Genomic DNA, 57,671 nt, shown 5'->3' with positions numbered 1-57,671 from the left:
ACGCACCGAGCACCGACACCAGTTTGCTGGCGTCGGCGATGCAGATGAAGGTCTTGGCCACGGCCGCGACGATCTTCTCGCGAGTCAGGGCCGCGCCGCCGCCCTTGATCAGGTTCAGATGCGCATCGCTTTCATCGGCACCATCGATGTAGAACTCCAGGTCGCTCACAGTGTTGAGCTCGTACACCGGGATCCCGTGGCCCTTCAGGCGTGCGGCGGTGGCTTCGGAGCTGGCGACCGCGCCGTCGAATGCGCCTTTGTGTTGCGCCAGCGCGTCGATGAAGCAATTGGCCGTAGAGCCGGTGCCAACCCCGACAATGCTCTTGTCATCCAGCTTCGGGAGGATGAGGTCGACAGCGGCCTGGGCCACGGCCTGTTTGAGTTGATCCTGGGTCATGCGGGCTCCGAAAGCGGGCAGGGAGTAAAGAGGGGCGCGAGTATAACCCAACAAAACCTTGGGATTCGTGTGGTCGCCCAGCCAAAAGCCGGGTTAGACTCCTTGGCCCTGCCCAACCCGCTCAGTGATGCTTTCCGATGCTTGAACAGTACGTCAAAAAGATCCTCACCTCGCGCGTTTACGACGTTGCCGTAGAAACCCCACTACAGACCGCTCGCCAGCTTTCCGAGCGGCTGGGCAACAGCATTTTGCTCAAGCGCGAAGACTTGCAGCCGGTGTTCTCGTTCAAGATTCGCGGGGCCTACAACAAGCTGACACAACTCAGCGACGAAGAGCGTGCACGCGGCGTGGTCACCGCATCGGCAGGCAACCATGCCCAGGGCCTGGCCCTGGCGGCCAAGGTGCTGGGCGTCAAAGCCACCATCGTGATGCCCAAGACCACCCCGGAAATCAAGGTCGAAGGCGTGCGCTCCCGTGGCGGCAAAGTGGTGCTGCATGGCGATTCGTTCCCCGAAGCCCTGGCCTATTCGCTGAAACTGGTCGACGAAAAGGGCTACGTCTACATCCACCCGTATGACGACCCCCACACCATTGCCGGGCAGGGCACGGTGGCGATGGAAATCCTGCGCCAGCACCCGGGGCGCCTGGATGCGATTTTCGTCCCGGTTGGCGGCGGCGGGCTGATTGCCGGGATCGCGGCCTACGTGAAATACCTGCGCCCGGAGATCAAGATCATCGGCGTCGAACCGGACGATTCCAACTGCCTGCAAGCGGCCATGGCCGCCGGTGAGCGAGTGGTACTGCCCACCGTGGGCTTGTTTGCCGACGGCGTGGCCGTGGCGCAGATCGGCCAGCACACCTTTGATATCTGCAAGCACTATGTGGATGAAGTGATCACCGTCAGTACCGACGAAATCTGTGCAGCGATCAAGGATATCTACGACGATACCCGCTCGATCACCGAACCTGCCGGTGCCTTGGGCGTGGCCGGGATCAAAAAATATGTAGAGTCGCGGGGCATCAGCGGACAGACCCTGGTGGCCATTGATTCCGGCGCCAACGTCAACTTCGATCGCTTGCGCCACGTGGCCGAGCGCGCCGAACTGGGCGAAGGCCGCGAGGCGATCATCGCGGTGACCATTCCCGAGAAACCGGGCAGCTTCAAGGCGTTCTGCGAAGCCATTGGCAAGCGCCAGATCACCGAGTTCAACTATCGCTACAACACCGGCAGCGAAGCACACATCTTTGTTGGCGTGCAGACGCACCCGGAAAACGATCCGCGCAGCGCGCTGATCGCCAGCCTGACCGCGCAAGGCTTCCCGGTACTGGACTTGACCGACAACGAGCTGGCCAAGCTGCACATCCGCCACATGGTGGGCGGGCATGCGGCCCACGTCATCGACGAAGTGGTGCTGCGCTTCGAATTCCCGGAACGCCCGGGGGCGCTGTTCAACTTCCTCAACAAGCTGGGTGGGCGCTGGAATATCTCGATGTTCCACTACCGCAACCATGGCGCAGCGGATGGCCGTGTGGTCGCGGGGCTGCAAGTGCCCCACGATGAACGCCATCTGGTACCGGCAGCCTTGGAGGAAATCGGCTATCCCTACTGGGACGAAAGCGATAACCCGGCGTATCAGCTGTTCCTGGGCTAAGAAAGTCGAGGCTAGACTGCTGGGCAAGACTTAAGGAAATCGAACGATGGAAACGTTAACCGCACTGAAACTCGCTCACGTCGTCGCGACGGCGTTGCTGTTGGCGGGCGCCCTGGGGCTGGCCATCTGGGTCTGGCGCACGCGCCGCAACGGCGATGCCACGGCGGCGGCTCGCATGCTGCAACGCCCTCGGCTGTTTGTCTGGCTGGTGATGATCCTTGCACTGGCGAGCCTGCCCTTCACGGGGTGGTGGATGGTCCATCAGGTCGGCTGGCCACTGGGGCAGACCTGGCTGCTGGCTTCCAGCGTGCTCTACACCGTGGCGGCGCTGGCAGGGTTCTGGTTGCTGGTGCGGCTGAACAAACTGCGCAAGGCGCCGGCGGCGGGCAATGGGAAATTGACCTTTGCCTTGGCGCTGTTCAGTGTTGTCTGCTTTATCGCCATTGCGGGGTTGATGGGGGCCAAGCCGGTTTAAGGCTTTAGGCCGTGCCGCCCCCATCGCGAGCAAGCTCGCTCCCACAGGGATTGTGTGAGCGCCGCAATCTCTTGTGGGAGCGAGCTTGCTCGCGATGACGATTTCAGCCGCGCAGACTGATTACCGGCCAACCCCGTTTCTGGGCCTCGGCCCGCAGATTCGGATCCGGATCCACCGCCACCGGATGCGTCACCACTTCCAGCAGCGCCAGATCGTTCATCGAATCACTGTAGAAATAGCTGCCGTCGAGCGAATGCCCGGTCTCTTCCAGCCAACGGTTCAGCCGGGTCACCTTGCCCTCGCGAAAGCACGGGACATCGGTGCTGCGACCGCTGTAGCGACCGTCGATCATTTCACATTCAGTGGCGATCAGCGTCTCCACGCCCAGGCGCTCGGCAATCGGCCCGGTGACAAAGCGGTTGGTGGCGGTGATGATCACCAGCTTGTCGCCGTCGTCACGGTGCTTTTTCAGCAATTCGATGGCCTGGGGCAGCACAATCGGCTCGATGCAGTCGCGCATGTAGTCAAGATGCCACTGTGCCAGCACGTCCATTTCGGTACGACCGAGGATTTCCAGGCAAAAATTCAGGTACTCGGCGTTGTCGAGCTTGCCGGCCAGGTAATCCTGGTAAAACTCGTCGTTGCGCGCTTTGTACGTGACGGCGTCGAGGAAACCGCGCTCACACAGGTAATCGCCCCACGCGTGATCGCTGTCGCCGCCCAGCAACGTGTTGTCCAAGTCGAATAAAGCCAGCCGCATTGCAGTTACTCGCTGAAAATTCTGAAGAAAGGCGTCCAGAATACGGACTTTTCACAAGAGTGCACATAAGGTGGGCAGGCTCGTTGCTGCTTTCACAACCTTTGTGGAACAATGCGGCGACATGCGTTTGCGAGGTTCTTGCCGTGATCGATCCCGATGGTTTCCGCCCCAATGTGGGGATCATTCTTACGAATGATGCAGGGCAGGTGCTATGGGCTCGCCGTATCAATCAAGACGCCTGGCAGTTTCCCCAGGGCGGGATCAACCCCCAGGAGACGCCGGAAGAGGCCTTGTACCGCGAGTTGAACGAAGAAGTGGGGCTTGAGCGAGAAGATGTCGAAATACTCGCCTGCACCCGCGGCTGGTTGCGCTATCGTTTGCCGCAACGCCTGGTCCGCACGCACAGCCAACCGCTGTGCATCGGCCAGAAGCAGAAATGGTTTCTCCTGCGCCTGATCTCCAACGAGCAGCGGGTGCGGATGGATTTGACCGGTAAACCGGAGTTCGATGGCTGGCGCTGGGTCAGCTATTGGTATCCGTTGGGCCAGGTGGTGACATTCAAGCGCGAAGTGTATCGACGCGCTCTCAAAGAGCTTGCCCCGCGCCTGCTGACGCGCGACTGACGACGGAGTTCGACCCCGAGCCATGCTCAATACGCTGCGCAAGATCGTCCAGGAAGTTAACTCCGCCAAGGATCTCAAGGCGGCGTTGGGGATTATTGTGTTGCGCGTCAAAGAGGCCATGGGCAGCCAGGTCTGCTCGGTCTACCTGCTGGACCCCGAGACCAACCGTTTCGTGCTGATGGCCACCGAGGGCTTGAACAAGCGCTCGATCGGCAAGGTCAGCATGGCGCCCAATGAAGGTCTGGTCGGCCTGGTCGGCACGCGCGAAGAACCCCTGAACCTCGAAAACGCCGCGGATCACCCGCGCTACCGCTACTTCGCCGAAACGGGCGAGGAACGCTACGCCTCATTCCTCGGGGCACCGATCATCCACCACCGCCGCGTTGTCGGCGTGTTGGTCATCCAGCAAAAAGAGCGCCGCCAGTTCGACGAGGGGGAAGAAGCCTTCCTCGTGACCATGAGCGCGCAACTGGCCGGGGTTATCGCCCACGCCGAGGCCACCGGCTCGATCAGCGGCCTGGGGCGCCAGGGCAAGGGCATCCAGGAAGCCAAGTTCGTTGGCGTGCCAGGCTCACCGGGCGCAGCAGTGGGTACGGCGGTGGTCATGTTGCCACCCGCCGACCTCGACGTGGTTCCGGACAAGACCATCACCGACATCAACGCCGAGCTGGGGCTGTTCAAGACCGCCATCGAAGGTGTGCGCGCCGACATGCGCGCCCTGTCGGCCAAGCTGGCGACGCAGCTGCGCCCTGAAGAGCGTGCGCTGTTCGACGTCTACCTGATGATGCTCGACGACGCCTCCCTGGGCAGCGAAGTGACCACGGTCATCAAGACCGGCCAATGGGCCCAGGGTGCGTTGCGCCAGGTGGTGACCGACCACGTCAACCGTTTCGAACTGATGGACGACGCCTACCTGCGCGAGCGCGCCTCCGACGTCAAGGACCTCGGCCGCCGGCTGCTGGCGTACTTGCAGCAGGAGCGCCAGCAGACCCTGGTCTACCCCGAGAACACCATCCTGGTCAGCGAGGAACTGACGCCGGCCATGCTCGGCGAAGTGCCCGAAGGCAAGCTGGCGGGGCTGGTCTCGGTATTGGGTTCGGGCAACTCCCACGTGGCGATCCTGGCCCGGGCCATGGGCATCCCGACGGTGATGGGCCTGGTGGACCTGCCGTACTCCAAGGTTGACGGCATCCAGATGATCGTCGACGGCTACCACGGCGAGGTCTACACCAACCCCAGCGAAGTACTGCGCAAGCAGTTCGCCGATGTGGTGGAGGAAGAGAAACAACTGTCCCTGGGCCTGGACGCGCTGCGGGACCTGCCTTGCGTGACCCTCGACGGCCACCGCATGCCACTGTGGGTCAACACCGGCCTGCTGGCCGACGTCGCCCGGGCGCAGAAACGTGGCGCCGAGGGCGTGGGCCTGTACCGCACCGAAGTGCCGTTCATGATCAACCAGCGCTTCCCCAGCGAAAAGGAACAGCTGGCGATCTACCGCGAACAGCTGGCCGCGTTCCACCCGCAACCGGTGACCATGCGCAGCCTGGACATCGGCGGCGACAAGTCCCTGTCCTACTTCCCGATCAAGGAAGACAACCCGTTCCTCGGCTGGCGTGGCATTCGCGTGACCCTCGACCACCCGGAAATCTTCCTGGTCCAGGCCCGCGCCATGCTCAAGGCCAGCGAAGGCCTGAATAACCTGCGCATCCTGTTGCCGATGATCTCCGGCACCCATGAACTGGAAGAAGCCCTGCACCTGATCCACCGGGCCTGGGGCGAAGTGCGCGACGAAGGCACCGACGTGCCGATGCCGCCAGTGGGCGTGATGATCGAGATTCCGGCGGCGGTGTACCAAACCAAGGAACTGGCACGGCAGGTGGACTTCCTGTCGGTGGGCTCCAACGACCTGACCCAATACCTGTTGGCCGTGGACCGCAACAACCCACGGGTCGCCGATCTGTACGACTACCTGCATCCGGCGGTGCTGCAAGCCTTGCAGAATGTGGTGCGTGACGCCCATGCCGAAGGCAAGCCGGTGAGCATCTGTGGCGAAATGGCCGGTGACCCGGCAGCGGCGGTGCTGCTGATGGCGATGGGTTTTGACAGCCTGTCGATGAACGCCACCAACCTGCCGAAAGTGAAGTGGATGCTGCGCCAGATCAACCTCAGCAAGGCCCAGGAGTTGCTGGCCGAGGTGATGACCATCGACAACCCGCAAGTGATCCACAGCTCCTTGCAGCTGGCGCTGAAGAACCTTGGGCTGGCGCGGATGATCAATCCGGCTTCGAACAAGACGCTCTGAACCTGCGGCGCCTCTATCGCGAGCTTGCTCGCGATAGGGCCAGACCTGATATCACAAAAGCTAGATCCTGACCTCCACCTCCCCCAAATGCCCTCCAAGGGGCCCGAAGCTGCGCTCGACCATATGCCGACTCCCATCGGCATGGATAATCAGCGCCGTACTCGCCCGCGTCCCATAAGCCGGGCTGGCAATGAACACACTCGACAGCAACATCTCGGTCGCCAGCCCCACGCCCGTATCCGGCAGTTCAGCCACCGGAGCAGGCTGCGGGTCGTTCAGCAGCGCCAACAGGGCCTCGGGCTGCGGATCGTCCAGCACCTCGGCCAGTGCGGCCCGGGCCTTGAGCACCTTGGGCCATGGCGTGTTCAGCCCCGCGTTCGACAAGCCATAGATACCCTCAGCCAGGCGCTGTGGCTGGGTATCGCGAGCGTTGAAGTGCCACAGCTCAGTGCCATCGCCGAGCAGCAGGTTGAACCCGCCAAACTCACCGGCACGGGGCACGATTTCGCTCAAATACTCGGCAATCGGCAGATTCCCGGTCAGGAACCGCGCCACCAGTTCGCCTCGCGACTTGAACGCCGGGAGCTGGCCCGGATCGCGGATATTGGTCAGGGCGGCAAAGCGACCATCGGCAGTAACGCCGAGCCAGGTACCGCCAGCTTCAAGATCGCGACCGGCATGGACCTGGGGCGCGTCTGGCCACTGGGCCAGGGGCAGGGTCGGACGCGCGTAGAACTCGTCGCGGTTGGCCGCCACGATCAGTGGCTGGGCGTGGCCGGGGCGCCAGGCAAATATGATCAGGCACATCAGGTAGTCCCGTTAGCAATGCCAGTCAGTTGAAAGAATAAGTCACTCTACCCAGACATCGCCCCCACATCCATCGCCTTCACTAGAGCCCAAGGCCAGGGATCCGGTACCATGCCGCTCTTATTTCGGGGATGGGCGGGAGACGCTGGTGGAATTTTTGCTCTATCTGCTGCTCGGCGCCTGCGCCGGTGTGCTGGCCGGGTTGTTCGGCGTGGGGGGCGGGATGATCATCGTCCCGGTGCTGGTGTTCAGTTTCACCCTGCAGGGCTTCGACCCGCAGGTGTTGACGCACCTGGCCGTCGGCACGTCCCTGGCGTCGATCATCTTCACCTCGGTGAATGCCGTGCGCGAGCACCACCGCAAAGGCGCGGTGCGCTGGCCGATTTTCGCCTGGATGACCGTGGGGATCCTGATCGGTGCCGGTTTCGGCGCGATCACCGCCGAAGCGATTTCCGGCCCGCACCTGCAAAAGATCATTGGCGTGTTTGCCATGATCGTCTCCGTGCAACTGGCCCTGGATTTCAAGCCCAAGGCCAGCCGCACGGTGCCGGGCAAGGCCGCATTGACCGTGGCCGGCACGGTGATCGGCTGGGCCTCGGCGATTTTCGGCATTGGCGGCGGTTCGCTGACCGTGCCGTTCCTGACTTGGCGCAGCGTGCCAATGCAGCAGGCGGTGGCGACTTCATCAGCCTGCGGTTTGCCGATCGCCCTGGCCAGCGCTTTAAGTTTCATGATTCTGGGCTGGCAAGATCCGCTGTTGCCGGCCCATAGTCTCGGTTTTGTGTATTTGCCGGCGTTGTTGGGCATCGCCCTGACGAGCATGGTCTTCGCCCGTTTCGGTGCTCGACTGGCTCATCGCCTGTCGCCGCGCTTGCTCAAACGGCTGTTCGCCGCTTTGCTGTTCTGCGTAGGCTTAAGTTTCCTGTTCTGACGCAATCCTGGCTTAATCCCGAGGTGGCAGTGTCGCCCGGGTATTTTTGACGTTTACGAGGAATATCAATGCTGCCTTACCCGCAGATCGATCCGGTAGCCCTGGCCATCGGCCCGCTGAAAATCCACTGGTACGGCTTGATGTACCTGATCGGTATCGGCGGCGCCTGGCTGCTGGCGTCGCGCCGGCTCAACCGTTTCGACCCGACCTGGAACAAGGAAAAGCTCTCCGACCTGGTGTTCTGGCTATCCATGGGCGTGATCGTCGGTGGCCGCCTGGGTTACGTATTGTTCTACGACCTGAGCGCGTACCTGGCCAACCCGACGCTGATCTTCGAGGTCTGGAAGGGCGGTATGTCGTTCCACGGCGGGTTCATCGGCGTGATGCTGGCAGCACTGTGGTTCGGCAAGCGCAACAACAAGTCGTTTTTCCAGCTGATGGACTTCGTCGCGCCGATGGTGCCAATCGGCCTGGGCGCCGGGCGCATCGGCAACTTCATCAACGCCGAATTGTGGGGCAAGCCGACCGACGTGCCATGGGCGATGATCTTCCCGCCGTTCAGCGACCCGGCGCAATTGCCGCGCCACCCGTCGCAGCTTTATCAGTTCGCCCTCGAAGGCGTGGCACTATTCCTGATTCTCTGGCTGTTCTCGCGCAAGCCGCGGCCAACCATGGCGGTGTCGGGCATGTTTGCCCTTTTTTATGGCATCTTCCGCTTCGTCGTCGAATTCGTCCGCGTACCGGATGCCCAGCTCGGCTACCTGGCGTGGAACTGGCTGACCATGGGCCAGTTGCTGTGCCTGCCGATGATCATCGGTGGCCTGGCGCTGATCTGGCTGGCTTATCATCGTGCGCCGGCTGCGGCAGCCAAGGTTTAAATTCGAAGCCCAGAGCACCGCTCCGGACTCAAGGACACAGGTAACACATGAAGCAATATCTCGATCTGGTGGCCAATGTCATCGAGCACGGCACCCGACAAGCCAACCGCACGGGTGTCAACACCATCAGCCTCCCCGGCGCTATGCTGCGCTATGACTTGAAGAATGGCTTCCCGGCCATTACCACCCGCAAGCTGGCCTTCAAATCGGCCATCGGCGAGATGTGCGGCTTCCTGCGCGGCGTGAACAACGCCGCCGAATTCCGCGCCCTGGGCTGCAAGGTCTGGGACCAGAACGCCAACGAAAACGCCCAGTGGCTGGCCAACCCGTTCCGCCAGGGCGAAGACGACTTGGGCGAGATCTACGGCGTGCAATGGCGCAAATGGCCGGCCTACAAGCAGATTCCCCTGAACAACCCGGCGGCCATCGAACAGACCCTGGCCCAGGGCTATCGGCAGATCGCCGAAGGCGAAGAAAACGACCAGGCCTACGTGGTGCTGTACAAGGCCATCGACCAGGTGCGCCAGTGCGTCGACACCATCATCAAGGATCCGGGTAGTCGCCGTATCCTGTTCCACGGCTGGAACTGCGCCCAACTCGATGAAATGGCCCTGCCGCCGTGCCATCTGCTTTACCAGTTCCACCCGAATGTCGAGACCCAGGAGATTTCCCTGACCCTCTACATCCGCTCCAACGACCTGGGCCTGGGCACGCCGTTCAATCTCACTGAAGGCGCCGCGCTGCTGAGCCTGATCGGTCGCCTGACCGGCTACACGCCGCGCTGGTTCACCTATTTCATCGGCGATGCCCACGTCTACGAAAACCACTTGGACATGCTCAAGGAACAGCTCAAGCGCGAGCCATTCCCGATGCCGAAACTGGTGATTTCCGAGCGTGTGCCGGAGTTCGCCAAGACCGGTGTGTACCAGCCTGAATGGCTGGAGCTGGTGGAACCGGGCGACTTCTCCCTCGAAGGCTACCAGCACCACGCGCCGATGACCGCGCCGATGGCGGTCTAAAAGCCCCCCATCAGACTATTGTGGGAGCGGGCTTGCTCGCGAAGAGGCAGTGTCAGGCAGCATCACTTTGCCTGACACACCGCCTTCGCGAGCAAGCCCGCTCCCACATTGGATTTCCATCTATTTCAAGATCGGCTTAATGCCCGTGGCTGCGCCCCACATGTGAATGCTCCACCTCCGGCGCCACCGCCCCGCTCACCTCCAGGCGCTGCAAGATCCCGCATTGATCCAGGTCCGGCCCTTCGCTGCAGCGATGGCGCAGGTCGATCAGTTGTGCCTGCAGGGCCAGCAGGCCGTCGATGCGGGCCTTGACGTGGTAGATGTGCTCGTCGATCAGCGCGTTGACGCTTTCGCACTGGTCCTGGGGACTGTCGCGCAAGGTCAGGAGGCTGCGGATCTCCTCCAGGGTCATGTCCAGGGTGCGGCAGTTGCGAATAAAGGTCAGTCGCTCGGCATGAGCCTGGGTGTAGACGCGGTAATTGCCGTCACTGCGGGCCGGTTCCGGCAACAGGCCTTCGCGTTCGTAATAGCGGATGGTTTCGACCTGGCAGTCGGTGATCTTTGCCAGTTCTCCAATCTTCATGGCGTTGCCTCCCAAATAGGTGCTTGACCCTATAGTGGCTACAGGGTCTTTACTGTGCAACAGGCACTTTTCACGGACGTAACCCGATGAGCGATTCCATTCATACCCACAAGCCGGACCACGGCCATGACCACGGGCACTCCTGCTGCGCCTCGAAAGCAGCCCCGTCGCAGGTCATCCTCGGCAAAGCGCCGACGGACGGTGCACGGCTAAGCAGTTTTCGCATCGAAGCCATGGACTGCCCCACTGAACAAACGCTGATCCAGAACAAGCTCGGCAAGCTCGAAGGCGTGCAGCAACTGGAATTCAACCTGATCAACCGCATACTGGGCGTGACCCACGATCTGCCCAGCGACGGGCCGATCATCAGTGCGATCCAATCCCTGGGCATGCAGGCCGAGCCGTTGACGCCCGGCCAGGAGAAAGCAACCAACACCCCACCCGCTCCGGCCAAGCCTTGGTGGCCGTTGGCGCTGTCCGGTGTCACCGCCCTGGGTGCCGAGCTGATCCACTTCACCAACGCCGCGCCCAATTGGGTGGTTGCGCTGGTGGCATTGGTGTCGATCCTCAGCGGCGGCCTGGGTACCTACAAGAAGGGCTGGATCGCCCTGAAAAACCGCAACCTGAACATCAACGCGCTGATGAGCATCGCGGTGACCGGTGCAGTACTGATCGGCCAATGGCCGGAAGCAGCGATGGTGATGTTCCTGTTCACCGTGGCGGAGCTGATCGAAGCCAAATCCCTGGATCGGGCGCGCAACGCCATCAGCGGCCTGATGCAGATGGCCCCGGAACAGGCCACCGTACAACAGGCCGATGGCACCTGGCGGGCCCAGGATGTCAAGACCGTCACCCTCGGCGCGCGGGTGCGGGTGCGCCCCGGCGAGCGCGTTGGCTTGGACGGCGACGTGGTCGCCGGCCGTTCGACCATTGACCAGGCACCGATCACTGGCGAGAGCCTGCCGGTGGAAAAAACCATCGGCGACAAGGTGTTTGCCGGCACCATCAACCAGGCCGGTGAATTGGAATTCAGCGTGACCGCGGCGGCCGATCACTCCACCCTGGCGCGGATCATCCACGCTGTGGAACAGGCCCAGGGCTCCCGCGCACCGACCCAGCGCTTCGTCGATCAGTTTTCGAAAGTCTACACCCCGGCCGTATTTGTCCTGGCCCTGGCCGTGGCCGTTATCCCACCGCTGTTCATGGGGGCGACGTGGTTCGACTGGATCTACCGGGCACTGGTGCTGTTGGTGGTGGCGTGCCCTTGCGCACTGGTGATTTCCACCCCGGTGACCATCGTCAGCGGCCTTGCCGCAGCGGCGCGCAAAGGCATTCTGGTCAAGGGCGGCGTGTACCTGGAGGGTGGCTACAAGCTCGACTACCTGGCCCTGGACAAGACCGGCACGATCACCCACGGCAAACCGGTGCAAACCGACTACGTGGCACTGGACCCGACCGTGGAGAGCAGCGCCCCGGCCCTGGCCGCCAGCCTCGCCGCCCGCTCCGACCACCCGGTATCCCGGGCGATTGCCAACGCGGCTGTGGATAAACAAGCGCCGGCGCCGCGTGTGGATAACTTCGCAGCACTCCCAGGACGAGGGGTTCGCGGCGACATCAACGGCCAGACCTATCACTTGGGCAATCACCGCCTGGTGGAAGACTTGGGCCTGTGCTCCCCCGAACTGGAAGCAAAACTCTTCGCCCTGGAAAAACAGGGCAAATCCGTGGTGCTGCTGCTCGACGCCTCGGGTCCCCTGGCGCTGTTTGCCGTGGCCGATACCGTGAAGGAATCCAGCCGCGAAGCCATCCAACAACTGCATGAGCTGGGCATCAAGACCCTGATGCTCACCGGCGACAACGCCCACACTGCCGAAGCGATTGCCGCGCAAGTGGGCATGGACCAGGCCCGCGGTGATTTGTTGCCGGAGGACAAGCTGCAAGCCATCGAAGATTTGTACACCCTGGGTCACCGCGTCGGCATGGTGGGCGACGGCATCAACGACGCACCGGCACTGGCCCGTTCGGAAATCGGCTTCGCCATGGCGGCGGCGGGTACCGACACGGCCATTGAGACTGCCGATGTCGCCTTGATGGACGATGATCTGCGCAAGATTCCGACATTCATTCGCCTGTCGCGGCAGACCTCAAGCATCCTGAAACAGAACATCGCCTTGGCGCTGGTCATCAAGGCGATTTTTCTTGGGGTGACCTTTGCCGGGCTCGCGACCATGTGGATGGCGGTGTTTGCCGACATGGGGGTGAGTTTGTTGGTGGTGTTCAATGGGTTGCGGCTGTTGCGTAAATAAGAAGTCCTGGGTGGCTGGACGGGCCTCATCGCGAGCAAGCTCGCGATGGGCTACGCAGCAGGCCTTGTCGGGGGCGCTTCGCGCCCAGCGGGAGCAAGCGCCCTCGCCACAGGGCTAAACTGCGGCCCTTCAATCGCGTTTCGGCTCGCGAATCTTGTACCAGGCCACATACAGCGCCGGCAGGAACAGCAACGTCAGCAGGGTGGCGATGATGATCCCGCCGATCATCGCGTAGGCCATCGGCCCCCAGAACACTTCCCGCGCAATCGGGATCATCCCCAGGCTCGCCGCGGCTGCGGTGAGCAGGATCGGCCGACGCCGATGCTGGGTGGCTTCGACCACCGCATCCCAAGGCTCGTAGCCGTCTCGTTCATATTCATCGATCTGGGTCACCAGGATCACCGAGTTGCGGATGATGATGCCGATCAACGCGAGGATCCCAAGGATTGCCACAAAGCCCATCGGCGTGCCCGTCGGTACCAGCGCCAACACCACGCCGATCAATCCGAGAGGCGCGACGCTGGCCACCAGAAACAATTTCTGCACGCTGTGCAGTTGGATCATCAGGAAGGTCGCCATCAAGAACAGCATCAGCGGCACCACACTGGCGATCGGCCCTTGGGCCTTGCTGCTCTCTTCCACCGTACCGCCAGTGGCGACCTTGTAGCCCACCGGCAGGCCGGCGGCGAACTTATCGATGTCCGGTTGCAGCTGCTTCACCAGGTCCGTGGGTTGGATCTCGTCACGCACCGCCGCCTTGATCGTGATGGTCGGCTTACGGTCGCGACGCCATACCAGCGGCTGCTCCAGCTCATAACGCACCGTGGCGAACGCCAGCAGCGGAATCGAGGTGCCACTCGGGGTGACGATCTGCAGGTTCTGCAAGGTTTCCGGCGAACCGCGCTCGGCATCTTCAGCACGGCCAACCACGTTGATCAGGTAAATATCGTCGTTGACCTGAGTCACCGGCGAGCCGCTGACGATGCTGTTCATCAGCTTGGCCACGTCATCCGACGACAAGCCCAACTGCCGCGCCTTGTCCTGGGCGATGTCGATGCGCAAGACCTTGCCCGGCTCGTTCCAGTCGTAAATGATTTCGCCGATGTGCGAGTTCTTGTCCAACTCGGTGGCCAACTCGATGGCGTGCTTGCGCACTTGGTCGACGTCCTTGCCGCTGACCCGGTACTGGATCGGGCGGCCCACCGGCGGGCCCATTTCCAGGGCTTGCACGTAGCTGCCAACGCCGACGAAGTCCTCGCGCAGGCGTTTTTGCAGGCGCTCGGTGAGGGCCGTGCGCGACTCCAGGCCGTTGCTGACAATCACCAGTTGCGCGTAGTACGGATTCTGCAGTTGCTGATCCAGCGGCAGGTAGAAACGAATCGCGCCTTCGCCGATGTAGGTGCTCCAGCGTGCGATGTCCGGGTCGCCCTTGAGGGTCGCCTCCAGGCGGTCGACGGCTTTGCGCGTCTCGTCCAACGAGGCGTTTTGCGGCAGGTTGAGGTCCACCAGGATTTCCGGCCGGTCCGACGATGGAAAGAACTGGTTCTGCACAAAGCGCATGGAAAACACCGCCAGCACGAACAGCAGCACGGTGATACCAATGGCCCACCAACGATTGCGCATCGCCCACAACAGACCGCCGTTGAAGGCCCGGCCGATCCGTCCCGGTTCGTTGCTGTGGGGTTTCACGTTGGTGCTGAGGATGTGCACACCGATCACCGGGGCAAACAGCACCGCGACGATCCACGACACCAGCATCGCCACCGCGATCACCGCAAACAGGGTAAAGGTGTACTCACCAGCGGAACTGGCGTTCAGGCCGATGGGCACGAAGCCGGCCACGGTCACCAGGGTTCCGGTGAGCATCGGGAACGCCGTCGAGGTATAGGCGAAGGTTGCGGCCTGCTCCTTGGTTTCGCCTTTTTCCAGGCGCGTGACCATCATCTCCACGGTGATCATCGCATCGTCCACCAGCAGGCCGAGGGCAATGATCAAGGCACCGAGAGAGATCCGTTGCATGGTGATACCGCTGTACTCCATGAACAGGAAAACCATCGCCAGCACCAGCGGAATCGAGCAGGCCACCACCAGCCCGGCGCGTATGCCCAGGCTGATGAAGCTGACGACCAGGACGATGATCACCGCCTCGAACAAGGCACTGGTAAAGCCACCGACCGCTTCTTCCACCACCTCGGCCTGGTCCGACACGGTGTGCACGCCAACCCCCACCGGCAGGTCAGCGGTCAGTTCGTTCATGCGTGCGTGCAGCGCCTGGCCGAAATCCTGGATGTTGCCACCCTTCTTCATCGCGATGGCGAGGCCAATGGCGGGTGTGCCGTTGAAGCGGAACATCGGGGTCGCGGGGTCGACGTAACCGCGGCTGATATCCGCGATATCGGCCAGTCGATAGAAGCGATCATTGAGTCGCAGATTGACGTTGGCCAGGTCTTTTTCCGACTGGAACTGCCCGGACGTGCGCACGGAAATCCGCTCTGGCCCAGCATCGATCACCCCGGCCGGCGTCACCGCATTCTGCGACTGCAGGCTCTGCACCACCTGGCGCTGGTCGATGCCCAACGCGGCGAGTTTGCGCGTGGAGAAATTCAGATACAGCACTTCATCCTGCTCGCCGAGCATTTCCACCTTGCCCAACCCGGGCACGTCGCGGATCTCGGCGCGCACCTTCTCCACGTAGTCCCGCAGTTGGCGCATCGACAGCCCGTCGCCGGTGAAGGCGTACACCGAACCGTAGACGTCACCGAACTCATCATTGAAGCCCGGCCCTTGCAGGCCTTGGGGGAAATCGCCGCGAATGTCGTCGATCTTCTTGCGTACCTGGTACCAGATCTCGGGGATTTCCTTGGCCCCGGTGGTGTCGAGCAGGTACACGAACACCGTCGACTCCCCCGGTCGGGTGTAGCTTTTCACGTAGTCGAGAGAATCGAGTTCTTCGAGTTTTTTCTCGATGCGGTCGGTGACCTGCTTGAGGGTTTCTTCCTGGGTCGCGCCCGGCCAGCGGGTCTGGATGATCATGGTCTTGATGGTGAACGACGGGTCTTCCTCGCGCCCCAGGTTCATGTACGAGAACACGCCCATCAACAACGCGACGAACATCAGGTACCAGACAAACGACTGATGCCGCAGGGCCCATTCGGATAAATTGAAAGGCCCTTTCATCGTGCGTCCTCGTCGAGTTTCACTTTCTGCCCCGGCTTGAGGCTGTTCACGCCGGCGCTGACCACGCGGTCGCCAGCCTTGATGCCGTTGGCCACCAGTACCGAATCGCCTGAACGCTCGAGAATCCGCACCTCGCGGGGCGAGACCGTCTGGTTCTGCGGGTCGATCAGCCAGATCCGGGCCTTGCCGTCGACTTCTTGCAGCGCGCTGAGCGGTAGCTCGATGCGTGGCTCGATGGTCGAACTCAGGGTCACACCGATGGCCGTGCCCAGCCGAAAGCCTGGCGGTGTATCGGTCAGCGTCAGGCGCGCGCGGCGCGTACGGGTGGCGCTTTGGGCTTGGGGCTCGATCTCGCGCACGGTGGCGGTGGTGTGGCTGGCCGGGTCCAACTGCGCGGCGACTTCGAACACCACGTCCGCGGGCAAGCGCTCGGCCAACCCGGCCGGCAGGTCGATCACTGCTTCCTTGATGTCCGGACGGGCCAAGGTCACCACTTGCTGGCCGGCGGTAACCACCTGCCCGGCTTCGGCATTCCAGGCGGTGACGACCGCGTCGTGATCGCTGCGCAGCTCGCTGTAGTTGAGTTGGTCGCGGGCCTGTTCTACCGAGGCCCGGGCCTGCTCGAGGGATGCACCGGTGGTTTTCAAGTCGGTCTGGGCGATGTCCAGTTGCGCCTGGGCACCGACGCCACGATCAAACAATTGTTGTTGCCGACGGGCATTGGCCTGGGCGTTGATGTACTGCGCCTCGATCCGCGCCAGATCGCCCTGGGCCGCGCGCAACTGGTTCTGTTGATCGGTAGGGTCAAGCGTGGCGAGCAAGTCGCCCTTCTTCACCTCAGCGCCAACATCAACGTTGCGACTGGCGATCCGCCCTGGCACGCGGAAACCCACATTGCTCTCGTAACGCGCCTGGATACTCCCGGCGAACCGCCCGAGGGCTTGTTGGTCAAGCGCCTGGACCTCGATGGACAACACCGGTCGCACCGGCTCCGGTGGGGCTTCCTCCTTCGAACAGGCAGCCAGCAACAGCCCGGCCGAGACCATCCACCAACGCTTCATGGCTGGGCTCCTGTCTGGGGTGGCTGATGGGGATTTTCAGCGATCTCGACGCGCACGCCGGGGTGCAGCAGTTGCCCGCCCGCAGTGACAATTTGCTCACCGCCCTTGAGCCCGTCGCTGATGATGACCTTGCCGGTCAGGTAACGACCGACAGTGACCGTTTGCAACTGCGCCTTGCCCTCGCCGTCCACCAGCCACACGGCCGGGTCGCTGAGGTTCTTGGTCAATGCCGACCAGGGCAGTTCTACCGCCGTCTTGCCGGCGGATTTGGCGGTGGCGCTGACCACCGAGCCCAGGCGCATGCCTTCGGGCAAATCGTCGAGGGTGACCTTGACCTGCACGGTGCCGGTCTCGGCGGATACCGCCGGGGTAATCTCGCGTACCGTACCCGTGGTCTTGATGTCCGGGTTATCCAGCAAGCTGATGACGATGGAGGGATCCGACGGTGGTTCGTGCAGCAAGGATTCGTAGATGTTGAACACCGCGTCACGCTCACCGTCCCGGGCCAGGCTGAAGATTGGCTCCGTCGCCTGTACCACCTGGCCAACCTCCGCCTGGCGCGCCGTGATGATCCCCGGGGCCTCGGCGATCAGTGCGGTGTAGCTCAGTTGTTCACGGGCGTTGGCCAACTGGGCCTGGGCAGCGGTCAATGCACTCTGGCTGCTGCGCAATTGCGCCTGGGCCGCGTCGTATTCGCTCTGGCTGGTGTAACCCTTGGGCAAGAGTTTCTGCTGGCGCACGAAGGCCGCCGCACTTTGCTTGACCCTTGCCTGTTCGGCGGCCACCTGGGCCTCGGCGGAGTCGACGTTGGTCTGCAGATCCCGAGGATCGAGCCGGGCCAGCACTTGCCGGGCCGAGACCCGGGCACCGACATCCACCTTGCGCTCGATGATCTTGCCGGCCACGCGAAATGACAGATCGGTCTTCACCCGGGCCTGGACATCGCCGGTCAAGGTCACCGAAGCCGCGTACTCGGAGGGCACGGCTTGCTGCACGAACACCCGTGGCAGGGCTTTTTCCTCGGGGTTTTTATCACCGCATCCCGCCACCAGCGCGCACAGACTCAGGCCAACTACAAGTTTGACTCGGGGACCAGCCATGCAGACTCCTTTGCGTTGTACGAACGTGCCAGTGACGATACGACTGTGAGCTTAGAACAGGGTTCAACACCAAGCACAGCATCACAATGGATGCGCCTATCAGGCAGACTAACGCCTTTGCGGGAGATTGCTCATGCTCAAAACGCTGGCGGTGGCCAATTACCGCTCCATCAACAAACTGGTGATTCCCCTGGGCCGGTTGAACCTGATCACCGGTCCCAATGGCAGCGGCAAGTCCAATCTGTACCGCGCCCTGCGTCTGTTGGCCGAGACAGCCCAGGGCGGGGTGGTCAACGCCCTGGCCCGTGAAGGCGGACTGGACTCGACCTTCTGGGCCGGGCCGGAAGAAATCAGCCGGCGCATGCGCAACGGCGAGGTGCCTGTCCAGGGTATCGTGCGCCAGGCCAGCAAACGCTTGCGCCTGGGGTTCGCCGGTGAAGATTTCAGCTATTCGATTGCCTTGGGCCTGCCGGAACCCAGTCTTTCAGCGTTTTCACTGGACCCGGAAATCAAGCGCGAATGCATCTGGGCCGGGCCGGTCTTTCGTCCCGCCAGCCTGCTGGTCGACCGCAATGGGCCAATGATCCGGGCCCGTGAAGGCCGTTCATGGGATGTATTGGCCCAGCACACGCCCAGCTTCGACAGCCTGTTCGACCAGGTCGGCAGCCTGCGCACTTCGCCGGAGGTGCTGCAGATGCGCGAGTTCATTCGCCGCTGGCGCTTTTACGACCATTTTCGCAGCGATGCCGACGCCCCGGTACGCCAACCGCAATTGGGCACCCGCACGCCAGTGTTGCACCACGACGGGCGCGACCTGGCCGCCGCCCTGCAAACCATCCTTGAAATCGGTGACGCTGAAGCTTTGCATGCTGCCATTGGCGATGCATTTCCCGGCGCCCGATTACGCATCGAAGCTCTGCAAGGCGGACGTTTCGCCATCGAGTTTTATCAGCAAGGCTTGTTGCGCCCACTGTCTGCGGCCGAACTGTCGGACGGGACGCTGCGCTACCTGTTGCTGGTGGCGGCTTTGCTCACCCCGCGCCCACCCTCGCTGATGGTGCTCAACGAACCGGAAACCAGCCTGCACCCGGATCTGTTGCCAGCCTTGGCGCGGTTGATCATCCGGGCTTCAGTCAGTTGTCAGGTCTGGGTGGTGTCCCATGCCACGCGGCTGATCGCCGCCCTGGAGCAGGACGACGACTGCAATTGCATCGTGCTGGAAAAGGATCTAGGGCAGACCGGGATTGTCGGGCAGCGGATGCTGGATGAGCCGGCTTGGCATTGGCCGGATTAATCAGCGCCTGATAGACCGCTTAGCCCGCTCCCACAGAGGCAATGGTGTTCGACCGCCAATCTTGCGTCTGCATTTGCCGCGCGGAAGGAAGACGACTATTTTTCTTTTTGCCGTAGGAAGGATCTTTTTTTCGAAACGAACCTTCAAGGACGCACAGCTTTTGGCCAGACTCCCGGCCAAACCATCACAAGGAAGAGAATATGGCAGACGTAAAAGTGCCACAGCGACTGGACCCGCAGGACATCGTAAAGTTGTTGGTGGCGTTGCGCAGGGCGTTGAAGACCAGGGCGGCCTGATAGCGCATTTGATTTTGTGGCGAGGGAGCTTGCTCCCGCTGGGTTGCGAAGCGACCCCAAAACCTGCACATGCCAGTTGGCAGGGCATACCTCGTTAGCTGTTTTGCGACTGCTGCGCAGTCGAGCGGGAGCACGCTCCCTCGCCACAGGCGCTTCCAATAAAAAACGCCGACGCTGTATCAGCCGTCGGCGTTTGAACCGTAAAAAGGTTTACCGCGCGAATCAGAACGCCGGCAGTACCGCGCCGCTGTATTTCTTCTCGATGAACGCCTTCACTTCCGGGCTGGTCAGGGCCTTGGCCAGTTTCTGGATGGCCGGGCTGTCCTTGTTGTCCGGGCGGGCCACCAGGAAGTTCACGTAAGGCGAATCCGCACCTTCGATCACCAGCGCATCCTTGGCCGGGTTAAGACCTGCTTCCAGGGCATAGTTGGTGTTGATCATGTCCAGGTCGACCTGATCCAGCACACGCGGCAACATGGCCGATTCCAGTTCCTTGAACTTGAAGTTGTGCGGGTTCTTGGCGATGTCCTTGGGCGTGGACACAGCGTTTTTCGGGTCCTTGAGTTCGATCAGACCGGCCTTCTGCAGCAGGATCAGCGCACGACCGCTGTTGCTGCCTTCGTTGGGGATGGCGATGGTGGCGCCGTCCTTGAGCTCGGCCAGGCTTTTGACTTTCTTCGAGTAACCGCCGAACGGTTCGACATGCACGCCGATCACGGTCACCAGGTTGGTGCCTTTACCTTCGTTGAAGTTTTTCAGGTACGGCAGGGTCTGGAAGTAGTTGGCGTCCAGACGCTTCTGGTCAACCTGCACGTTGGGTTGGACGTAGTCGGTGAAGACCTTGATTTCCAGGTCCACACCTTCTTTGGCCAGGGCCGGCTTGATCAGCTCGAGGATTTCAGCGTGGGGCACCGGGGTGGCCGCCACCACCAGTTTTTCCGCGGCCTGGGCCAGGCCCGTGGTCAGGGCTGCCGCCAATGCGGTGAACAACAGAACCTTTTTCATGCAGTGTCCTTATCGAAAATCACTGTCGTCGTGGACGACGGCCAAATAGGGGGGTGCCAGCGAAGTGCTATCGCTGGCGTGTGGCGGACAATACCGACATTTTTTATGCCTTAACAATATCTTTTATTCAAGTTCATATTCATTTTACTCATATAGAAAAAGCCGCGCTTTGGGGCGAGGGGATTTATCCCCATTGGGGCGCGAAGCGACCCTCAATGCCGCCTCCCGGTGTGTCAGGCAGATTGAGTTTGATAGCTTAGGGGGCTGCTTCGCAGCCCAGCGGGGATAAATCCCCTCACCACAATTCCGGTGTCTTCTATAGCGTTTGGCTCAATTGATTGAGCAGCGCCTTGAGGGCTGTGCGCTCGGCGTCCGTGCCTTGTGCAACGATCTGCGCCACCTGGCGGTCGATCAATTCCAGGGCCGATGACTGGGCCGGTAAATTCAGGTGCTCCGGAAAAATCTCGTCACCTGTGCTGACCAGCAACGCGAAGTGAATAACGTTTTCCAGTTCGCGGGTATTGCCCGGCCAGCTGTGCTGTTCAAGCGCATGTTGTGCAGCCTCGCTGATCAGCGGCACGCTCAGGCCGAGGCGCTGGGTGTAAATGCCCAGGAAGTATTCGGCCAGGGACAGAATATCGCCCACCCGCTCGCGCAGGGCCGGAAGCTCGAGCCGACCTTCGCTGAGGTAATGGTAGAGCCGCTCGTGAAATTTCCCGGCGGCCACGGCTTGCCCCAGGTCGATGCTGGTGGCCGCCACCAGGCGTACATCCACCGGGCTGGGCTGGTGCGCGCCGACGCGGGTGACCTCGTGGTTTTCCAGGGCCGCCAGCAACTTGATCTGGATCGGCAGCGGCAAATCACCGATTTCATCCAAGTAAAGGGTGCCGCCATTGGCCGAGCCGAACCAGCCGGCCCGACTACTGGCCGAGCCGCTGTAGCTGCCAGCGGCATAACCAAACAGCTCAGCGTCAGCGTAGGTCGGGCTGATCGCGCCGCAATTGACCGACACAAACAGCCCGGCGCGATCACTTTCGCGGTGGATGTGCCGGGCAAGCAATTCTTTGCCAGTACCGGTTTCGCCGCGTATCAGCACCGAGACCGAGCGCGGCGCCAGTTGCTCCACCTCCTGACGCAACTGCCGCGAACGCGGGTCGACGAACACCAGCGCCTTGGCGCGAATGCTCAGGGGGCTTTTTTCCGCATCGGGAAAGGTCAGCAGCGGCTGACCAAAGGTTTCATGCAAGCTCATGGCAGACTCCCGCCCCGCACCGCCGGCAAATGCAAGGGCACTATTATCCAGGGGCATATTCAGGCGCGACGCAGGGCGTGATGCTCCATGCGATTTTGCAGACGATAGAGATAAGCGAACCCCTGCTCCCAGCGTTGGTGGCCGGACTTCACATTGATATGCCCCGCCCCGGCCAGAATCCCGGCCTCGGCCCCCCAATTACGCGCTAACTCCAGGGCACGCGGAGCGCTCACAGCGGCGTCATTGTCAGAACTGACCACTTGGCTTGGGAACGGCAACAGATCCGTCGGAATCGGCGCAAAATTACGCAGTGCCGGGGCACAGGCCGGCCGTTCGACGTCCGCTGGCGCCACCAGCAACGCCCCGCGAACCTGCCGCAGAAACTGCACCGGCGCGGTGGCGGCCCAATGGGCAACCGTAATGCAGCCCAGGCTATGGGCAATCAGAATCACCGGCGTGCTGTCGGCGGCAATAGCCTCGGCCAGCGCCGCAACCCAGTCTTCACGCCGGGGCGTCAACCAGTCGGCCTGCTCGACCCGGGCGCTGTTGGGCAGGCTGTTCTGCCAGTGGGTTTGCCAATGATTTTCCGGCGATCCTTGCCAGCCCGGCACAATCAGGTAGCGAATCGATTCGTTGCGCATGGGTTGCTCTCCTGCGTGTCTGTTCCCGGACGAGTATAGGGAGGAGAGTTATATTGTTTAAGGAATAAGAAGCTATTTATTAATAATTAAAAAGCATAATCACAGGAGCGGGCTTGCTCGCGAAGGCGGTGGGCCAGTAGCGGTGATGTTGGCTGATACGACGCATTCGCGAGCAAGCCCGCTCCCACAGGTCCTGCGTACGTATTACTCACCACGCCCCTTGCGTAGCAACACATTCAACTGGTCCACCACTTCCGCCCAGTCCGCATCCTCGAGGATTTCTTCGCGCAGTAATTGCTGCTGGCTTTTGCTCCAAAAAAACGCATCAGCCAAGTGAAGCTCAGGCTTGAGGGGTGAATGGGTCGCGATGAATTTGTCGATATCAAGGGCGTCGTCAGACAGGCCCAATTGTTTGAACAGCGCGGGCAGGCTGTGGATCGGGGATTCCATACGGGGCTCCTGAGCATAAGACGGATGGCTGGGTTCTTCCCGCAGTCTAGCCCCTTGGCGACCGTCAGACTGATCAAAATTCAATCACCCCTTGGCTCGACTAGACTTTGGATAACGTCACGACCAATGCGTTGCGGAGGTCCCGTGAACATTCACTGCTTAATGATCGCGCTGCTGGCCATGAGCGGGCCAGTATTCGCAGCCGATGGCCTCGCGCTGCTGGTCACCAACCCCGTGGGCTTCTGGTTGATTGCCGTGGGCGTGGCTTTGCTGATCGCCGAGGCAGCGCTGCCCAACTACGGCGTTGTCGGCTTGGGCGGGATTATTTTGTGCGTGATCGGCGCGGTCATCCTGACCAACGCCGATGTGCCGGTTCCCCTGATGATCGGCCTGGGCCTGGTCAGCGCCCTGCTGCTGATTGTCCTGTTGATCCGCGCGTTGAAAACCCGCCCACGCCAGCCCGTCAGCGGTGACGCCGCGCTGCTGGGCAGTGTCACTGCGGTGATCGCCTTGCAGGACGGTAATCATCATGGTTGGGTCCAACTGGAAGGCGAACGCTGGCAGGTGGCAAGCGCGACGCCACTGCGGCGTGGGCAGGCGGTACGGGTCATCGCCCGCAAAGGCCTGCTGCTGGAAGTAGCCCCCGCTGATTCACAAGGAGTCTGAGATGGGTATGCAAATCGGTTTTACGATGCTGTTGTTGCTGGTCATCGCACTGGCGGCTTCGACATTCCGGATCCTGCGTGAATACGAACGTGCCGTGGTGTTCCAGCTCGGCCGGTTCTGGCAAGTCAAGGGCCCGGGGTTGATCCTGCTGATTCCGGTGGTGCAGCAGATGATCCGCGTCGACCTGCGCACCATTGTGCTAGACGTACCGCCGCAGGACGTGATCACCCGTGACAACGTCTCGGTGAAGGTCAATGCAGTGCTGTACTTTCGCGTGCTCGACCCGCAGAAGGCGATCATCCAGGTCGAGAACTTCCTCATGGCCACCAGTCAACTGGCCCAGACCACCTTGCGCGCGGTCCTCGGCAAACATGACTTGGACCAGTTGCTGGCCGAGCGTGAGCAATTGAACAGCGACATCCAGCAAGTGCTCGACGCCCAGACCGATGCCTGGGGCATCAAAGTGGCAAACGTCGAGATCAAGCACGTGGACCTCAACGAATCGATGATCCGCGCCATCGCCCGACAAGCCGAGGCCGAGCGCGAACGCCGGGCCAAGGTGATCCACGCCGAAGGCGAGTTGCAGGCCTCGGAAAAACTCATGCAAGCCGCCGAAATGCTCGGGCGCCAGCCGGGCGCCATGCAACTGCGCTATATGCAGACACTGGGGTCGATTGCCGGGGACAAAACCTCCACCATCGTCTTCCCATTGCCAATTGAATTGCTCAAGGGGATGGCGGAGTTGTCGCCCAACAAGTCTTGATAACGCGATCCCTCGCCACAGAAGCGCAATAGCTACGGTCTCAGCAACTCAAGTGCTTCGTAAGGCCCCTGCGCCCAATGCATCAGCCGATCCCGCAGCAAGGGCGAAGCCTCCCGGCGCTTGCCCTCGCTGTCACTGGCAAACGCCTGCCCCGGCTGCTTGGCATGCTGCCCCACCGACGCAAACGCACGTCCGCGCTGCGCGTCATCCAACTCGAAGAACGCTGCCAGTCTGCCGGCCATCGCCCCCGGCAGCTCGCTGTAGTTGACCGCCAGGCCGGTAAAAGCCCGGCAATGCCCCAACCCTACCTGCAACAGCCGCCCCAACCGGCGGGCGATGAAATCCTCCTGGTTGCTCAAAGGCGCCCCATCGTCCAGCACACTCGCGCCAATCATCCCCGGCACCATGTGCATGCCGGGCCGGCGCAGGTGGGAGACAGCGATTTCCAAAGGGTCGCGGTACACGAACAGCCAAGGCGTGTCGGGAAAACACTCACGCAACAGCGGCAGCTCACCGATGTTCCAGGCATCGAGCTTGATCACCAAGCGCTGCTCGAGGCCACAGCGACGTTGCCCATACGCCGAGATCAGCCCCTTGAGCGCCACGCACCGTTCGGCGGGAGGCAAGTCACTGCGCAACAGCGTATCCAGCGGCGGCGCTTCAGAGATGACGATATGATCGTCCAATTGCGCAAGCATCTGGCTGATCAACGTCGAGCCGCAACGGGAGGCATGGAAGATGAACGCACTGGGCGCCAGGCCCGGGCGCTGTTGCTGCCATTGGCCGAGGGTGCTCAAGGGTGTCTGGCGGCGAAATCCTTGGTTGAAGGGTAGGCGCAGGGCGTCGTCCACCGCATCGCCAAAAAACGGTTGCGACAATCGCGCGTCACCGAACCAGCACCAATCGACCCGCCATTGCCCCGTCGCTTGCCACACGCGGATTGGCAGCCAGCCGTCCAGGTTCAGGCCTTCCACTGGTCTCTCCACTGCCGGCGACCGTTGCGCATGGCCGCCCGGAGTTCTTGCGCAGTGAAGTGCAGGCCTTGTCCGGCACCCAGCGCAATTGCGCACTCGATGAAAGCGTCTATGTCATGCACGCTCTGCAAGGCTCGGGCGAGTTGGATATCAGTTTCTACGCGCTGCTGAAAACGGGCTAAGTCGCTATGCCCGGCGCCCGCGGCCGGTGTAGTGGGCAGCCCATCGGCAATCTGCTGCTCCAACCAGGGCCCTGGGCGGCAATCGAGCACCAGATGAACTCTGGGCTCGGCACTGCGGTTATCGACACGATGAGGTCGCGACAAGTCGAGAAACCAGCACTCGCCCGCAGTCATGGGCACACGCTGGTTATCCAGCCAGAAATCCACTTGCGGCGGACTGAGCAGCGGAATGTGCAGGCGCAGGTCGGCGTCCGGCCCGCCCAGGTCATAGTCACGGTGCTCGTGAATGCTCCCTCCCGGCCCGAGCCGCAGCAGCCGGGCCGAGACGATCTCCAGAGAGCAATCACGCAACGCTTCGCGCCAACGACGATCCTCTGACCAAGGCGCGCGCGGCACAGGCAAACCGCGCCCGGGAGACAATTCGGTCAAGGCATCGACCGCTGAAATCAGCGCCACGCCGCTCCAGTCGCCGCTGTAGAAGGCGCTGTTGAAATGCCCCTGCCAACGCGCCTCTTCAATGGCTGCCAGGGCCTGCAACAGCAACGGCAGGTTCACTGCCACCGGTAGCCGGGAACATGCCGGGCGCATCATCCTGCGCCCGCTTATTGAGTCACCGCAGCCGTCGGCACCGAGATATTCCCCTGGGCCCAAGCCTCCTCGCGGTTAGCCAGCGCCGTGGCAATCGACTGTACCTCGGTCGATTGCACTTCGCTTGGCAGCGGGTCGAGGCCGGCGCTGGCGAAGATCTGGCCATAGGCGTTGCGCAGGTCGGCATAGGACAAGTCCCGCCGCAGATCGGCCTGCAAGGTGTTCAGCTCACCCTGAATCAGGTCCAGCTCACCCAGGCCAGCGGCCTGGTGACGGCTGCGCAGTTGGCCGACGATTTGCCCGTCGATGTCCGACAATTGCTGATTGGTCTTGAACTGACGCAATGCCTCACGGTAGTTGGCATTGGCCACGTACAACTGCGCCAGCACGGCAATCGACATCGCCTGACGCCGCGCCGCCGCCACTTCTTCACCAGCCTTGGCCACATCGATGGCCGCCGGGGCGGAGATCACGTTGAACAGGTTCCAGGTGACTTTCACGCCATAGTCGGCCCAGCCCTGCTCCACCAGGAACGAGTTGCTGTCGTAGTGCCCGCCGGCGGAAAACTCCAGCCCCGGCAGCAGGCGCAGCATGGCTTTGCGGGTTTCGGCGGCGGTGATGCGGGTCTGGTAATCCTGCTCGCGCAGTTCCGGACGGCTGGCCAGGGCTTCCTGTTCGAGACGGGCCAGGTCGACCTTGAGTTCCGGGATGGTGTATTCATCCTGGGTCGCCAGGGTCAGCTCGGTACCCAAGGGCAGGTTGATCAAGGTCGCCAGTTCGGTCTTGGCCAGGGACAGCGCCCGGCGCTGCTCTTCCAGCTGGCGGGTGGCCTGGATCAGCGAGCGCTGGTAACCCAACGCCTGCACCGGGTCACCGATGCGCTGTTCGCTCATGCTCTGGCTGTTGTCACGCGCCGCTTCGACCCGAACCATCAGGCTATCGATCTGCTTGAGCAGGCGCTCGGCGGCCATGGCGCGCCAGTAGGCCGAACGCACGTCCTGGACGATGGTGTTGACCACCTTGCGCCGACGCTCCTGCACGATCAAACGCTGGTCCCCGGCCTGTTTGGCACTGATGTAGCTCACACCGAAATCGAGCACGTTCCAGACCATGGTCAGGTCTGCCACTTCACGGTCGCGGTCCTGGGAAGTCGAGGGTTCCAGGGACTGGGTGCCGGTTTCCACGCTCTGGCTGCTGGAGGCACTGACGTTGTTGCGGCCCACGTAACCGGCGTCCAGGGCCATGCGCGGCAGCATGTCGAAACTGGCCAGATCCAGCTGACGCTTGGCCAGGGCTTCTTCCATGATCTTCAAGCGGCCTTCGAGGTTGTACTTCACCGCTCGAGCCATGGCCTGGTGCAAGGTCAGCGGACCGCTGAGGGGCTCCTGATCCTTGTACATATTCTGTAGATCGGTTCGAGCGCGCTGTTCGCTGACACTACGCTCGATCGGTTCGCTGGTGACGGCACATCCACTCACCACCAACGCCAGCACACTCATACCGAATAACTTCTGACTTCTATTCATTCCCTGGATTGCCCCTGGCTGCCCCAATATTTTTTAGAATTCAGGCCTGCACTTGGCTGATGCCGACCTGTCGTAACGCGGTTGCCAGGTTATCGACCTGACGTTGTTCAGTGTCCTTGAGCTGTTGCAGCTGCTGACCCAGGGTGGGCGCCCCGAACATCCCGCGCAGCCCTTGGGACGCATCGCCGCCCTGCATCGACTGGTTGCCGAAGGCCTCCATCGATTCGCCCTCGGAAGCGGAGTCCTGGCCGAACAGGGTCGAAAGCGTGCTGCTGCCGAACACCCCGCCATCGCCCCCACCAAAACCCAGGAACCCTTGGCCACTGCCATCGCCGGCGGCGTCACTGCTGAAAACCTGGGCGATATAGCTCGGTGCCAATGCGCCATGGTTGATGAAAATATCCCCAATCGGCCGCAGGCCCCCGCCCACGTCCCGTTGCTCGAACAGCGGTGGGAAGCCCAGCGGCGAGCCCAGGTTGCCGGTCGGCGGGGTAAAGACGATCGGTTGCAGCGGCACCTCGGACGGCGGGATAACCGTGACCGGGTCGGAAGTCAGGAACTCCGGCGGCGGCTTCACATCGTTGGGCACCACGGTGTCGATCGCATAGTTGTTGGACACCGCCACGCTGGCCCCGGCGTTGCCCGTCAGGTCGCTGACGTTGCTGGTGTCCAGGGCAATGAAGTTGCTCGGGTCGGTGAGATTCACCGTTGGTGTGAACGTCGCGGTCCAGGTCCTGCCGCCGTCGCTGGTGCTCAGGTTGGTCAGTTCACCGTTGGTGACACTGAGGTCCGACAGGTCAAAATCCGTCACCGCTTCGCTGAAGGTGAAAGTCACCTGGGTGGTCTCGCCCACCGTCAGGTTCGGGTCGGCGACCACGATGGTTGCCGTCGGCCGGGTGGCGTCGAGTGCATAGTTGGCGGAAATCGCGATGCCCACGCCGGCGTTGCCGGCCAGGTCCTGCACATTGCTGGCGTCGAGCAGGATCAGGTTGGTGGCATCGTTGACGCCGGCAGTCGGCGTCAGGGTCGCGGTCCAGGTCAGGCCGCCGTCACTGCTGGCAAGGTTGGACAACACGCCATTGGCGACACTGAGATCCGACAAGTCGAAACCGGACACCGCCTCGGTGAAGCTGATGGTCACGGTGGTGCTCTGGCCGATGCCCAGGCTGGTATCGCCCACGGTGATGGTGGCGCCAGGGCGAACCGTGTCGATCGCGTAGTTGTTGGAGTCCACCACACCGACACCGCTGTTGCCCGAGGCGTTGACCACACCGCTGGTGTCCAGGCTGATCAGGTTGCTGGTGTCGGTGATGCTGGCGCTCGGCGTGAACGTGGCCGTCCAGGTGACGCCGCCGTCGGTGGACGACACATTGCTGAGCGTGCCGTTGCTGATGGTCAAGTCGCTGTTGTCGAAACCGCTCACCGCTTCCGAGAACGTAATAGTGACCTGCGAGGTTTCCCCTATCTGCAGCGCACTGTCGGCCACCACGATCGTGGCCGTCGGTACCTGCGTCTCGACCACATAATTGGCCGAATCGGTGGTGCCTGTCCCGGTATTGCCGGCCGCATCGCTCACGCCGGTATTGTCCAGGGTGATCAGGTTGCTGGCGTCGGTCACACCCAGGGTCGGCGTGAAGGTCGCGGTCCAGGTCAGGCCGCCATCGCTGCTGCTGACGGCGCTCAGGGTGCCGTTGGCAACGCTCAGGTCCGCGTTGCTGAAACCGGTCACTGCCTCGCTGAAGGTGATGGTCACCTGCGCGGTTTCACCCGGTTTCAACACCGAATCGCTCAGCACGATGGTGGCGGTCGGACGTTCGGTGTCCAGCGCGTAGTTGTTGGAGTCGGTGCCGCCGACATTGAGGTTGCCCGCCAGGTCAACGATGCCACCACTGTTGAGCGAGATAACGTTGCTGGTGTCCGTGACGCCACCGGTCGGCGTGAAGGTCGCGGTCCAGGTGATGCCGCCGTCGCTGCTGCTCAGCCCGGAGATCACGCCGTTGGCGACCGTCAGATCAGCACTGGTGAACGCCGTCACCGCCTCGCTGAAGGTGATGGTCACCAGCGAGGTCTCGCCGGCGGCGATGGCGGTGTCGGCCACGACGATGGTCGCGGTTGGGCGCACCGTATCGACGGCGTAGTTGTTGGAATCGGTGGTGCCAACACCCGCGTTGCCCGCGCCGTTGATCAAGCCGGTGTTGTCCAGGGTGATCACGTTGCTGGTATCGGAAATGCTAACGCTCGGCGTGAATGTGGCCGTCCAGGTGACGCCACCGTCGGTGCTGCTCATGGTGCTGAGCGTACCGTTGCTGACGGTCAAGTCCGCGTTGTCGAACCCGCTGACCGCCGAGTTGAACGTCACGGTGACCACCGAGGTTTCGCCGATGCTCAACGTGGTATCGGCAATCACGATGGTCGCCGTCGGCACGTTGGTGTCGACCTGGTAGTTGTTGGAGTTGGTGGTGCCGCTGCCGGTGTTGCCCGCCCCATCGTTGACCCCGGTGTTGTTCAGGACAATGAGGTTGGACGTGTCGCTGACCCCGAGGGCCGGGGTGAAGGTGGCGGTCCAGGTGATGCCGCCATCACTGCTGCTGACCGCACTCAGCGTGCCGTTGGCGATGCTCAGGTCCGAATTGTCGAAGCCGCTGACCGCCTCGGAGAAGGTAATGGTCACCAGCGAGGTTTCGCCGACGCTCAGCGCCGTGTCGGCGACCACGATGGTGGCGGTCGGACGCAGGGTGTCGACGGCGTAGTTGTTGGAATCGGTGGTGCCGCTGCCGGTATTGCCCGCGCCGTCCACTACGCCCGTGTTATTGAGCGTGATCAGGTTGGTGGCATCGCTGACACCCGCGCTCGGTGTGAAGGTCGCGGTGTAGGTGATGTTGTCGCTGGTGCTCAGGCCGCTCAGGCTGCCGTTGGTGACGCTCAGGTCCGCCAGGGTAAAACCGGTCACCGCCTCGCTGAAGGTGATCGTCACCACCGATGTTTCGCCAATGGCGATGGCCGTGTCGGCGACCACGATGGTGGCGGTCGGACGTGCGGTGTCGATGGCGTAGTTATTGGAATCGGTGGTGCCACTGCCGGCGTTGCCCGCCGCGTCAGCCACGCCGGTGTTATCCAGGGTGATGAGGTTGCTGGTATCGCTGGTGCTGGCGCTTGGCGTGAGCGTCCCGGTCCAGGTAATGCCGCCGTCGCCGCTGCTCAGGCCGGTGACCGTGCCGTTGGCGACCGTCAGGTCGGCGGTGGTAAAGCCTGTCACCGCTTCGTTGAAAGTGATGGTCACCAGGGAGGTTTCGCCGACGCTCAGGGCATTGTCGGCCACGACGATAGTCGCCGTCGGACGCTGGGTGTCGACCGCATAGTTGTTGGAGCTGGTGGTGCCGCTGCCGGTGTTGCCCGCCGCGTCCGCCACACCGGTATTGGCCAGGATGATCAGGTTGGTGGCATCGCTGACGCTGGCGCTCGGGGTGAGCGTCGCGGTCCAGGTGATACCGCCGTCGCTGCTGCTCAGGCCGCTCAAGGAGCCGTTGGCAACGGTCAGGTCCGCCAAGGTGAAACCCGTGACGGCCTCGCTGAAGGTAATCGTCACCAGCGAGGTTTCGCCGATGTTCAGCGCGGTATCGGCCACCACGATGGTGGCGGTCGGACGCAACGTGTCGACGGCGTAATTGTTGGAGTCGGTGGTCCCACTACCGGCGTTGCCCGCCGAGTCCGCAATGCCGGTGTTATCCAGGGTGATCAGGTTGCTGGTGTCGCTGACGCTGGCACTGGGTGTGAGCGTCCCGGTCCAGGTGATACCACCGTCGCTGCTGCTCAGGCCGGTGACCGTGCCATTGGCGACCGTCAGGTCGGCGGTGGTGAAACCACTCACGGCCTCGGTGAAGGTGATGGTCACCACGGAGGTTTCACCGACGCGCAGCGCGGTGTCAGACACCACGATGGTGGCGGTCGGGCGTTGCGTGTCGACGGCGTAGTTGTTGGAGTTGGTCGTCCCAACGCCTGCATTGCCATTGAGGTCCGCCACGCCAGTGTTATTCAGGACAATGAGATTGGAGGTATCGGTGATCGCCGCATCCGGTGTCAGCGTGGCCGTCCAGGTGATGCCACCGTCGCTGCTGCTCAGGCCGCTGAGGGTACCGTTGGCGACGGTCAGGTCGGCGGCGGTGAAACCGCTCACCGCTTCGCTGAAGGTGATGGTGACCGTCGAGGTTTCGCCAATCCTGAGGGCGGTGTCGCTCACCACGATGGACGCCGTGGGCGCCACGGTGTCGTTGACGATGTAGTTGTTCGAGTCGGTGGTGCCCACGCCGGCATTGCCGGCCAGGTCGGCCACGCCGGTATTGTTCAGGGTGATGATGTTGGTGGTGTCGGCGATGTCACTGGCCGCAGTCAACGTCCCCGTCCAGGTGATGCCACCGTCGCCACTGGTCAAGGTGCCGACGCTGCCGTTCTGCACCGTCAGGTCCGCCGCGGTAAGGCCGGTCACGGCTTCGGAGAAGGTGATGGTGACCGTCGATGTACCACCGGAGTTGAGGTTGGTATTGGCCACCACAACGGTCGCGGTGGGCGGCGTTTCGTCCGGCACATAGTTGGTGTTGATAGTACCGCCATCGCCGTAGACGTTGGCCACCGACGCCGGCGAAACACCCGCGGTGCCCGCACTCGTCCCACCCACGCCGCTGCCGCCGACGTTACCGGCCAGGGCGGCGAAGTTGGCAGCGGTGATCAGGATCGAGCCTTTGTTCCAGATGGCACCGACACCGACACCGCCCGCACCGCCCGCCTGGAGATAGCTACCGCCAGCCCCGCCGCCGCCACCGCCACCGCCGGCGCCGACGTTGTTGGAAATGGTCGAGTTGCCGATGATCCGCAGGGTCGCGCCGGTATCGTTGTAGATACCCCCCACCGCGCCGCCGCCAGCGCCGCCGATGTCGTCATAACCATCGCCACCGCCGCCACCGCCGATGGACAAGCCTCCGCTGGTGGCCGTGCCGCCGGCCGAACCGGTGCTGTAGCCTGGATAAGCCGCACCGCCCGCACCACCCGTGGTGGAACCGCCACGCCCGCCAATGTTGAAGAAGCCGCCGCCCGCACCACCTTGTCCGGCCGTGCCGTTGGAACCCGTGGAGTTGAGCGTGTCGCCGCCCTTGCCACCGGTACCGCCGGTGATCGCGCCACCGCCGCCACCGGCACCACCGGCGTACTGCGGCGTCACACCGCCGCCACCACCACCGCCCGAAGCGGCGTTCGCGGTCACCGTGACGTTTCGCAGGGTCAAGGTGCCGGCGTTGTAGATGCCGCCGCCCTGGGACACCAGCGCATCGTCGCCGCCATTACCACCGTTGCCTGCCACCATGCCCCGGGTAATCACCAGGCCATCGAGGGTGGCCGTGGTGCCGGACGTCACTTGCATGATCTGGGTGCGGTACTGACCGTCGAGGGTCACGTCGGCGACGTTGTCGTTATTGAGGTCGCCATCGATGGTGATGTTCTTGTCGACCACCAGCACCTGGGTCAGGGCGACGGTCATGCTGGTATTGAACGTGACGATGTCGCCGTTCTGCGCCGAGCCCAGGGCAGCGCGCAAAGAACCGATACCCGAATTGAGGTTGTTGGTGGCGGTCCAGGTGGCCAGGCCCCATTGGTACTCGCTCATGGCATTGGCCGAGAGCACGTTGGCGCTTTCGATGGTGCCGGTGGCGATTTCCAGGTTCCAGTCGCCGCCCAGGCCAGTGCGGTCGTCGGAGGCGGCCACGTCTCGGCCGGTGAGCTGCGCCAGCGAGTTGACCAGGCTCAGGCCACGGTCGCCCTCAGCGGTGTAGCAACCGTAGATCAGGATGTCGCCGCCAGCGTTCATGTCCTGGCCGATCTGCGCGAGCACTTCGCTGCGGGCCTGGACGTTGTCCGCCGACAGGTAGCTGTTGCCCAGCCACAAATCACCGGCGTTACCGTGGGCGATGATCTGCACTGAGCTAACGCCCTGGTGGGTGTCCAGGTAATCGGCGATCTGTTGCAAACCGTCTTTGGTGGCATCCAGTTGCACCACATCGGTACCAGGAGCCACACCTTGTAGAAGGCTGCTGGCATCCTTGACCCGGGAGTCGACGAACACCACAGACTTGCCTGGGACGGCAGCCTCGGTGGCGTCAGCCTGACCCTGAGGCGCATGGTTGTCGGAAGGCTGGTCGGCCGTCGGCGCCTTCGCGGCATCAGCGGTCGGCTGCGCGTCCGGTTGCGCGGCGTCGGCCACGGTTGCCGCCACCGCGCCGTCGAATAGCATTCGCGGCTCCAGGGACATGATCATTGGCGATGCCAGGGCCTGTGCGCCCTCGGTTACCCGCGATTTGCCTTTGCTCCACCACATGACGATCACCTGGACTCGAACTTCTTGAACACGCAAATGAAAAAAACCGCAGTCAGCTGACGGCGGCGTCGGTTTTCATACGAATGACATTGGCGGCGCTTGCGGACCCATCGCGCCAGAACGACAACTCGGCATACTTTTCAAACAGATCCGGCGGCAACAAGGTCCGCCGGGCTTGCGGCGCGACCTTGGGCTTGACCTTGTGCAAGCCGGCAACGCCCAGGGCCTGGTCGAAGGCCGGCGCGTCGTAGGTCAAGTGATTGAAATCGTGTTCGAACCAGGGTTCGCCGATGAACTCGTACACCAGGCGCATCACCCGCTCCGGGGCCTGGCTCAACAAATCGTAATCAACGATCAGCAGCGACTCGGCGTTCTCACCGTAGTAGGCCTCTTTGAGCGCGGTCCAGGCGAACCCCACCAGGCGGTTGCGCTGGGCCAGGGTTTCGCAGCGGCTGTAGACGGTGTTGCGCTCGTCATCGTCGTTGAACAGCTTGGTGTTTTCGAACGGATTGGCGCGGTAGAGCCGCTCCAGGCTGTCGAGCACCCAGGCGACGTTGCGCACACAGGCGATGGTCTTGGCTTGGGGAAACAGATCCTGCAGGGCAGGCAAGCGAGCACACCACTGGCGGTTTGTATCGAAGATGACCGGCTTGTCGGATTTGTCGGCGTAGTAGGAATCGAAGAGACCACACAAAAGGCGGCGGCGCAGATCGGTGTCGATGACCGAACCGAACTCGCTGCCGGCGCTGCATTGCTGCAGGACGCTGCTGAACAGCGTGCCGACGGGACTGGTCATGCCGGCATGAAAGCGCGGGTTCTGCAACAAAATGGCAGAAAGCAGGGTCGAGCCTGAGCGCGGTAAACCGGAGATAAAGTGAAACTGCGGCAATCCCTTCACCTGTTTGTAGTCCCTTTGTACCGCGAAGCGTAGCCGAGGAAACAATCTTCGCCTAGTAGTACTTTGATATCAGATTCATTCCAAGCTATAAAAAAGATGGACGGTAGAGACGCTCGGGAACCTGAATCGATTAAGCCGTGTCACGACATTTTTCCGCCCGCTTCGCCCGGCAAAATCAAACATCCCGGTCTACGCTCAGCCGTGCGTGACCAGGCCAGGGAATCAAGGAGTCGGGCTGATCGCACTCTTGTCCTTCACGTCCGGGCACTGCAAGACCAATAACCTGAAGGATGAGGAATCTATGGAAGTATTCATCGGCACTATCCAGTCATTCGCCTTTAACTTTGCACCCGCTAATTGGGCCCTGTGCAACGGGCAGACTCTTGCCCTTACTCAATACCAGACCTTGTTCGCCCTGATCGGCGTGACGTACGGAGGCAACGGCCAGACCACCTTCATGCTGCCCAACCTGCAAGGGCGCCTGCCCTTGGGCCAAGGCAATGGCCTGGGCCTGACCCCGCGCGTCATCGGTGAAATCTCCGGCACCGAAAACGTCACCGCCACGATCAACAACCTGCCCAACCACACCCACGCCCTCACCGGCATCACCGCCTCGACCACCCTGCAGTTGGCCAACCCGGCCAGCAATCCGGTGAATACGCCCACGGCCACCAACTCGTTCATCGGCACCTCGGGCACCGGGCCGGGCTCGGCGGCAATCTATTCCGACCAGATAGGCGCTTCGCCAGTGCCGCTGCAAGGCGTGACCACCACGGTCAACGGCACGGTCGCCCCCACGGGCGGCAACATGCCCATGGCGGTCATGAATCCGTTCCTGGCAATCAACTTCAGCATCGCCCTTCAAGGCTACTTCCCGTCCCGTAACTGATGAACCGCCGGAGGGCTGCGGTCCTCCGGCCTTTTGGAGTGTCGACATGCTGCAACAGGTTCATAGCCGCCATTTCCAACCGCTGCTGGGCCAGACCGGCAGCCTGACCCTGCCCGACGGCAGTTGCCTGCCGGTGCGCTTCGAAACCCTCGAAGAAACACCTCGGGCCAAGATGCCGAACACCGAGCGCATGCCCTTCAGCGTGGAATTCAACAGCCTGGAAAGCACGGCGTTCGTGGATGGCCTCTGCGGGCTGGAAGTCCCGGAGCTGGGCAAGATAGAAGGGGTGTTCGTGTCGCGGATACCGCCCATGGGACGGGATCCGGCGCTGGGGTATTTCTACATCGCGTTTAACTGAAATCGATGATCTCTTGTGGGAGCGAGCTTGCTCGCGATGGCGGCAGCACATTCAACACTTATGCTGGCTGAGCCTCCGTCATCGCGAGCAAGCTCGCTCCCACATTGAACATGTGCCAAGTCAGAAACTGTTTAGTTGCCTTTCGGATACCAGACCAACCGCTCCGCCGCCGGGTTGCGCTCTTGCACTTCGAAACCCAGCGCCAGGTAGTGCCGGCGTGCATGGGGGTTGCTGGCCCAGACCACGGTCGCCACCGGGCAACGGATCTGTTGCGCGGCTTTCTGCACCCCTTGCAACACCGTCCGGCCATAACCTTGCCCACGTGCCTGGGGGATGAAGGCCAGGTACAGCACGCGGATCTCATTGGGGCCAAAATCCGTGCTCAAGGCACCGATGGCGGTGCCGAGTTTTTCCACGACGTAATGCATGGCGTTGGGAAAGTTCTCGCCCAACCCTTGCTCCTGCACCTGGAACTGCTGGGCAATCACCTGCTGCACCTGCTCAGGCTCGCCATCGATCCATTGCAGGTCCGGTCGCGCCGCCTGGTACAGGCTCTGCAGGAACGGCCCATCGCTGACCCGCGATGGACGCACCACCAATCCCTCTGCCGCCACTGAATCCATGCTCACCCCTTAGAACCCGCTTTCCCTGACACCCAACGCCGCCAACCGACGCCAGGCCGCTCCCAATACCGACTCGCCCTTGCCCTGCAACACCGCCACGCCGCGCAGCGGTTGCACCGGAGCCGACGCCTCGTCGACCGCACTCAGGCGCACGCCGTATTGCGCCTGCACCGGCTCGGCCCGTTGCTGCGAGTCGCGGCGCACCGCAATCGGCCCGTGATGGTCGGACGTCAACGCTTGCTGTTCGACCCAAGCCACGCCGTTGGTGTCGATTTCATTCAACTGCACAGCAATCGAGGTGTGCATCGGATCGTCAGCAATGAACCGTCCCGTGGCACCCGGCTCGACCCGCCAAAGCTCGGCTTCGGTCAAGTACCCGCGCAGCCGCGAATCGGTCTGCACCACCCGCGCCAGCGCCTGCGTGGGCGACAACCAGCGCCCTACCGACAGTTGCGGCAACAAGTCGCGCACCTGGCCAGCATGGGGCGCACGCAACAACAAGCGTTCACGCTGGGCGATCAGGCCCCGGTACTCGGCCACCGCTTCGGCCAGTTGCTGTTCGATGATGCCAGCATCGGCGGCGGTTTCGCTGCGCCCGGCCTGACGACGCATCTGCAACTGCTGGATCTGGATTTCCCGACGCACGATCGTCAGGCGTGACGCCATGTCCGGCGACTCCAACTCAATCAACACATCGCCCTGGGCCACGGTCTGACCGTCGCGCACATTCACTTGCTTGACCCGCGCCGCCACCGGCGCGTGCAAGGCACTGGCGCGCCCGGCCTCGAGCATGGCCGGCACTTCCACCGCGCTGCGCCAGGGCAGCAACAGCACCAACAGCACCGCCAGCACGACCAGGCCGCTCAGGAGCACCCGAGCACCATGGGCCTGCTCACGGCGACTCCACCATTGCCGCCATTCATTCACGATGGGCATAAAAATGAACCACACCAATTCCACCATCATCAGAAAAATGCCCAGCACCTTGAAGAACAGGTGATAGACCGCCAGGGCAATCCCGAAAAACAACAATGCCCGCCACAGCCAGGAGCCATAGCCCCACACCAGCAAACGCCGGCGCATCTTCGGCGACCAGGGTTCCGGCGCCGCCGCGCCATAACCGAACAAGGCTTCGCGCAGGCGCCAGCGGCACAGGGCGAACGCACGGCCCTGAAGGTTATCCACCGCCCAGAAATCACTGAGCAGGAAATACCCATCGAAGCGCATGAAGGGGTTCAGGTTGATGATCAACGTGGTGATCCAGGTGGCGCTGGCCAGCATGAACGCAGCGGTGCGTGCCGGCCCGTCGGGCAGCAGCGACCAGGCCAGCAACGCGATGCACGCCAGCAGCAGTTCGGCCAAGACCCCGCCGGCACCGATCAGCAACCGCGCGCGACGATCATTGATCCGCCAGGCGTCGCTGACGTCGGTGTAGAACATCGGCAACAGCACCATGAACGCCACGCCCATGCTTTGCACACGACAACCGGCGCGCTTGGCCATGAACGCATGGCCGAATTCGTGGCACAGCTTGGCGAAGAGCAATGCCGTCCCGAACGCCAGCGCACCACCCAGGCTGAACAGGTGCGGAAACGTCGCGATGAATCGCTGCCAGTCCCGCGACACCAGGAAGATGCCGAGGCCCAGGGTCAGCGGCAGGCCATAGCGCAGGATCCCGGGGCCGAACCGGGCCAACCAGGGCCAGGCCCGATTGAGAAAGGCGTCCGGGCGCCACAGCGGAATGCGAAAAAACAGGTATTGGTGCAGCAGGATCTGCCACAGGCTCTGGCGCTGCGCGGCGGTCTTGAAGAGATAGCTGTCGCGCTGCTGCGGGTCCATTGCGCTGATCAGATCATGGCCGCGCAAGAAACCCAGCAACTGCTCCAGCGATTCGCCATTGAGCGGCAGGCCCGGCTCGCGGTTCGCCGCCTGCAACACCTGTTCCGGATCGCCCAGGGACCAGTGTCGCAACATGCGCATCGCCGCCGCGCCAAGCTTGAAATAGCGTCCGCGCACCGGATCGGCCAAGGTCCACTGCGGCGAACCGTCCGGGTCCGGCGCCGCCGGGGACAGTTGCAGGTCCGGCCGCAGGCTCGGCAGGTCCATGCTACAGGCCTACGCTCTGGCGCAGGCCGGCCAGTGGTCGACGCAGCAGGTACAACGCCAGCGGCGCGCGGTCGCCGAAGACCTTCGCTGTACCTCGCAGGCCGATACGCGGCGCTTGAGCATCGAAACGTGCATCCAACCGATACGCCAGTTGCCCGGCGGCGGTCGGCTGCGCTTCATAGGCCGAACGTTCGAGCCAGGCCAGGTGTCGCTGCAACGGGTCGCTGTCGAGAAACAACGCCACTTGCGCACCGGGCTCCAGGGCAATCGCGTCGCCCACCGCCAACTCAATACGCAACTCGGCCTGGTTCGGATCGGCGATTTCCATCAGCCGCTCGCCGGTCTGCACGGGCTTGCCGAGCCAGCGCTCGGCGTCGGCAAACACCGCGATGCCGTCCCGCTCGGCGCGTACTTCGCTGCGCTTGAGCAGTTCAAGGGCGTAGTTGCGCTCGGCGCGTTTCTGTTCGACGCGGGCGGCCAGCAAGTCAATCTTCGAACTCGACTCCGCGTCGGCAAACGAGCGCTGGGAGTTGGCCTTGAGTTCCGCCTCGGCCACGCCCAACGCACGCTCGGCCACATCGGCCTGGGCCTTGAGGCTGGTGCTTTCGAAACGCAACAGCAGGTCGCCGTTCTTGACGGCCTGGTTGGGCTTGACCAGGAATTCGGCGATCACCCCATCCAACGGCGCCGCCACCACCTGCCCGCCCAGCGGCACCACTTCGGCCGGGGCCAACACCGACTGGCGCACAGGGATCAGCAAGCCCAGCAACAACACCGCCACCAGGGCGACCTGGCGCTTGCGCGTCCAGCGCAGGCGCCACGGCTTGCGTGGTTGCAACGCCAGCCACGCATGGCTGTAGGTGTCGCCCAGTTGCGACAGCAGCACTTGTTCGGACGGGGTCCAGGGCAGATCGCGGGCCAGCCACAAACCACCGAACTCCTGGCCCTGATGATCGATCAACGGCAGCCAGAATACTTGCCCGGCCGACAGGCTTCGCCAGTCTGCCCGGATGGCTTCGCTCACGAGATCGCCGGCAATCACCCGGGCCTGATTCAGCACCCCCTGCTTGAACAACTGCGCCACCGCCTGCTCGACAAACGCCACGAACGGCGCATTCGGCTCCACGGTACTGACGCCAGTCACGGCCTGGACCTTGCCGGCGATCAACAACGCGGCGTGGCGAAACCCGAACAAGGCCTGGCCGTCGTTGACCAGGCTGTAGCTCAATTGCGCCGGCGTTCGTGCAGCCCGGGTCTGGCGTTCAAGGTCGAGGAAGCGGGCAAACACCTGCTCGGCGCTGCCCGATATCGGCGCGTTCACTTGGGCTCCGCGAAACGCGCCGTGCCGCTCATGCCCGACAGCAGGCCGCTGGCATCCGGCACGTTCGCCACCAGCAGCAAGGTCTGGCTGCCCTCGTCAATGCGCGCGCCCAAGCGCTTGACCGTCGCCTGCAACGGCTTGCCGGTCTCATCGGGAACAAAGGTAAAGGGTTGACCGGGCTTGAGCCTGTCCATCCAGCGTGAAGGCACCAGCAAGTGAATCTCCAGGGTGCGGTTGTCGACCACATCCAGCAACGGCGCGCCGGCCGCGACGCTTTCATAACGCTGGACCTTGCGCGCCACCACTTGCCCGTCGAAGGGTGCGATCACGCTGCAGCGCCTGACCTGGACCTGATACACCTGGGACTGCGCCTGGGCCTCGCTGAGCCGGGCCTCGGCCCGCGACACTTCAAACCGCCCGACAGACTTCAACGCCGCCAACTGTCGGTTATGCGCCAGCTCTTCACCGGCCCCACGGCTGGCCGCCTGGGCCGCATTGAGCTGGGCCTGATAGGCCGAGCAATCGAAACGCGCCAGGGTGTCGCCCTTCTTGAACGACTCGCCCTCACTGAACGGCAACTCGACAATCCGCCCGGCCAACTCACTGGCCAGCACCGCCTGATCCCGCGCCCGAAGCACCCCTCGCGCCTCGTTGCCAGACGCACTGGCCGAAACGTTGCTCTCAAGCAACGGATCGTCGGAAGCCGGCGTTTGCGCCTGGACCCCGCACGTTACAAAGGCCAATCCCACAACCCAACTGCATAAACGTCGCATGACCGTTACTCCCTGACGGATGGGCGGAGTCTACGACAGCGGTGGGGGGCGTCAAGGGAGTAGCGGTGTGAGGTGAGAAATATGGTGGTCATACACACCCTGTGGCGAGGGGATTTATCCCCGCTGGGGCGCGAAGCGGCCCTGAAAACAGTCATCTCGGTGTATCAGGGTGTTGGTATTTAACCATTTAGGTCTGCTGCGCAGCCCAACGGGGATAAATCCCCTCGCCACAGGTTATGTGGTTGGCAGACATCGCGCTGCCTACTCCACCAACCTCAACTTCCCATCGCAATACACCACCTCACGCCCCAACCAACCCACATCCACCTGAGGCAATACCGCCGAAGGTTTGCGTAATTCACGTAGCAGTGTCGAGCCGTGGGACAAGCGGCCGCCCATGCGTGCGATCACGGCCCGGGCGCTTTGATAGTGGGCATGGCGGCCAGGGTCCAGGGTGTCTTCCAGCAGGATGTCCTCGCCCAAAATACCTTGGGCCCGCCCTGGGTAGATCAGGAACCCACTCGCCTGCTCGGTGCCTTCACGACCGTCCTGCCAGAAGCTGCCGTCGCGGCTGCGAATGTCCGGGTGCGGCGCGAACCAATGCGCCCGGTCCATCGTCGGCATGGCGTGGTGCAGACGGAAGAAAATCCGCATCAGGTTGTCGCGATACCATTCGCGCACTTGCAAGTAGTAACCGCGCAAGCCTGGCAGGCCGGTCGAATGGGCCAGGCGAATCGTCAGGGGCCATTGTGGGAAGGCCTGCAACGGCAGCTCGGTCGGTGCCGGGCGTGGCGTCGCTGGGTCGGTTTCCCAGGGCAGCCGATGGGGGCTGTGTTCAAGATTGTCGTAGGCGGTCGGTGGCCGGCCCAGCCAGTCGCCGCCGCTGCTGGCCAAGGCACTGGCGATGCACAGGTTGCCTTGCACCACGAACACGTAGAAACGGGTAAACCAGTCGGCCAGTTGCTGGCCGTCTGCGCCTTGTTCGGTCAACTCATACAGCTCTTGGTCAAAACGTCGCAAGCCGTTTTCAAGCGTCAGCAAATGCCCGCGGGCGATGCGTTGCATGCGCAGGAACAACGGCAGCGAACGCAGCAGACGTAGCGGCCGCCAAGGCAGGTGCGGTGTCGCGCCGCCGACCTCGCCGGCGTAGCTGCTGGCGCTGATGCCCCAGTCGGCCAGCCGGGCGAGAAACAGGTCGTTGTTGATATACGAAGCACCGCCAAACACCGCCGTGAAAGGCTCGTTGTCTTGCAGTACCCGCGGATCCCAACGCGCCATGATCGCCGGAATGCTCGCCGCCGCGCGGCGCTGGGCGTACTCCACCAATACGCTGGGTTGCGGTGGCAGGATCTCGGCGATGTTGGCGGCGGTCAGGTGGCGGCGCCAGCCGTAGTCGCTGATCGGTCGGTATTGCAGCAGCCAGAGTTGCGTGCCGTCCCAGGCCCATTCAACGTCGCCGGGTACGTAGTGAAAAACCCGCAGCACGCCCTGCAGGAAACGCCACAGCAGATCAGCGGTCAGGCCGTGGGCTGGCTTGAATGTATCGCTGTTCCACGCCGCGCCAAGACGGGAAATGATCGCCCGCTCCGGGCTCACCTTACCATCGGCCAACGACTCCAGATGACCTTCGACCCATTCCAGTTCGACTGACAGGTGACGCACGAAGGCAATCCCGGACAGCTGTGGTGTGATGAAGCGCTGCACCACCACTTCTTCGACACCTGCCGCACTCAACTCGGCAATGCGCGCCGGCACGTTATGCGTCGGCTCGCGCAGGAACGTGGTACTCAAGCCGGCATTGGCCGCATCGGCCTGATCCTCCCCATAACTGGAGGAGCGCACTGCCCAGATAGCGTCCGGCTGGCTCTCCAGAAAGTTTGGCAAGCGTGGGTCAGCGCAATCGTTGAGCGACAGCGCCGCAGGCACCGGCTGCCCAGCCAGCGCCGCCAGGCGCAAGCGACCGCCTTTGGTGTGCGCGACGAAACCACGTTCGCCCGACTCCAGCCACGCCGCGAATTCAGCGGGTGAATCGATCCACGGGTAATGCCCCCAACCGGGTTTCAGGCTGATGGTCAAATCGGCACGGGCAAGAATGGCCGACCATGCTGCCGCCTGCGCGACGCCCAGTACCTTGTCCTGATCGCCCCACACCAGTTCGACCGGGTCGGTGATCCACTCCAGCAATGGCAAGGCGGTGTCGGCACGCACCAAGTCCCAGTGCGGCACAAAGGCGCGGCAGCGAGCATAGCCGGCGCCCATGCGCTGGTACTGCGCGGGCGTCCAGGCCTGGCTGGAAAACTTGTGGGCAAACAGCGTCGGTTTGTTCGCCAGCAGCCAGTGAATGGTCTTGCGAATCGGCAGCGGCGACATCAACGCCGGCAGCCGTCGTTGCCACAAAAACGCACCCACCGGCGCCAGCAACACACTGCGGCAAAAGTGCCCCGGCTGACGTTGCAAGGCGTGCAGCACCAGCAAGGCGTTGACCCCGACCGCCATGATCGCGCTGCCCTTGTCCGTTGCCGCCAGCAATGCCTGGGCATAGGCCTCCAGGTCTTCGCAGGGAGCCTGAGGGTTGCTGCCGAAGCCGGGCAGCTCCAGCGGCACCACATCGTGGTGTTGAAAATGCGGCAACGCGTCGTCCCACCAATCGGCGGCGCTGCCGTTGCCGGCCAGCAGGTACATCCGGGGCTTGCTCATGGGCGCTCCTCAGGCCAAGTCGCGCAGGGCAGCGTCGAGCGTCGGGTAACGGAACGTATAGCCCGCCTCGACGAGACGACTTGGCAGCACACGTTGGCCGTCGAAAAACAACTGGGCCATTTCGCCTGCCAAGGCACGCACCGGCGCGGCGGGAATGTGGAACCACACCGGGCGCTTGAGCACCTTGCCAACGCTTTCGGCGAACAGCGCCTGACTGACCGTTTCTGGCGCCACCAGGTTGTAGGTGCCGCTCAGGCTTTGGTCATCGAAGGCCCGGGCGATCACCTGGATCACGTCGTCGCGGTGCACCCAACTCATGATTTGCCGACCGTCACCCATCCGCCCACCAAACCCCAGGCGAAATGGAATCAGCAACGGCAACAAAGCACCGCCCGGGCCAAACACCACGCCCAGGCGCATCACCACCTGGCGCACGCCCAACTCCGTGGCAGGCCGAGCCGAGGCTTCCCAACGCACACAAAGTTCAGCCATGAAACCATCGCCCTGGGCGGCACTTTCATCGAGGCTTTCGCTGGCGTCACGCACACCATAAAAACCGACGGCCGACGCCTGTATCCACAACGCCGGTTTGTGCCGGGCGTTTTTCAACCAGGTCATCAAGGCTTCAGTGGTATTGACCCGACTGGCGATGAGTTGCGCCTGGCGCGCGGGGCTCCAGCGCGGCCCGGCGACCGGCGCGCCTGCCAGGTTGATCACCACATCAAAGGTTTCGTCATGACCCAGCTTGCCCAGGGAGCGCAGGCAACGGGCGCGGCCATCAAACAGATAGGCCGCTTTCAACGGATCACGGGCCAGCACGCTGACCGTGTGCCCGGCGTCGAGCAGTTGATTGACCAGGGTCTCGCCAATAAACCCAGTGCCCCCGGTCACCAGCACGCGCTTGTAGGCACCACCGGCAAACGGGTTGGCGGGCTTGCCCGCGCGTTGCATGCGCAGGGCCGCCAAGCCGTCGCGAATCCCCGAGGCTGTAACCCCGATGGCGAACAAGGTCAGCAGCCAACCGCGCCAGCCCAGGTCGATCGCGCTCAGGCCGGTGGGCAAACTCGCCCACTGCGCCAGTTGCACGCCGTACAGCGCGAAAAAGGCCCCGCCGTTGACCGCCAGCACCGTGTGCATGATGCGCTCGATGGCGGGCAGCTTGCGGCTACGGTCCTCGACCACGAAATCCCAGAGCGTCAGGCCGATCTCCAAGGCGAACAGCAACGCGATGACAATCGCCCACGTCCCCTCGAAGGCCAAGTGCGCCATGCCCAGGAACAGGATCCCGTAGAAGCACGAGCGCAGGGAGTGGATAGAGAGTTCCAGCCGAGCACTGTGGCGATAGGGCAAGGCGACGGTGAGTTCGTGGTGATAGAGGGTATCCAGCGCACCGAGGATCGCCTGGGCAATCAGCAGGGTGATGGCCCAGTCCAGCAGTGAAAAGTCAGGCATGGTTTGAATCACTCGACGCGTTGTCAGTCAGGGAGGTGCGGCGGTCGTGGCGATAGAGCCAGAACAGCGGCGGCAATAAAACGAGCAGGGCGACGCTGTCGAACCACAGGTGCGACCAGACCTGGGCCTGGGCGGAAATCAGCATGTCCTGGGGCGCCCACAGCAGGATGCCGGCGATTAACCATCCCCAAGGCATGGCGCGCTTCAATCGATTGCCGATATGGACGAGGGCGAGCATATACAGCCCATAGCTCTGCAATGTGGCGCCGAACAAGGCCAGCCACCAGACCTGTTGCGCGCGGGCCGTGACGGGCACTGAGTCGGCTCCCCAGAAAGCCTGTTCGATGGTGTTCAGGTAGTTATCGAGCAAGCCGGAATGACCGGCCCAGGTCAGCGTGACGCCAGCGAGCAGATGCATCAGAGCGGCGGCATATAACCAAACGACCAGGGCTTTGCGAAAGGGACTGTGAGGGGGTGGCATTCCATGTCCTGAAGGCTTGCTTGAGGGCGGCCAGTCTAAAGGAAATGGAGAGGGCTTTACTTGGCTAATTGGGTTTGGTGCAGCTCGTACAGCAGCGTCCTAGGAGATTTCCTTCAAGTTGTGGCGATGTTGGTGAACTTGTCCGCCTTTGGGCTCACCGCTAGTCTGGGTTTGTCACTGAAAAAACGGTGACACGGACGTGCAAGTCCGGGTAAAAGAACGCCAAATAATGCCACCAGCCATTTAATGAGCATTCGTGCCCGTGTTTTATGGCGGCTGTGTGTGGGGAGACCTTCGGGTCTGCCGAGGTTTTTTTGGTGGTTCCTACTCGGTCTTGCACACCCTCACATAGCTGCCACCCTTATATCGCGTGCAAGCGAGCTAGGGCGGCTCTGATTGAATAGGAAGCCAAAACATGTTCAAGGTAACTCCGAATCCGCCAGGAAGCCCTGGCAACTCCGACAAGTCCTCAAAAACCAAAAAACTCGACGAAGCCGCCGAGCGCGCCCTCGACTACTACCTCAACCCCAAACCGGCCGATGAAGCCTCGGGTAAAACCCAAGCATCCCAACTCTTCATGGTCGCCCCGGACATCGACACCGAAACCCTGTTGGCCAATGCCTCCGAAGATCTGCTGTCCATCAGCGCCATCGCCGCCGACCTGGCCGATGATATCGACGGTTCGCGCCGCAGCGTCATCCTGGCAATCAGCCGGATGGCCGATGGGGTGCATTTGTTGGTGGAAAGGGCGATGGATCGGCTGGAGGTTCAAGCGGCGGGCTGACATGCCTGTGGTGAATTGAAAACCGCTTTCGCGAGCAAGCCCGCTCCCACAATTGATCGGTGTTGATTTCAGTACTTCGGTTCAACACAAATCCAGTGTGGGAGCGGGCTTGCTCGCGAAGGCGTCAGCCCAGGCGACCCAAAATCCGGGCAAGAAGTATTACCTGGTCAACGCTGCATCCCCCAGCGCTTCACCGTCACCCGCTCCAAACTGTCGAACACCAGGTTCTCCACCAGCAACCCGATCAGAATCACCACCGCTAACCCGGCAAACACCTTGTCGGTGTACAGCTCGTTGCGGTTCTGGAAGATGTACCAGCCCAGGCCGCCCTTGCCGCTGGTGGCACCGAACACCAGTTCGGCGGCGATCAGGGTGCGCCAGGCGAAGGCCCAGCCGATTTTCAGCCCGGCGAGGATCGACGGCAGCGCCGCCGGGATCAGGATGAACAGCACAAAACGCAGGCCCTTGAGCCCGTAGTTGCGCCCGGCCATGCGCAGCGTTTCCGACACGCCGAGAAAACCCGCATACATGTTCAACGCCAGTGCCCACAGCACCGAATGCACCAGCACGAAAATCAGGCTGTTCTGCCCCAGGCCGAACCACAGCAGCGCCAACGGCAACAGGGCGATGGCCGGCAACGGGTTGAACATCGACGTCAGGGTGCTGAGCAAGTCGCGACCGAACTGGGTCGACACGGCCAGTGTGGTCAAGCCAAACGCCAGGACGATCCCCAGCAGGTAGCCCTTGAGCAGCACCACCAGGGAAATCCACACCTTGCCCAGCAGCTCGCCGCTGAGCAAACCGTCGTACAACGCGCTGGCGGTCTGCAGGAAGCTCGGCAGCAGCAGGTCGTTGTTCTGGTATCGGGCCACACCCTCCCACACCAGCGCCAGCAACAACAGGATCAGACTTTTGCGCAGCCAACCCTGTTGCCAGAGGCGCTGACCCAAGGGCAACTCGCGCTCCAGTGGCACATGGGTCAAGGGTTGTAATTGGACTTCGTATTCTTCGCGCGCAGGCGATAACTGGCTCATGGAACGCTCCCCTTAATACGCGATACGGATATCGGCGAAATCCAGCTCACGCTCGGTGTCCGGCGACTGGTTTTCATCGAACAGCAACCGATGAATCCGCCGCGCCGTGTGCTGGAACCCCACGCCGCCGAGGCTGTGCAGATCGTATTGATGGCTGTGGATTTCCGCCCGTACCCTTCCTGGGTGCGGCGACAGCAGCAGAATGCGATTACCCACCACCAGCGCTTCTTCGATGGAGTGAGTGACGAACAACAACGTGAAACGCACCTCCTCCCAAAGCAGCAGCAACTCTTCCTGCATCTTGCGTCGGGTCAGGGCATCAAGGGCGGCGAAGGGCTCGTCCATCAGCAGGATTTTCGGTTGCATCGCCAGCGCTCGGGCAATCGCAACGCGGGCCTTCATCCCACCGGACAAGGTATGGGGGTAGGCATCGGCAAATGCCGCCAGGCCGACTTTGTCGAGATAGTGCAGTGCCCGCTCCTCGGCCTCGCGACGTTTGAGCGTGCCGGATGCCAGCAGCGCGAACATCACGTTCTGCTTCACGGTTTTCCAGGGCGGCAGTTGATCGAACTCCTGGAACACCACGATCCGGTCCGGGCCCGGGGCGCTGACAGTCTGGCCTTGCAAACGAATCTCGCCTTCGCACGGCGTGATGAAGCCGCCAATGGCCTTGAGCAAGGTGGACTTGCCGCAGCCCGATGGGCCGAGCAATACGAAACGGTCCGCCGGGTCGACTTCGAAACTGACCTCGTGGGTGGCGCGCACCACGCGTTGCGGGGTGCGGTATTCCAGGCTGACATTATCCACCGACAACAACGCCGTGCCGGTGGAGGTGGGATTGCTGGCCGCGTGGCCTTGCAAAAGCGCATTCATGACAATCAGCTCCCCTGCAGCGGTTTGGCGTCCTGGAAGAAATAATCTTCCCACGACGCCGGCTTGTTCTTGATCGCGCCGACGCGGTAGAGGAACTCGGCCAGCGGGTAGGTGTTTTTCGGAGTGACGGTGAATTCGATCTGCGGGTTGTCGATGATCTTCAGCAACGTCGCCCGGTCGATCTTGGCCTTGGTCACCCGCAGGTAGGTGTCCACCGCCGCGCCTTTGTCCTTCTGAGCAAATTCGGCCGCTTCGGTCAGCGCCTCGACGAATGCCTTGTAGGTTTTCGGGTTTTCATCGCGGAATTTCTCGGTGGCGAACAGCACCGTGGGTGAATTCGGTCCGAGCACGTCATAGGAATTGAGTACCACGTGGACGTTGGGGTTTTGCAGGGCCTGGTCCTGGAATGGCGGGTTGGAAAAGTGCCCGGTCAATTCGGTGCCGCCGGCAATCAACGCCGCCGTGGCGTCCGGATGCGGCACCGCCAGGGTGTACTTGTCGAGGCGGTTGAATTCCTTGTCGCCCCACTGTTTCGCCGCGGCGTATTGCAGGAAACGCGACTGCACCGAAACACCCACCGCCGGCACCGCGATGCGGTCCTGCTCGGTGAAGTCGGCGATGGTCTTGACGTTCGGGTTGTTGCTCAACAGGTAATAGGGAAAGTTGCCCAGGGAGGCCACGGCCTTGACGTTCTGCTTGCCACGGGTGCGGTCCCAGACCGTCAACAACGGCCCGACGCCGGCCCCGGCAATGTCGATGGAGCCCGACAGCAACGCATCGTTGACCGCCGCGCCGCCGGACAACTGGGTCCAATCGACCTTGATCTCGATGCCCTCCTGTTTGCCGTATTTTTCGATCAATTGTTGATCGCGGACCACGTTCAGCAGCAAGTAAACAATGCCGAACTGTTCGGCGATACGAATCTCGCCCTCGGCGTGGGCGCTGGCCGGCGTGACCAGGCTGCCGGCCAGCAAACTGAATCCCAGGCCGATGGCGGCGGCCAGCGGTGCAAAAGCAATGCGTTTGGACATGGTGATACTCCGGGCTCTTTGCGCGAGGCGCAGCCGATCAGAAAGGGGCGTCGCCCTGGATGGTGGTGCGATACAGCTTGCGGCGCAGATGACTCGGGCAACCGGCGGCCAAGTGGATCAACGAGCGGTTGTCCCAGAACACCAGGTCATGGGGCTGCCATTGATGGCGATAGATGTTCTGCGGCAACACGCTGTAGGCATACAACTCGGCCAGGATGGCTCTGCTTTCGTCCTCCGGCAGACCGACGATGCGGGTGGTAAACCCCTCGCTGATGAACAACGCCTTGCGCCCGTTTTCCGGGTGCGTACGCACGATCGGATGCACGACTTCGGCAACCTGGGCCAGTTGCTCTGGTGTGAGCGTCGGGCGCCAGTTGCCTTCGAATTTGGTCTCGCTGTAGCGCGCCGTGTAGGAATGCGCCGCCGAACGGCCTTCCACGGCTTTACGCAGCGTTTCGGGCAGACCGTCCCAGGCTTTGTGCATGTCGGCAAACAACGTGTCGCCGCCTTCGCTCGGCAGCTCCTGGGCGTGAAGCATCGAGCCGAGGCTGGGCAGTTCCTTATACGAAAGGTCCGAATGCCAGAACTTGCCGGCATCGCCGAGGCCGATGGATTGGCCGTTTTCGATGATGTTGGAGACGATGAGGATTTCCGGATGCCCGGCCAACAGGAACTGCTTGAGCACATGGATCTGCAGCACGCCAAAACGGCGGCTGAAGGCGATCTGTTGTTCCGGGGTGATGCGTTGGTCGCGGAACACCACGACGTGATAGTCCAGATGCGCGCGATGGATGCGGGCGAAATCCTGGTCGTTGATCGGTCGGGACAGGTCCAGCCCGACGATTTCGGCGCCTACGGCATCGCGCAACGGACGGACGTCGAACGACTGCGATGCAATGTTCGCGATAGGTGAATCTGGAGAATAAGAGACGGCTGACATACATCACTCCCACGCACGACGCGCTTGAACAGGCGCGCAATCGATCAAAACTCACGGCGTTACCGTGTTGGTTTATGTCGTGCGGCGCGCCGATTGGTCGGCAGGTACGCAGGGGGATGACTTTAAAGGTATAAGAACAGTAATTTAAATACCGTTAACGAATAACGATATGACCTGGAGTTTTGCACCGCACCGCTGTGGGAGCAAGGCTTGCCCGCGATGAAGACAACGCGATCTTTCAGGAACCGAGGCGCCTGTTTCGCGAGCAAGCTTTGCTCCCACACATGGGAATGTAGCCAGGGTGCTACCGCTCGTGCAATGCCTCGGCCCGGGCCTTGATGATCGGTTTGAGCAGATAGCTGAGCACGGTTTTCTTGCCGGTGATGATGTCCACCGAGGCGACCATGCCGGGAATGATCAGCAGCGGTTTTTCATCGGTGCCCAGGTGGCTGCGCTCGGTGCGCAGCTTGATGATGTAGTAGGTGGTTTTCTTGTCTTCATCGGTGATGGTATCGGCGCCGATCTGTTCCAGCTTGGCTTTCATCCCGCCATAAATGGTGTAGTCGTAGGCGGTGAATTTCACCGTGGCGTCCTGGCCGGGGTGCAAGAAGGCGATGTCCTGTGGCCGGATTTTCGCTTCCACTAGAATGGTGTCGTCCAGCGGCACAATTTCCACCAGGTCACTGCCGGGCTGGATCACCCCGCCGATGGTGTTCACCAGCAACTTGTTGACGATGCCGCGTACCGGCGATGTCACCAGGGTCCGGCTCACCCGATCTTCCAGGGCCTTGCCGGTGGCCTGAGCCTTGTTCAGGTCGGTGCGTGCTTCGTTGAGTTGGGTCAGGGCTTCGCTGCGAAACTTGCCGCGGGTCTCGTCGATCTTGCGCTGCACTTCCTTGATCGCCGATTCGGCGCGGGGAATCGCCAGCGTCGTGGCGTCCAGTTGCCCGCGGGTTTCAACCTCGGCGCGCTTGAGCCGCAGCACTTCCACCGGCGATACCGCACCCTGGGCCACCAACGGCTCGGACATGTTGATTTCCTGGCGTTGCAGCGCCAGGCCGGAGCGGTACTGCGCCTGCTTGGAAACGAACTCGCGCAGTTCCTGCTGACGCTGGATCAATTGTTCCTGCAACCCGCCAATTTCATCGTGCAACTGCTGACGGCGGCTGATGTACAGCGACTCCTCGCTGGCGGCCTGGCCCGGCACGGCCTTGAGCACATCGGCGGGGAAATTCAACGGTCGATCATCGACCTCGGCACTCAGACGTTCGACCCGCAACAGCATGGACAGGCGGTCAGCCTCGGTTTCCCCGACGTTGGAGACAAACCGTGTGTCATCCAGGCGAATCAACGGCGCACCCGCTTCGACGATCTGCCCTTCAGTGACGAACAGCTCGGCGACGATACCCCCCTCCAGGTTCTGGATTTTCTGGATCTTGGACGATGGAATCGCCTTGCCGTCGCCCTTGGTCACTTCGTCGATCACCGCGAAGTTGGCCCACAGACCGAGGAACACAAAGAAGCCGATGATCCCCCAGATCGTCAGGCGCACCACCCGTGGGGCGTCTTCGATCAGGGCTTTGTTGACCTCGGGCAGCGGCTGGCCGTGCAGCGAGGCAGAACCTTTGAAATAGCGGCCGATGGCGTCCTTGAAACCCGACTTAAGCAACACTGATCTGCCCCTTCTTCAACGCTTCCATCACGACCGCTTTCGGGCCGTCGGCCAGTATCTGCCCACGGTCGATCACCAGCAGGCGGTCCACCAGCGACAGCAAGGATGCCCGATGCGTCACCAGCAGCACCGTCTTGTTTTCCACCACGGCGGCCAGGCGCTGTTTCAAGCGCTCCTCGCCCGTGTTGTCCATGGCGCTGGTGGGTTCGTCCAGCAACAGAATCGGCGGGTTGAGCAGCAATGCGCGGGCCAGGGCGACGTTCTGGCGCTGGCCACCGGACAGGTTCTGCCCGCGCTCACCAACCTGCAGTTCATAGCCTTGCGGATGCAGGCGCGCGAACTCATGCACCCCTGCCAGCTCGGCGGCCTGGAGCACCAGCTCGTCTTCGACGTAACGGGCGCCGGAGGTCAGGTTGTCCCGCAGGGTGCCGGCCAGCAGTTGGATGTCCTGGGGCACATAACCGATGTTGTAGCGCAGCTCGCTGACGTCGATCTGGCGGATGTCCACGCCGTCCACCAGCAACGCGCCGTCGTCGGGTTGGTAAAGGCCCACCAGCAACTTGGCCAAGGAGCTCTTGCCCGAACCGCTGCGACCGATGATGCCGATTTTCTCGCCCGGCTTGATCACCAGGTTGATGTTCTTCAGTGCGGCGTTCTGTTGGTTCGGGTAGGTGAAATTCAACTGACGGCATTCAACGGCGCCCTGCAGGACCTTGCGGCTCAGCGGACGCTCGTCGAAGTTGCGCTCCTGGGGCAGCTCCATCATCTGGTCGACCGAAGTCATGGTCACCCGCGCCTGCTGGTAGCGGGTCAGCAGGCCAGACAGCGACGCCAATGGGCTGAGGGCGCGACCGCTGAGCATGTAGCAGGCGATCAACCCGCCCATGCTCAGGTTGCCGTCAATGATCTGGTAAACGCCGAAGACGATCATGATCACCCCGGCCAGTTGCTGGATCAGCAAGGTGATGTTCATCGCCAGGCCGGATAGCATTTTCACCCGCAGCTCGAGACGGCTGAGGGTGCCAATGGTCTGTTCCCACTGGTACTGACGCTCGCTCTCGGCGTTGTTGACCTTCACCGCATCCAGGCCCGCCAGGGTTTCGATCAGGCTGGACTGGCGCTCGGCGCCCAGGGCCATGGTTCGCTCCATGGTTGCCACCAAGGGTTTCTGCAACGCATAGCCGATCAACAGGGCAATCGGGAACGCCAGCACCGGAATCCACACCAGGTGCCCACCGAGGATCGCGATGACCATGAAAATCAGGAGCGTGAACGGCAAATCGATCAGGCTGGTGAGGGTCAGCGAGGCGAGGAAGTCCCGCAGGCTCTGGAACTCATGGATGTTCTGGGCAAAGCTGCCGACCCGCGCCGGGCGGTATTTCATGGCCATGCCGACGATGCGCTCGAACAGCGTGGCCGAAATGATCAGGTCGGTTTTCTTGCCGGCCAGGTCCAGGCACAAACTGCGCAGCATCTTGAGGATCAGGTCGAAGATGTAGGCGCCAGTGATGCCGATGGCCAACACCCACAGGGTCGATTCGGCCTGGTTCGGCACCACACGGTCGTAGACGTTCATCACGAACAGTGGCGCGGCCATGGCGATGATGTTGATCAGCAGGCTGGCGGCGATGGCGTCGGCGTACAGCCAACGGGAACGCTTGAGGGTGTCGCGGAACCACGAACGCGCCCGGGGAATCAGCGTGCCGTGGTTGACGTCAAATTTATGCTGGGGTTGGGCGAAGAAGACCTTGCCGCTGTAGTCATCAGCCAGCAATTCGCGACTGACCGTCACTTCACCGCCATCGCTTTCGCTGAGCAGCAGCCGCGCCTGGTCGTCACCAACCCAGCCCAGCAACACGGCGCTGCGCCCGTCCTTGAGCAGCAACAGGGCCGGCATGGCGATGGTCGGGATCTGTTCAAGCTTGCGTTGCAGCACCCGACCTTGCAAACCGGCACGGGCCGCTGCGCGCGACAATAACTCGACGCTCAGCCGTTGCTTGGCCAGCGGTAGGCCCGTGGTGAGCATCGCCGCGCTGGCCGGCTTCTGATGCAGCATGCAGAGCGCCAGCAAACCGTCCAGCAACGGGTCATCGTGCAGCGTGCGTGGATCATGGATGAGTTCGACTCGACTGACTTCTGATTCCACGCTCGGCACTCTTTGCTGATCAAAACTGGATGGATGACTCAATTCATCCCAGGCAACTGAACCTTGGGCTTAACGTCATTCTGCACAACCGATGCCAACGGCGCGACCACGCCCTGACTTTTGAGCAACTGACCCATGGTCGCCTTGATCCGATATTGGGTGAACAGTTGCACATTCTTGATTTCCGCCAGGCGGCGGGAGGCGCTGAACAGCTCGTTTTCGCTGTCGAGCAAGTCAAGCAGGGTCCGCTCGCCAAGGCTGAACTGTTTCTGGTAGGCGGTGCGCACGCTCGTGCTGTGATCTACGTATTGTTGGGCGATCGGCACTTGGGCGTTGGCGTTGTTCAAGGCGTTCCAAGCCAGGCCCAGCTCTTCATTAAGCTGGCGCAGCGCGTTGTTGCGGATATCCAGGGCCTGATTGGACAGGTACGACTTGGACTCCAGGTCCGCCTTGTTGCTGCCGCCGGCATACAGGTTGAAACGCATGCGCAGCATGGCTTGCCATTCATTGTTGTGACCGTTCTGGCCGTCCAGGTCGTTGTCGGCGGTGCGACCCAGTTCAGCGTCGAAGCGTGGGTAGAAGCTCGACTTGGCGGCCTCGTACTGCTGCTCGGCAGCCGCGATGTCCGCTTCGGCAGAACGCAGTACCGGGCTGTTTTCCAGCATTTGGGCGCGGGCTTCGGTCAGGTTGGCCGGCAACAGCGCCAGAAAATCGGCGGGACGATCCAGTTGATCGGGCAGTTGGCCCACCGCACTGAGGTAATTGGTCTCGGCGTCGGCCAGGTTGGTTTGTTCGGTGATCAGGTTATTGCGGGCCTGGGCCATCCGCGCTTCGGCCTGGTCCAGGTCGGCACCGCTGCCCACGCCACGACTGGTGCGCAGCTTGATCTGGTCGAAGATGCGCTCGTGGCTCTTGAGGTTTTCCTCGGCCAGGCGCACGAACTCGCGACGGGTCAGCACGTCCAGGTAAACCTGGGCCACGGTCAGCCCGGTGCGCTCGGAGGCGTCCAGCAACGAATAGGCACGGGCATTGACGGTAGCTTGTTGACGCCCCACTTCGCTCGACGTCGCAAAACCGTCAAAAACCATTTGCGACAGGCGCAGGCTCGACTCGCTGCGGTTCAAGGTTTCCCAATGATTGGTGCCACCCGAACGGGTAGTGACGCTGTCGGTACCTTCCCGGCCATACCCAGCTGCGAGATCCACCCTAGGCAGGTAGCCGCCCTTGGCCGCCTTGAGCTGGTAGTCCGCCGCGAGGCGACTGTTCACACCCGCCTGAATTTCAGGGTGGACATCCAGCGCCTGTTGCATGGCCTGCGGCAAGGTTTGTGCTTGGACGAAACTGGCGGCGAGGGCGAAGGGTAAAGCCATGAACAAGGGCGAACGCATAGTGGATTTCTTCCTGAAACACTTGTCTTGGATCACAGCGAAACGTGGCGCTGCATCGGATGATGGCAACCGGAATAACCGTATGTCGGAAAGTTCAAAGCAGGAGCTGGAACATGCACCGAAAGAACAGGTCGCCGCTTAAATATCAATGTGACATTGCGGCAGCGATTGTTTAGGATGGCCAGCATAAGGTCAATACTTTGGCACAAACAAATCATCCAAAAAAAATCAGCCAAAATATTGACACCGAAAAGCGTCAAAACAACCTTATTTAGTGAAACAAGAACGTCCAGACCGTTGCTGCCATTGGCCGCGGGTCCATGGAAGTCTACTGAGCGTGGCACCCGGAGAGTCTTCAATGAGCAGTGTTGTTGCCGTTGTCAAAAGCATTGTCGGTCAGGTTTTCGCCGTATCCCCCGAGGGCATTCGGCGCGTACTCATTGAAGGGGATCGCCTGTACACGGGCGACCAGCTGGACACCGGCCCTGCCGGCGCCGTCACACTGGAGCTGGCCGATGGCCGCTCCCTGGACCTGGGCCGCGACACTCAGTGGAGCGCCAGTGCTCCAGATTCTTCCACTGACCTGGCACAAGCCACCGCTCAGGCCGCGCCGTCGGTAGAAGAGCTACAACAAGCCATCGCCGCAGGCGTCGACCCGACGACCGCCCTGGAAGCCACCGCCGCCGGCGCTACCGCCGCAGGTACGGGTGGTGCCGCCGGTGGCGGCCACAGCTTTGTGGTGCTGGATGCCACCGCTGGCAGCGTCGATCCCACCGTGGGTTTCCCGACTGAAGGTTTGAGCACGGCCGCAGCCGCTGACGACGACATCACAGGCGGCGACACCAATGCTGACACCACAGCCAACGCGCTGCTCAATTCGACTTTGACCCTGAGCGCCACCCCGACTCTGACCGAGGCCGGCGGCGTGCTGGTCTACACCGCGACCGTTACCCAGGCGCCCCAGACCGACCTGACCGTGACCCTGTCCAACGGCTCCGTGATCGTGATTCCTGCCGGACAAACCACCGGCAGCGTCAACGTACCGCTGGCACCGAACGACACCGTCTACAACGACCCAAGCCAGATCAGCGTGACCGTCACCGGTACCACTGGCGGCAGCGGCATTGCCGTGACCCTGCCTACCACGCCGGCCGTAACCCAGATCACCGACACCATCGACACCACCAACGTCACCCTGTCGGCAGACAATACGGTGACTGAAGGTGGCCAGATCACCTACACCGCTACCCTGACCAACCCGGCTCAAACTCCAGTGACCGTGACCTTGAGCAACGGCTCGGTCATCACCATCGCTGCGGGCCAGACCACCGGTACCGTCGCTGTCGATACCCCGGCCAATGACGTCTACAACAATGGCAGCACCGTCAGCACCACTATTACCGGTGCAACCGGCGGCAATTTTGAAAACCTGGTGCCAAGCACCACGCCTGCAGTTACCACAATCACTGATTCGGTCGATGCTACCGGCCTGACTTTGACCGCCAGCGATACCATCACTGAAGGCGGCCAGATCACTTACACCGCGACCCTGACCAACCCGGCTCAAACTCCAGTGACCGTGACCTTGAGCAATGGCTCGGTCATTACCATCGCTGCGGGCCAGACCACCGGTACCGTCGCTGTCGATACCCCGGCCAATGACGTCTACAACAACGGCAGCACCGTCAGCACCACTATTACCGGTGCAACCGGCGGCAATTTTGAAAACCTGGTGCCAAGCACCACGCCTGCAGTTACCACAATCACTGATTCGGTCGATGCTACCGGCCTGACTTTGACCGCCAGCGATACCATCACTGAAGGCGGCCAGATCACTTACACCGCGACCCTGACCAACCCGGCTCAAACTCCAGTGACCGTGACCTTGAGCAACGGCTCGGTCATCACCATCGCTGCGGGCCAGACCACCGGTACCGTCGCTGTCGATACCCCGGCCAATGACGTCTACAACAATGGCAGCACCGTTAGCACCACTATTACCGGTGCGACCGGCGGCAATTTTGAAAACCTGGTGCCAAGCACCACGCCTGCAGTTACCACAATCACTGATTCGGTCGATGCTACCGGCCTGACTTTGACCGCCAGCGATACCATCACTGAAGGCGGCCAGATCAC

General features: G+C 62.3%; 46 protein-coding genes (1 of these 46 running past the window's edge). 16 read left to right on the top strand and 30 right to left on the bottom strand.

The window, feature by feature from the left end:
- Positions 1-397 carry the 5' portion of a ribose-5-phosphate isomerase RpiA gene (rpiA, locus tag ACWNZ1_RS17350; RefSeq protein WP_135843148.1) on the bottom strand. The gene continues 278 nt to the left of window position 1, outside the view, so 397 of the gene's 675 nt are visible here — the first part of the coding sequence; its start codon is at positions 395-397; its stop codon lies beyond the left edge, outside the window.
- A 137-nt stretch (positions 398-534) separates the two neighbouring features.
- On the opposite strand from rpiA, the gene ilvA reads away from it, so the two are divergent.
- Entirely contained in the window at positions 535-2,049 is a 1,515-nt protein-coding gene (ilvA, locus tag ACWNZ1_RS17345) for a threonine ammonia-lyase, biosynthetic (protein ID WP_135843147.1), read from the top strand.
- Positions 2,050-2,095: 46 nt separating this feature from the next.
- Entirely contained in the window at positions 2,096-2,524 is a 429-nt protein-coding gene (locus ACWNZ1_RS17340; RefSeq protein WP_256454048.1) for a DUF2269 family protein, read from the top strand.
- Positions 2,525-2,627: 103 nt separating this feature from the next.
- Here ACWNZ1_RS17340 and ACWNZ1_RS17335 read toward each other — a convergent pair whose 3' ends face one another.
- Positions 2,628-3,284, bottom strand: a complete 657-nt coding sequence (locus ACWNZ1_RS17335) for a histidinol-phosphatase (protein ID WP_135843145.1) — start codon at positions 3,282-3,284, stop codon at positions 2,628-2,630.
- Positions 3,285-3,427: 143 nt separating this feature from the next.
- On the opposite strand from ACWNZ1_RS17335, the gene ACWNZ1_RS17330 reads away from it, so the two are divergent.
- Together ACWNZ1_RS17330 and ptsP are read left to right on the top strand one after the other, a co-directional pair.
- Positions 3,428-3,907, top strand: a complete 480-nt coding sequence (locus tag ACWNZ1_RS17330; RefSeq protein WP_003186867.1) for an RNA pyrophosphohydrolase — start codon at positions 3,428-3,430, stop codon at positions 3,905-3,907.
- Positions 3,908-3,929: 22 nt separating this feature from the next.
- Positions 3,930-6,209: a phosphoenolpyruvate--protein phosphotransferase gene (ptsP, locus tag ACWNZ1_RS17325; protein ID WP_456027769.1), complete on the top strand. Its 2,280-nt coding sequence runs from the start codon at positions 3,930-3,932 to the stop codon at positions 6,207-6,209.
- Between the two features lie 60 nt (positions 6,210-6,269).
- On the opposite strand, the gene ACWNZ1_RS17320 is transcribed toward ptsP, so the two are convergent.
- Positions 6,270-7,016 carry an NRDE family protein gene (locus tag ACWNZ1_RS17320; RefSeq protein WP_135843143.1) on the bottom strand — a complete coding sequence of 249 codons (747 nt, stop codon included), beginning with the start codon at positions 7,014-7,016 and terminating at the stop codon, positions 6,270-6,272.
- 148 nt (positions 7,017-7,164) lie between these two features.
- On the opposite strand from ACWNZ1_RS17320, the gene ACWNZ1_RS17315 reads away from it, so the two are divergent.
- The 3 genes from ACWNZ1_RS17315 to ACWNZ1_RS17305 all read left to right on the top strand — a co-directional run bounded on the left by ACWNZ1_RS17315 (position 7,165) and on the right by ACWNZ1_RS17305 (position 9,844).
- Positions 7,165-7,947, top strand: coding sequence for a sulfite exporter TauE/SafE family protein (locus tag ACWNZ1_RS17315; protein WP_265072580.1), 783 nt, complete (start codon positions 7,165-7,167; stop codon positions 7,945-7,947).
- Between the two features lie 68 nt (positions 7,948-8,015).
- A complete protein-coding gene (gene lgt, locus ACWNZ1_RS17310; RefSeq protein ID WP_256454047.1) occupies positions 8,016-8,825 on the top strand; it encodes a prolipoprotein diacylglyceryl transferase in 810 nt (269 codons plus the stop codon).
- A 47-nt stretch (positions 8,826-8,872) separates the two neighbouring features.
- Positions 8,873-9,844: a thymidylate synthase gene (locus ACWNZ1_RS17305; RefSeq protein WP_456027768.1), complete on the top strand. Its 972-nt coding sequence runs from the start codon at positions 8,873-8,875 to the stop codon at positions 9,842-9,844.
- A 136-nt stretch (positions 9,845-9,980) separates the two neighbouring features.
- Here ACWNZ1_RS17305 and cadR read toward each other — a convergent pair whose 3' ends face one another.
- The gene (cadR, locus tag ACWNZ1_RS17300) at positions 9,981-10,427 is read right to left on the bottom strand and encodes a Cd(II)/Pb(II)-responsive transcriptional regulator (RefSeq protein WP_256454045.1); all 447 of its coding nucleotides are present in this window, start codon (positions 10,425-10,427) and stop codon (positions 9,981-9,983) included.
- Between the two features lie 86 nt (positions 10,428-10,513).
- Between cadR and ACWNZ1_RS17295 the strand changes: the two genes are divergently transcribed.
- A complete protein-coding gene (locus ACWNZ1_RS17295) occupies positions 10,514-12,733 on the top strand; it encodes a heavy metal translocating P-type ATPase (protein ID WP_256454044.1) in 2,220 nt (739 codons plus the stop codon).
- Between the two features lie 129 nt (positions 12,734-12,862).
- On the opposite strand, the gene ACWNZ1_RS17290 is transcribed toward ACWNZ1_RS17295, so the two are convergent.
- The 3 genes from ACWNZ1_RS17290 to ACWNZ1_RS17280 are packed head-to-tail and all read right to left on the bottom strand — an operon-like array spanning position 12,863 to position 18,071.
- Complete coding sequence (locus ACWNZ1_RS17290) at positions 12,863-15,910, bottom strand: efflux RND transporter permease subunit (RefSeq protein WP_135843137.1); 3,048 nt, start codon at positions 15,908-15,910, stop codon at positions 12,863-12,865.
- Entirely contained in the window at positions 15,907-16,971 is a 1,065-nt protein-coding gene (locus ACWNZ1_RS17285; protein WP_135843136.1) for an efflux RND transporter periplasmic adaptor subunit, read from the bottom strand. The genes ACWNZ1_RS17290 and ACWNZ1_RS17285 overlap by 4 nt, the downstream gene beginning before the upstream one ends.
- Positions 16,968-18,071 (bottom strand): efflux RND transporter periplasmic adaptor subunit, encoded by a 1,104-nt coding sequence (locus ACWNZ1_RS17280; protein ID WP_265072578.1) that lies wholly within the window; start codon positions 18,069-18,071, stop codon positions 16,968-16,970. Before ACWNZ1_RS17280 ends, ACWNZ1_RS17285 begins: the two co-directional genes overlap by 4 nt.
- Positions 18,072-18,204: 133 nt before the next feature.
- On the opposite strand from ACWNZ1_RS17280, the gene ACWNZ1_RS17275 reads away from it, so the two are divergent.
- A complete protein-coding gene (locus tag ACWNZ1_RS17275; protein WP_256454042.1) occupies positions 18,205-19,365 on the top strand; it encodes an AAA family ATPase in 1,161 nt (386 codons plus the stop codon).
- 518 nt (positions 19,366-19,883) lie between these two features.
- On the opposite strand, the gene ACWNZ1_RS17270 is transcribed toward ACWNZ1_RS17275, so the two are convergent.
- The 4 genes from ACWNZ1_RS17270 to ACWNZ1_RS17255 form a co-directional block, all read right to left on the bottom strand.
- On the bottom strand, positions 19,884-20,666 hold the full coding sequence (locus ACWNZ1_RS17270; protein ID WP_135843133.1) for a MetQ/NlpA family ABC transporter substrate-binding protein: 783 nt from the start codon (positions 20,664-20,666) through the stop codon (positions 19,884-19,886).
- Positions 20,667-20,982: 316 nt separating this feature from the next.
- Positions 20,983-21,918, bottom strand: a complete 936-nt coding sequence (locus tag ACWNZ1_RS17265; RefSeq protein ID WP_280944598.1) for a sigma 54-interacting transcriptional regulator — start codon at positions 21,916-21,918, stop codon at positions 20,983-20,985.
- Between the two features lie 59 nt (positions 21,919-21,977).
- Positions 21,978-22,559, bottom strand: coding sequence for an alpha/beta hydrolase (locus tag ACWNZ1_RS17260; protein ID WP_109751875.1), 582 nt, complete (start codon positions 22,557-22,559; stop codon positions 21,978-21,980).
- 204 nt (positions 22,560-22,763) lie between these two features.
- Entirely contained in the window at positions 22,764-23,009 is a 246-nt protein-coding gene (locus ACWNZ1_RS17255) for a DUF2789 domain-containing protein (RefSeq protein WP_135843131.1), read from the bottom strand.
- 144 nt (positions 23,010-23,153) lie between these two features.
- On the opposite strand from ACWNZ1_RS17255, the gene ACWNZ1_RS17250 reads away from it, so the two are divergent.
- Positions 23,154-23,675, top strand: coding sequence for an NfeD family protein (locus ACWNZ1_RS17250; protein ID WP_135843130.1), 522 nt, complete (start codon positions 23,154-23,156; stop codon positions 23,673-23,675).
- 1 nt (position 23,676) lies between these two features.
- Positions 23,677-24,438, top strand: a complete 762-nt coding sequence (locus tag ACWNZ1_RS17245) for a slipin family protein (RefSeq protein ID WP_135843129.1) — start codon at positions 23,677-23,679, stop codon at positions 24,436-24,438.
- 32 nt (positions 24,439-24,470) lie between these two features.
- Here ACWNZ1_RS17245 and ACWNZ1_RS17240 read toward each other — a convergent pair whose 3' ends face one another.
- Genes ACWNZ1_RS17240 through ACWNZ1_RS17220 form a run of 5 tightly spaced genes read right to left on the bottom strand, consistent with a single transcriptional unit; the run spans position 24,471 to position 34,967 of the window.
- A complete protein-coding gene (locus ACWNZ1_RS17240) occupies positions 24,471-25,412 on the bottom strand; it encodes a sulfotransferase family protein (RefSeq protein WP_135843128.1) in 942 nt (313 codons plus the stop codon).
- A complete protein-coding gene (locus ACWNZ1_RS17235) occupies positions 25,400-26,185 on the bottom strand; it encodes an aspartyl/asparaginyl beta-hydroxylase domain-containing protein (protein ID WP_456027767.1) in 786 nt (261 codons plus the stop codon). The genes ACWNZ1_RS17240 and ACWNZ1_RS17235 overlap by 13 nt, the downstream gene beginning before the upstream one ends.
- 11 nt (positions 26,186-26,196) lie before the next feature.
- Positions 26,197-27,708 (bottom strand): TolC family protein, encoded by a 1,512-nt coding sequence (locus tag ACWNZ1_RS17230; RefSeq protein ID WP_456027766.1) that lies wholly within the window; start codon positions 27,706-27,708, stop codon positions 26,197-26,199.
- Between the two features lie 40 nt (positions 27,709-27,748).
- Entirely contained in the window at positions 27,749-34,069 is a 6,321-nt protein-coding gene (locus tag ACWNZ1_RS17225; protein ID WP_256454038.1) for an Ig-like domain-containing protein, read from the bottom strand.
- A gap of 52 nt (positions 34,070-34,121) precedes the next feature.
- Positions 34,122-34,967 (bottom strand): sulfotransferase family protein, encoded by an 846-nt coding sequence (locus ACWNZ1_RS17220; protein WP_456027765.1) that lies wholly within the window; start codon positions 34,965-34,967, stop codon positions 34,122-34,124.
- 301 nt (positions 34,968-35,268) lie between these two features.
- Here ACWNZ1_RS17220 and ACWNZ1_RS17215 point away from each other — a divergent pair, with 301 nt between their 5' ends.
- Both ACWNZ1_RS17215 and ACWNZ1_RS17210 read left to right on the top strand, forming a co-directional pair.
- The gene (locus tag ACWNZ1_RS17215) at positions 35,269-35,856 is read left to right on the top strand and encodes a phage tail protein (protein ID WP_014335981.1); all 588 of its coding nucleotides are present in this window, start codon (positions 35,269-35,271) and stop codon (positions 35,854-35,856) included.
- Between the two features lie 46 nt (positions 35,857-35,902).
- Positions 35,903-36,214 (top strand): DUF6916 family protein, encoded by a 312-nt coding sequence (locus ACWNZ1_RS17210; protein ID WP_014335980.1) that lies wholly within the window; start codon positions 35,903-35,905, stop codon positions 36,212-36,214.
- Between the two features lie 131 nt (positions 36,215-36,345).
- On the opposite strand, the gene ACWNZ1_RS17205 is transcribed toward ACWNZ1_RS17210, so the two are convergent.
- The 7 genes from ACWNZ1_RS17205 to ACWNZ1_RS17175 form a co-directional block, all read right to left on the bottom strand.
- Positions 36,346-36,837, bottom strand: coding sequence for a GNAT family N-acetyltransferase (locus tag ACWNZ1_RS17205; RefSeq protein WP_041475653.1), 492 nt, complete (start codon positions 36,835-36,837; stop codon positions 36,346-36,348).
- A 9-nt stretch (positions 36,838-36,846) separates the two neighbouring features.
- The gene (locus ACWNZ1_RS17200) at positions 36,847-38,943 is read right to left on the bottom strand and encodes a biotin/lipoyl-binding protein (RefSeq protein WP_256454037.1); all 2,097 of its coding nucleotides are present in this window, start codon (positions 38,941-38,943) and stop codon (positions 36,847-36,849) included.
- A gap of 1 nt (position 38,944) precedes the next feature.
- Positions 38,945-40,264 carry an efflux RND transporter periplasmic adaptor subunit gene (locus ACWNZ1_RS17195; RefSeq protein ID WP_256454036.1) on the bottom strand — a complete coding sequence of 440 codons (1,320 nt, stop codon included), beginning with the start codon at positions 40,262-40,264 and terminating at the stop codon, positions 38,945-38,947.
- Positions 40,261-41,037, bottom strand: a complete 777-nt coding sequence (locus ACWNZ1_RS17190) for an efflux RND transporter periplasmic adaptor subunit (protein ID WP_095963009.1) — start codon at positions 41,035-41,037, stop codon at positions 40,261-40,263. The genes ACWNZ1_RS17195 and ACWNZ1_RS17190 overlap by 4 nt, the downstream gene beginning before the upstream one ends.
- 261 nt (positions 41,038-41,298) lie before the next feature.
- Positions 41,299-43,734, bottom strand: coding sequence for an alpha/beta fold hydrolase (locus ACWNZ1_RS17185; RefSeq protein WP_256454035.1), 2,436 nt, complete (start codon positions 43,732-43,734; stop codon positions 41,299-41,301).
- A 9-nt stretch (positions 43,735-43,743) separates the two neighbouring features.
- Positions 43,744-45,186 (bottom strand): TIGR01777 family oxidoreductase, encoded by a 1,443-nt coding sequence (locus ACWNZ1_RS17180; RefSeq protein WP_256454034.1) that lies wholly within the window; start codon positions 45,184-45,186, stop codon positions 43,744-43,746.
- The gene (locus ACWNZ1_RS17175; RefSeq protein ID WP_256454033.1) at positions 45,179-45,667 is read right to left on the bottom strand and encodes a cell division protein; all 489 of its coding nucleotides are present in this window, start codon (positions 45,665-45,667) and stop codon (positions 45,179-45,181) included. The genes ACWNZ1_RS17180 and ACWNZ1_RS17175 overlap by 8 nt, the downstream gene beginning before the upstream one ends.
- A gap of 415 nt (positions 45,668-46,082) precedes the next feature.
- On the opposite strand from ACWNZ1_RS17175, the gene ACWNZ1_RS17170 reads away from it, so the two are divergent.
- Positions 46,083-46,451, top strand: a complete 369-nt coding sequence (locus ACWNZ1_RS17170; RefSeq protein WP_256454032.1) for a DUF6124 family protein — start codon at positions 46,083-46,085, stop codon at positions 46,449-46,451.
- Positions 46,452-46,618: 167 nt separating this feature from the next.
- Here ACWNZ1_RS17170 and ACWNZ1_RS17165 read toward each other — a convergent pair whose 3' ends face one another.
- From ACWNZ1_RS17165 to ACWNZ1_RS17135, 7 genes are all read right to left on the bottom strand, one after another.
- Positions 46,619-47,485, bottom strand: a complete 867-nt coding sequence (locus tag ACWNZ1_RS17165; protein ID WP_046065221.1) for an ABC transporter permease — start codon at positions 47,483-47,485, stop codon at positions 46,619-46,621.
- Positions 47,486-47,497: 12 nt separating this feature from the next.
- Entirely contained in the window at positions 47,498-48,358 is an 861-nt protein-coding gene (locus ACWNZ1_RS17160) for an ABC transporter ATP-binding protein (protein WP_256454031.1), read from the bottom strand.
- A 5-nt stretch (positions 48,359-48,363) separates the two neighbouring features.
- Positions 48,364-49,389 (bottom strand): ABC transporter substrate-binding protein, encoded by a 1,026-nt coding sequence (locus ACWNZ1_RS17155; RefSeq protein ID WP_256454030.1) that lies wholly within the window; start codon positions 49,387-49,389, stop codon positions 48,364-48,366.
- Positions 49,390-49,426: 37 nt separating this feature from the next.
- Complete coding sequence (locus tag ACWNZ1_RS17150; RefSeq protein ID WP_095974133.1) at positions 49,427-50,329, bottom strand: TauD/TfdA dioxygenase family protein; 903 nt, start codon at positions 50,327-50,329, stop codon at positions 49,427-49,429.
- Positions 50,330-50,633: 304 nt separating this feature from the next.
- Positions 50,634-52,001, bottom strand: coding sequence for an HlyD family type I secretion periplasmic adaptor subunit (locus ACWNZ1_RS17145; RefSeq protein ID WP_135843114.1), 1,368 nt, complete (start codon positions 51,999-52,001; stop codon positions 50,634-50,636).
- The gene (locus ACWNZ1_RS17140; RefSeq protein WP_456027764.1) at positions 51,991-54,147 is read right to left on the bottom strand and encodes a type I secretion system permease/ATPase; all 2,157 of its coding nucleotides are present in this window, start codon (positions 54,145-54,147) and stop codon (positions 51,991-51,993) included. The genes ACWNZ1_RS17145 and ACWNZ1_RS17140 overlap by 11 nt, the downstream gene beginning before the upstream one ends.
- A 38-nt stretch (positions 54,148-54,185) precedes the next feature.
- The gene (locus ACWNZ1_RS17135) at positions 54,186-55,535 is read right to left on the bottom strand and encodes a TolC family outer membrane protein (protein ID WP_135843112.1); all 1,350 of its coding nucleotides are present in this window, start codon (positions 55,533-55,535) and stop codon (positions 54,186-54,188) included.
- Here ACWNZ1_RS17135 and ACWNZ1_RS17130 point away from each other — a divergent pair.
- On the top strand, positions 55,516-55,677 hold the full coding sequence (locus tag ACWNZ1_RS17130; protein WP_158296343.1) for a hypothetical protein: 162 nt from the start codon (positions 55,516-55,518) through the stop codon (positions 55,675-55,677). The two genes, ACWNZ1_RS17135 and ACWNZ1_RS17130, sit on opposite strands and share 20 nt — an antisense overlap.
- 216 nt (positions 55,678-55,893) lie before the next feature.
- Positions 55,894-57,671 (top strand): retention module-containing protein (locus ACWNZ1_RS17125; RefSeq protein WP_456027763.1); only part of this gene is annotated, 1,778 nt, incomplete at its 3' end.

This window comes from Pseudomonas sp. CFBP 5748 (assembly GCF_053850495.1).
The sequence above is the reverse complement of the archived record's forward strand: the minus strand, read 5'-3'. Positions and strand labels throughout refer to the sequence as shown.

What these genes read in the sequence shown, in the direction of transcription:
- ilvA (WP_135843147.1), top strand. Translation starts at nt 535, where the DNA reads ATGCTTGAACAGTACGTCAAAAAGATCCTCACCTCGCGCGTTTACGAC.
- ACWNZ1_RS17340 (WP_256454048.1), top strand. Translation starts at nt 2,096, where the DNA reads ATGGAAACGTTAACCGCACTGAAACTCGCTCACGTCGTCGCGACGGCG.
- ACWNZ1_RS17335 (WP_135843145.1), bottom strand. Translation starts at nt 3,284, where the DNA reads ATGCGGCTGGCTTTATTCGACTTGGACAACACGTTGCTGGGCGGCGAC.
- ptsP (WP_456027769.1), top strand. Translation starts at nt 3,930, where the DNA reads ATGCTCAATACGCTGCGCAAGATCGTCCAGGAAGTTAACTCCGCCAAG.
- ACWNZ1_RS17320 (WP_135843143.1), bottom strand. Translation starts at nt 7,016, where the DNA reads ATGTGCCTGATCATATTTGCCTGGCGCCCCGGCCACGCCCAGCCACTG.
- lgt (WP_256454047.1), top strand. Translation starts at nt 8,016, where the DNA reads ATGCTGCCTTACCCGCAGATCGATCCGGTAGCCCTGGCCATCGGCCCG.
- ACWNZ1_RS17305 (WP_456027768.1), top strand. Translation starts at nt 8,873, where the DNA reads ATGAAGCAATATCTCGATCTGGTGGCCAATGTCATCGAGCACGGCACC.
- cadR (WP_256454045.1), bottom strand. Translation starts at nt 10,427, where the DNA reads ATGAAGATTGGAGAACTGGCAAAGATCACCGACTGCCAGGTCGAAACC.
- ACWNZ1_RS17295 (WP_256454044.1), top strand. Translation starts at nt 10,514, where the DNA reads ATGAGCGATTCCATTCATACCCACAAGCCGGACCACGGCCATGACCAC.
- ACWNZ1_RS17290 (WP_135843137.1), bottom strand. Translation starts at nt 15,910, where the DNA reads ATGAAAGGGCCTTTCAATTTATCCGAATGGGCCCTGCGGCATCAGTCG.
- ACWNZ1_RS17285 (WP_135843136.1), bottom strand. Translation starts at nt 16,971, where the DNA reads ATGAAGCGTTGGTGGATGGTCTCGGCCGGGCTGTTGCTGGCTGCCTGT.
- ACWNZ1_RS17280 (WP_265072578.1), bottom strand. Translation starts at nt 18,071, where the DNA reads ATGGCTGGTCCCCGAGTCAAACTTGTAGTTGGCCTGAGTCTGTGCGCG.
- ACWNZ1_RS17275 (WP_256454042.1), top strand. Translation starts at nt 18,205, where the DNA reads ATGCTCAAAACGCTGGCGGTGGCCAATTACCGCTCCATCAACAAACTG.
- ACWNZ1_RS17270 (WP_135843133.1), bottom strand. Translation starts at nt 20,666, where the DNA reads ATGAAAAAGGTTCTGTTGTTCACCGCATTGGCGGCAGCCCTGACCACG.
- ACWNZ1_RS17265 (WP_280944598.1), bottom strand. Translation starts at nt 21,918, where the DNA reads ATGAGCTTGCATGAAACCTTTGGTCAGCCGCTGCTGACCTTTCCCGAT.
- ACWNZ1_RS17260 (WP_109751875.1), bottom strand. Translation starts at nt 22,559, where the DNA reads ATGCGCAACGAATCGATTCGCTACCTGATTGTGCCGGGCTGGCAAGGA.
- ACWNZ1_RS17255 (WP_135843131.1), bottom strand. Translation starts at nt 23,009, where the DNA reads ATGGAATCCCCGATCCACAGCCTGCCCGCGCTGTTCAAACAATTGGGC.
- ACWNZ1_RS17245 (WP_135843129.1), top strand. Translation starts at nt 23,677, where the DNA reads ATGGGTATGCAAATCGGTTTTACGATGCTGTTGTTGCTGGTCATCGCA.
- ACWNZ1_RS17235 (WP_456027767.1), bottom strand. Translation starts at nt 26,185, where the DNA reads ATGATGCGCCCGGCATGTTCCCGGCTACCGGTGGCAGTGAACCTGCCG.
- ACWNZ1_RS17230 (WP_456027766.1), bottom strand. Translation starts at nt 27,708, where the DNA reads ATGAATAGAAGTCAGAAGTTATTCGGTATGAGTGTGCTGGCGTTGGTG.
- ACWNZ1_RS17225 (WP_256454038.1), bottom strand. Translation starts at nt 34,069, where the DNA reads ATGTGGTGGAGCAAAGGCAAATCGCGGGTAACCGAGGGCGCACAGGCC.
- ACWNZ1_RS17215 (WP_014335981.1), top strand. Translation starts at nt 35,269, where the DNA reads ATGGAAGTATTCATCGGCACTATCCAGTCATTCGCCTTTAACTTTGCA.
- ACWNZ1_RS17210 (WP_014335980.1), top strand. Translation starts at nt 35,903, where the DNA reads ATGCTGCAACAGGTTCATAGCCGCCATTTCCAACCGCTGCTGGGCCAG.
- ACWNZ1_RS17205 (WP_041475653.1), bottom strand. Translation starts at nt 36,837, where the DNA reads ATGGATTCAGTGGCGGCAGAGGGATTGGTGGTGCGTCCATCGCGGGTC.
- ACWNZ1_RS17200 (WP_256454037.1), bottom strand. Translation starts at nt 38,943, where the DNA reads ATGGACCTGCCGAGCCTGCGGCCGGACCTGCAACTGTCCCCGGCGGCG.
- ACWNZ1_RS17190 (WP_095963009.1), bottom strand. Translation starts at nt 41,037, where the DNA reads ATGCGACGTTTATGCAGTTGGGTTGTGGGATTGGCCTTTGTAACGTGC.
- ACWNZ1_RS17185 (WP_256454035.1), bottom strand. Translation starts at nt 43,734, where the DNA reads ATGAGCAAGCCCCGGATGTACCTGCTGGCCGGCAACGGCAGCGCCGCC.
- ACWNZ1_RS17180 (WP_256454034.1), bottom strand. Translation starts at nt 45,186, where the DNA reads ATGCCTGACTTTTCACTGCTGGACTGGGCCATCACCCTGCTGATTGCC.
- ACWNZ1_RS17175 (WP_256454033.1), bottom strand. Translation starts at nt 45,667, where the DNA reads ATGCCACCCCCTCACAGTCCCTTTCGCAAAGCCCTGGTCGTTTGGTTA.
- ACWNZ1_RS17170 (WP_256454032.1), top strand. Translation starts at nt 46,083, where the DNA reads ATGTTCAAGGTAACTCCGAATCCGCCAGGAAGCCCTGGCAACTCCGAC.
- ACWNZ1_RS17165 (WP_046065221.1), bottom strand. Translation starts at nt 47,485, where the DNA reads ATGAGCCAGTTATCGCCTGCGCGCGAAGAATACGAAGTCCAATTACAA.
- ACWNZ1_RS17160 (WP_256454031.1), bottom strand. Translation starts at nt 48,358, where the DNA reads ATGAATGCGCTTTTGCAAGGCCACGCGGCCAGCAATCCCACCTCCACC.
- ACWNZ1_RS17155 (WP_256454030.1), bottom strand. Translation starts at nt 49,389, where the DNA reads ATGTCCAAACGCATTGCTTTTGCACCGCTGGCCGCCGCCATCGGCCTG.
- ACWNZ1_RS17150 (WP_095974133.1), bottom strand. Translation starts at nt 50,329, where the DNA reads ATGTCAGCCGTCTCTTATTCTCCAGATTCACCTATCGCGAACATTGCA.
- ACWNZ1_RS17130 (WP_158296343.1), top strand. Translation starts at nt 55,516, where the DNA reads ATGAACAAGGGCGAACGCATAGTGGATTTCTTCCTGAAACACTTGTCT.
- ACWNZ1_RS17135 (WP_135843112.1), bottom strand. Translation starts at nt 55,535, where the DNA reads ATGCGTTCGCCCTTGTTCATGGCTTTACCCTTCGCCCTCGCCGCCAGT.